Consider the following 57,671-nt stretch of genomic DNA (forward strand, 5'->3'; position numbering starts at 1 on the left):
GTGTGGGGGTGGGGGTGGGTTATGTGGGTCGTGCGGGGTTGACCGCGGCCCGGTTTGTGGCGTGTCCGTTCGGGCCGGCGGGGTCTCGGATGTATCGCACTGGGGATGTGGTGCGTTGGCGTGCTGATGGGCAGCTTGATTATTTGGGTCGGGCCGATGAGCAGGTCAAGGTTCGTGGGTATCGCATCGAGCTCGGCGAGATTCAATCGGCGTTGCTGGGCGTCGATGGGGTGGGGCAGGCGGCGGTGGTTGCGCGTGAGGATCGTCCCGGTGATAAGCGCCTGGTGGGTTATGTCACCCAAACACCGGGCTGCACGGTCGATCCGGTTCATGTGCGCAGTGTGCTGGCTGAGTGTTTGCCGGCGTATATGGTGCCCGCGGCGGTGGTGGTGGTTGGGGCGTTGCCGTTGACGGTCAACGGCAAGCTCGATGTGCGGGCGTTGCCGGCGCCGGGGTATGGCGGTGCGGGGTATCGCGCCCCTGGTGATGCGGTTGAGGAGGTCCTGGCCGGGATTTATGCCGAGGTGTTGGGTCTGGATCGGGTGGGGGTCGATGATTCGTTCTTCGATCTGGGGGGCGACAGCATCTCCTCGATGCAGGTGGTGGCCCGGGCGCGTGCGGCGGGGTTGGTGTGTCGCCCGCGTGACATTTTCGTCGAGCAGACGGTGGCCCGGCTGGCGCGGGTGGCCGAGTCGGTCCAGGGCGCTACCGGGCCGGTCGATGAGGGCACCGGGCCGGTGGCCGCGACTCCGATCATGGGCTGGTTGACCCACCGGGATGGCCCCATTGAGCAGTTCAACCAGACGGTGGTGCTGCAGGCCCCCGATGGGGTCACCGAGTCCGATGTGGTTGTGCTGCTGCAGGCGCTGCTGGACCGGCATGCGATGTTGCGGTTGCGCGCAGCACGTGACGGCCAGGGCGGATGGTCATTCGTCGTTGCTGAACCCGGGTCGGTGGATGCCGGTCGGTGTGTGCGGTCGGTGCCGGTGTTCTCCGATGAGGCGTTGGTGGCGGCGCGGTCGCGGTTGGATCCGGGTGCGGGGGTGATGCTCAGCGCCCTGTGGGTGAGTGCGACACGGCAGTTGGTGTTGGTCGTTCATCATTGGGCTGTTGATGCGGTGTCGTGGCGAATCCTGGTCGAGGACCTCAATATCGCCTGGGGCCAGCACCATAGTGGGCAGCCGATCACCCTGGCGGTGGTGGGGACCTCGTTTGCCCGCTGGTCGGCACTGCTGGCCGAGCATGCCCGCAGCCCTGAGGTTGTGAATCAGGCTGCGGCCTGGCGGCAGGTATCGGCGGCTGAGGTTCCTGCGCTGTTGCCCGCTCCGCGGCCCGCTGATACTTATGCCGGTGCTGGGCAGTGGTCGGTGTCGTTGGACACCGAGACCACCGCGGTGTTGGTGGGGCAGGTGCCTGCGGCGTTTCACACCGGTATCCACGAGATTTTGTTGATCGCGTTGGCGATCGCGGTGGGTGAGTTTGTTGGTGCCGGTGGGCCGGTGGGTATCGATGTGGAGGGCCACGGCCGTGATGAGGGTATCGCTGCCGGGGTGGATCTGACCCGCACGGTGGGCTGGTTCACTGCTAAATACCCTGTGGCCCTGGACATCAGCCGATTGTCGTGGGCGCAGGTCACCGCAGGTGATGCTGGCCTGGGTGCAGTGGTCAAAGATGCTAAAGAACAGCTTCGTGCTCTGCCTGACCCACTGAGCTATGGTCTGCTGCGCTATCTGAACCCCGACATCGAGCTACCCGAGCACGATCCCCCGATCGGATTCAACTACCTGGGTCGACTCACCACCACCGCAGCACAATTGTCGGATCAGGTGTGGCGCATCGCCGAACACAGCGGCACCGTGGCCGCCACCGCGGCCGCCACCGCAATCGCGTTGACCCACACCATCGAAATCAACGCCGCCACCACCGACACCAGCACCGGACCACAACTACACGCCCACTGGACATGGGCACCCTCAACACTGACCCCCGAACACATCCACCGACTCAACCAACTCTGGTTCCAAGCCCTCACCGGCATCTGCACCCACGTCCACGCAGGCGGCGGCGGCCTCACCCCCTCCGACATCGCACCGGCCCGGTTGACCCAGTACCAGATCGACGACCTCGCCCAGCGCTACGACATCGCCGACATCCTGCCGCTGACGCCGTTGCAGCAGGGATTGTTCTTCCACGCCGTCGCCACACATGGTGGCGGCGACGATGTTTACGCGATGCAGCTGGACATCACGCTGAGTGGTCGGCTGGACGACCATCGGTTACGCGAGGCGATGCACACCGTGGTCAAACGCCATCCCCACCTGGCGGCCCGCTTCTGGGCGCAGTCCGGGGAGCCGGTGCAGATCATCCCCGCCGATCCCGTCATGGCCTGGCGCCACGTCGATTTGGCGGCAGCGCAAACCGCTCGTCATGGGCATACGGAGCAGATCGAGCAGATCTGCGCCGAGGAACGCGCTGCGGTTGGCGACCTGGCGCATCCGCCCGCCGTTCGTGCCGCTTTGATCCGCACCGCACACGATCGGCACCGTTTGGTGCTGACGTACCACCACATCGTGATGGACGGCTGGTCGCTGCCGATCCTTCTCGGCGAAGTGTTCGCCGCCTATCACGGGCAGTGGCTCGGCGCACCGGGGTCGTATCGCAGGTACGTCACCTGGTTGGCCGAGCGGGATCGCGACGCTGCGCGCGCGGCGTGGCTCAAGGCGTTCGCCGGGTTTGACACCCCCACATTGGTCGGCTCGCCCGACCGGTCCAGGCTCGGGCCCCGCGCCGTCGAAACCGTCCAGATACCGGCCGAAATCACCCGCGACATCGGCGAATTGGCACGATCCCACCACACCACCACCAACATCGTGCTGCAAGCCGCATGGGCCCAACTACTGATGTGGCTCACCGGCCAGAACGATGTCGCCTTCGGCACGGTGGTCTCGGGTCGCCCCGTCGAACTGCCAGGTGCGGAGTCGATGGTGGGCCTGCTGATCAACACCGTTCCGGTGCGGGCCCCCATCACCGCACAGGCCTCCATCACGGACCTGATCGAGCACATGCACGGCGCCCACAAGGACACACTCGAACATCAGCACGTGGCGCTACCCGAGATCCACCGGATCGCCGGTCACGACCAGCTTTTCGACACAGTGTTCGTGTACGAGAACTACCCCATCGACACCGCAGCCCTCTCCGATGCCGACGGGTTGGCCGTCACCGAGTTCGTCAGCCGCGAATACAACCACTACCCACTGACGGTGCAAGCCAGTCCCGGCCCTCGACTGGGCCTTCGCTTCGAATTCGACACAGACGTCTTCGATCGCGAACGTATCCAGGCGTTGATCCGGCGTTTCCAGCGGGTGATGGTTGCGATGACGACCGATCCGCGCCAGTGTGTTTCGTCGGTGGACGTACTCGACGATGTCGAGCACACCCGATTGGATCAGATCGGCCATCGCGCGGTGTTGACCCAGCCGCCGGCGACGCACGTGTCGATCCCGGCGGCATTCGCTGTGCAGGTGGCGAAAACGCCCGAGGAGGTGGCAGTCACTTTCGAGGGCTGCTCACTGACTTATCGCGAACTCGATGAAGCAGCCAACCGGCTAGCGCACCTGCTCGTCGATCAGGGTGCGGGCCCAGGCGAATGTGTGGCGCTGCTGCTCTCTCGTTCCCTGCAAGCGGTCACCGCGATTGCGGCGGTGCTCAAGACGGGGGCCGCCTATCTCCCGATCGACCCAGCGCTGCCGGCGGCCCGCATCGGTTTCATGCTCGCCGATGCGCGGCCGGTCGCCGCGATCACCAGCACCGGGCTCGCCGACCGGCTGGGCGAGTACGACGTCACGGTCATCGATGTCGACGCTCCTCACCTCGAAACCTATCCCGCAACGAATCTGCCGACACCGAACGCCGACGATGTCGCCTACCTGATGTACACCTCCGGGACGACCGGTGCACCCAAGGGGGTGGCCATCACCCATCACAATCTGACCCAGCTGCTCAGGTCGCTGGACCAGTGGCTTGCGCCCGAACAGGTGTGGTCACAATGGCATTCGCTGGCCTTCGATGTATCGGCGTGGGAGATGTGGGGTGCTCTGCTACGTGGTGGGCGGCTCGTCGTGGTGCCCGAGTCGGTAAGCCGCTCACCCGAGGACCTGCGCGCCCTAATCGTGGCCGAAGACGTCAGCGTGCTGCTCCTGACGCCGTCGGCGGTCGCGATGATGTCGCCGCGGGGGCTCGACGGGGTGACGTTGGTGGCCGCCAGCGAGGTCTGCCCCGCCGAGGTGGTGGATCGGTGGGCGTCCGGGCGGGTGATGGTCCACTCGTACGGTCCCACCGAGACGACCGTGTATACGTCCATGAGCGCGCCGCTGGCGGTGGGGTCGGGAGTGCCGCCGATCGGCTCGCCGGTGGGGGGATCGGCGTTCTTCGTCCTGGACGGGTGGCTGCGGCCGGTGCCGGTCGGGTCCGTCGGGGAACTGTATGTGGCCGGTTCCGGAGTGGGCTGCGGGTATTGGCGCCGGGCCGGTTTGACCGCCTCACGGTTCGTGGCATGCCCGTTCGTCGGCGACGGGGCACCCGGCCAACGGATGTATCGCACGGGAGATCTCGTGCGATGGCGCACGGACGGGCAACTACAGTTCGTGGGACGTATCGACGAGCAGGTCAAGATCCGCGGTTACCGCATCGAACTCGGTGAGGTGCGGGCCGCGTTGGCCGCGCTGGAGGGTGTCGAGCAGGCGGTCGTGACCGTCCGGGAAGACCGCCCCGGTGATCGACGCCTCGTCGGCTACATCATCGAGACTGCGACGGGCTCCGTGGATTTGCCCGGGGCGCGCAGCGCGCTCGCGAAACGGCTACCGCCCTACATGGTGCCGGCCGCCGTCGTCGCGGTGACGACGCTGCCTCTGACGGTCAACGGCAAACTCGACCAACGCGCGTTGCCTGCACCGCAGTACACCGCCGGCGGGTATCGCGCGCCGACCGGTCCGATGGAGGAGACGTTGGCCGGTATCTACGCCGGCATTCTGGGGCTGGACCGGGTCGGCGTCGACGACTCGTTCTTCGACCTCGGGGGTGACTCGCTGTCCGCGATGCGCCTGATCGCCAGTGTGAACACGGCATTCGATGCCGACCTTCCGGTGCCCGTCCTCTTCGACGCTCCGTCTGTAAGCGGCTTGTGCGCCCAACTCGACAGGCACAAGACCGACCAGAAGACCGGTGTCAGAGCACTGTATGCAGCCATACACGGCCGTGATTGCACCGAGGTCCGCGCCGCGGATCTCAAGCTCGCCAGGTTCATCGATACCGCAACCCTGACCGCGGCGCCGACGCTGCCGGGCCCCCGCGCCGACGCCAGGACAGTGCTGCTCACCGGCGCCACCGGATTCCTCGGGCGTTACCTGACCTTGCAGTGGCTGGAGCGGATGGCGGCGATCGACGGCACGCTGATCTGTCTTGTGCGAGGCGAATCCGACGCCGATGCGCGGGCCCGTCTGGAGAAGACCTTCGACAGCGGTGATCCCGCTCTGCTGCAACACTTCCAGTCGTTGGCCACCGATCACCTGGAGGTCATCGCCGGCGACAAGAGCGAGGCCCGCCTCGGACTGGACGACGAGCTCTGGGAGTGTCTCGCCGAGACCGTCGACCGGATCGTCGATCCCGCGGCTCTGGTCAACGGGGTTCTGCCCTACAGCGAGCTGTTCGGGCCCAACGTGGTGGGTACCGCCGAGCTGATTCGATTCGCCCTCACCACCAGACTCAAGTCCTACAGTTTCGTCTCGACCGCCGATGTGAGAACGCAGATCGATCCCTCAGTCTTCACCGAGGATGCCGACATCCGCCTCATCAGCCCCACCCGCGCCATCGATGGCAGCTACGGAAACGGCTACGCCACAAGCAAATGGGCGGGTGAGGTGCTGCTGCGCGAAGCCCACGATCTGTGCGGGCTGCCGGTCGGGGTGTTCCGGTGCGACGTCATCCTGGCCGAGCCCACTTACGGGGGTCAGCTCAACGTGTCGGACACGGTCACCCGGATGGTGCTGAGCCTGGTCGCCACCGGCATCGCACCCGGCTCGTTCTTCCCGCTCGACGCGGAGGGTAAGCGTCAACGTGCCCACTTCGACGCGTTGCCAGTGGATTTCGTCGCCAAGGCGATCGCGTCGCTGGGTGCCCCGCTCATCGACGGATTCGAGACCTATCACGTGATGAACCCGCACGATGACGGCATCGGACCCGACGAGTACGTCGACTGGCTGATCGAGGCCGGTTACCCGATCCAGCGCATCGGTGACTTCACGGAGTGGGTGAGGCGATTCGAAACCGCGCTCAGTGAGCTGCCGGATCAGCAGCGGGAGCACTCGGTACTGCACATGTTGCGGTCGCGTCCGTCGGATCAGTTCGAGCTGCCCGAACCGACCCGCGGGGCTTTCGCACCCACTGACCGGTTTCGTGCCGCGGTACAGGCGGCAGAGTTCTCGCTTTACGAGGGCATCGCCGACATTCCGCACATCTCGGCGCCGATCATCACCAAATACGTCACCGACTTGCAGCGGCTCGGACTGCTTTAGCCCCAGGAGGACCACATGCGTCGACTCGCCCTTTCGATCTACTGGGGGTTCTTGACGGCCGTTCACTCCGTCACCCTGGTCCGGCAGAAGGATGCCGCGGCCTACTACACGATGCTCGGCGACGACGTCATCGACTTCATGAGTGGGGGATACGCCGACAGCTCCAAGCCGTTGTGGCTCAACCTCGGCTACTGGAAATCCGCACGCACCTATCCCGACGCCTGTGTCGCGATGGTCGAACTACTGGGCGCGCGTGCGGGACTGCGGCCTGGCGACAGCGTCCTCGACGTCGGCGCGGGGTTCGGTGAGCAGGACTTCGTTCTGCTCGATCGTTTCGACGTCTCTCATATCACCAGCATCGACATCACGCCTGTCCACGTCGACAAAGGCACAGAAGCCGTCGCCAAGCGTGGACTCGAGGACCGGATCGACATTCGCCTCGGCTCCGCTACCGCAATGGAATTCGCCGACGAATCGTTCGACAAGGTGGTGGCCCTGGAATCCGCGTTTCACTTCGACACCCGCGATGAGTTCCTGCGGGAGGCGTTTCGAGTCCTCAAACCGGGAGGCGCCATCGCGCTCACCGACATGCTCCCGATGCCGGGCCAGAAATCCAGCCGATCGACCAGATTCGGCCGTAAGTGCGGACATTATCCCGAGGCCAATTTCTATGACCGAGAGGAGTATCCGCGGCGGTTGGCGGCCGCGGGCTTCGACGATGTGCTCGTGGAGTCGATCAGGGGAGACGTGTACCCCGCGATGGCGGAATACGCGCGCCAGCGAATCGAGGAGAAGAAGGGCATGCGTGAGGTGGTCGTCGAAGTGTCAGAGGACGACCGCGCGCACTGCCGTGGCGTGCAGATGTGGGAGCGGGGACTCGGGATCGCCGATTACGTGGTCGTCTCGGCCCGCAAGCCCCCGAGGTAGGCGCCGTGGCGCGCGGGAGGCGAGGCGCCGAAATCGGCGGCATGCACCTCGATCGGATTGCCGTGCGGTGTGCGCCTTGCCGCGTGTCGCCACGCATCACGCCAGCGTTCGGTCTCGCCGGGGTCGATTCCCCTGCGCGTCAGCAGGTCTTCGAGGGCATCCAGCCAATGGTGGTAATAGGAGCCGTCGAGGCCGGAAAGGCCGTCTGGGCAACCACTTTCGATGCGGGTGGCCAGTGCCTCGCTCCACTCGGTCCAGCTGTACAAACCACGTTCATGCAGTAGGACCACGATCGCGAAAGCCCTCGCCTGCCAGGGCTCAGCGAATACCCGCTCGTCGATGCCTGTGGTTTCTGATGGCCGTTCGCTGGTGGTCACCCTGCCTCCAGATACGGTTCCCACGCGTCGATGGACACCGTCAAAGTGGGCTCGACGTCCGGCCACAACTCTGTACCGCAGAACACCACGCCGTAGAGCCACCGCGGTTGTTCGCCCTGACCACTCGCGTTCGTGTCGGCGAACACGTGCACCCCGTGCACCTGCTCGATCACACCACTCTTGCCCCGCGCATACCCGGGGAGCCTGGTGTGATGGGAAGCCGCCGCGGCCGTCGTGCGCACGCGCTGGCCGACTGCGAACCGCGGACCGCTCGTTGCGAACCGCTCGGTGGGCGCCCCGCGCGCCTGCACCGTTCGCACGTCGCCCGCACGCAGAACGCGGGGCAACGCAGCCGGCGCATTCATGGATCGGCCGCTGGCCAATTCATCGGGTGAGATAAGGTCGCGTTCCCGGAGCTGATTGACCAACGCTGCGAACCACACCTCGTAATAGCTGCGTTGCGCGTAGTCCGGCAGCGTCTCCCTCGCAGCGCGTGTCATGTCGAGGTTCCACACTCCGGCGGCACCCATTGACAGTTGTAGTGCGAACACCCGCGGCTCCCAGGCCGCCCGCCACATCTCGCGTCCCGACCCGACCTCGATGGGACCGTGCCGAAGTCGGCCACCGATATCGGCATGGTTGACGTACTCCTCAGGCACGCGACACCGATCCCGGTTGGCGGGCCAGACCTGTGCCGATCATCGAATCGCGAGTCACCAAGGCGGCCAGACGTTCTTCGTCCAGGTCCTCACTTCCGGCCGGTCGCATCGGCACCACGAGATAACGCACTTCGGCGGTCGAATCCCATACCCGGATCTGCGTCTGCAGCGGCAGGGTCACCCCGAACTCGGCAAGCACGCCGCGGGGGTCGCGCACCGCACGTGACCGGTACGGCGCGCTCTTGTACCAGGTGGGGGGAAGCCCCAACACCGCCCACGGGTAGCAACTGCACAGCGTGCAGACGACCAGGTTGTGGTGTGCAGGCGTGTTCTCCACGGCGACCATGTGTTCGCTCTGCCGTCCCATGTAACCCAGCCACGCGATCGCGGCAGTGGCGTCGCTCAGCAGCCAGTCGCGATAGGTCGGATCGATCCAGGCACGGGCCACCACGCGAGCACCGTTGCGAGGGCCGATGCGTGTTTCGTAGGTCTCGATGAGTTCGTCGAGTGCGGCAGGTTCGACGTACCCTTTCTCAACCAGGACGCTTTCCAGTGCCCGCACCCGAAGGTCCATGTCACCGATCTCGCTGTGACCGGCGTCGGCACCCGTGTCGTCGGCGCGCAACGGCATGCTCAGTCGATCAGCCGAGGTGTAGTCGAGATCGAAGCCTCGGCCCGCTCGCTGCAACGGTCTCGCGGTGACGAGCGCTGCGCAGAAGCATCGTGCGGTAGGTATTCGCGGACTTGCAGGCCTTTCTCGCCATCGAGGCGAATCTCCGATTCAGCACGGGGTAGGCCGTCGCCCGGGACCGCCGCGACCGACCTCGCCGCAGCGGCTTTCCGGTACTCCCACTGCTCGCGATCTCGAATATAAAGGGGTGAAACGGCTTTGAATCCCTCGAGGTCGAATCCTCCTGTGCGAAGGGTGAACCGCACCTCTCCGCTGACGGCTCGAGCACTCACTTCGAGGAAGGACTGCAAGGCCTGACGGAGGCCGCGGAACCATCGACCCTCGACGGCTTCCACGATCAGGGCATCGCCGGCGGAGCGCATCCAGCGCAGGGTGTCCACTTCGACTGTCGCTGAGGCCAGTTGTGCGAATCCCTCGAGGACGAGCGCTGCCGCAGGGGCCTCGCGGACCTCGAGTACCTTCTCGCCGCTTTCCAGATGCTCCAGACTGCAGAACCGCCCGATACCGTACTGGCCGACGCTCGTGTTGAGGTTCGAAATCGATTCGACGGCGTTGGTGACCGGCTGGGCATCCACTGCCACGAGGCGCCCGCGCTCAAAGCCCAGCGATATCATGCGGCTCGGCGCGTCCGATACCACAGACCATTGGTACAGATGTCGATCGACTTCGAATTCTTCGGGGTCGTCGAGGGTTCCGCTTTCGAACTCCCGGCACCACAGGTTGGTGTCAGTGCTCAAGAACCGGTCGGCAAATCCGCCGACACCGAACGTCTCCTGAAGTTCCACGCGCTTGAAGTCACGCGACAACGCGTCGAGTTCGTAGGGCGATCCGAAGTGACCTTCGAATCCCAGATCTGAGATCGCGCCGTTGAGCCTTCGTAGGCTGTTCTGCGACTGGTTGGCTGTGTGCAGCAGGCACCTGGCGCCGACCGATCGCGCGAACTCCACGCCGACTCTGGCGATCAACGGTCGCGACAGAGATGCACTGACCGGATGTTGACCGAGATATTTGCCGCCGGCGAGAATCGCCGGCTGTACGAACTCTTCGACGAATTCGTGTCTGCAATCGAGACGGGTGATTCGCACATCGAACTTGTCGGCGATGCGCGAAAAGCGTCCGATATCGAAGTCGTCCCCGAGACCGACCGACAGTGCAAAAACGCGCGTGTCGAGTTTGGCCAGCTGGGCCAACAGGTAAGCGCTGTCCAGTCCACCACCGCACAATGTGACGATGGTGTCATTGCGGTGGCACACCGCCTCGATATCCGAGAAGGACCGGATCTTCCTCTTCTGTGTGCCGTCAGATCCCATGATTCGAACCCCGATCACGCGGGCGATGGGATCCACTGCTGGAACCGCATTGCCGATCGTTCGGCCGAGGCATACTCAACGGCGCACCCGGCAAGTCAGCAGGCGCGAATCCGGCGCAGCTTTCGCGTCCTCCCAACCGGGTCAGGCTAACACCGCCAGCAGGGAACATGCCCGGAAACGGACACCGTCGTGGCTGGATGAAGCCGATCGAATGGGAAGGCGGTGTTTCAGCATCCCGGCTCGCGCACAGGATATTTCGAACGCAAACTATTCGGGAGGATGCCCGTGCCGACGCTGCAGTGAATTCGCGCCGGGGAGGGGGTTTGCCCTTCGATGTTGGGCCATTCGACGTTGAACGACGGGCGAGTCGTTCATGATGATCGACATGGGCGCGCCAACCGCCGATATCGAGAACATGCCCAGGGGCGGGCCGGATGCCTCGTGGCTGGACCGGCGACTGCAGACCGACCGGTTGGAGTATCTGGACCGCAACGACGTCGATGATCTCAAGCGGAAGGTCATCGAAGCGCTGGACCGCAGAGGGCGGCGACGGTACGTCGGTACGTACAAGATGTGCGCTCGATCGGCGCTTCGAGAAGTTGCCGACATCCCGGCACCCAAGATCCTCGAGCTCGGGTGCGGCCTCGGCGGGCTGTCACGGCAATTGCTCCGGGATCACCCCGGCGCTCACGTGACAGTCACCGACATCGACCCTGCGTTCGTGGCGATCGCCGCCGCCGACCTCGGTAGCCATCCACGTGCCACGGTGCGCGAGATGGATGCGACCGCTATCGACGCCCCGGACGGGTCCTACGACCTTGCCGTGTTTGCGTTGTCGTTGCATCACCTGCCGCCCGAACAGGCCGCCCGGGTGTTCGCAGAAGGCACCCGGGTCGCCACGAAGATGCTGATCATCGACCTCCGCAGGTGGCGATCCCCGATCCATGTCGCGGTGCTGTCGCCGGCGCTACCCCTCACCGCGCTGAATCCGTTGGCACACGATGGGGTGATCAGTTCGCTTCGTTCTTACAGCCCGTCGGCGCTGCGTGCGATCGCCCGCTATGCCGACCCCGCAATCACCGTCGAGTTCCGCAGCGGCCCCTTCGGCACGACGACCGTCGTGGCCAGTCGGGCCCGCCGGGCTGGCTGACAAGCCCCGCTTCCGATCCCTACTGCACCGGGCGCAGAACTACCACTCCAGGAACGGTCCGTACGTAATCGAACAGCGGAGTGTCGACGACCTTGTCGTCACCCGGAAGCGATGAGGCGTTGCGGAATACCGGTCCGTGCGGGGTGTCGACGTACACGCCGACGTGCGTGACGTCGAGGCCGCCGTCTTCGGCATACGCTCCGATGTAGTCGCCGGTTCGCAGTCCGCCCACCACGGCGTCGTCGAACTGCGCGCTCGGTATGTAGGACATCGTCCGGGGCACGACCGGCAAACCGGGCAGGTACACGCCGCCGGAGTCCTTCTGGTTCAAGTTCTTCTGAACATGAATCACATTGGCGCTCAAGCTGGCAGTGATGTCGGTCGCGACCGCCGGCGTCGCCGCCGCCCATTCGGTGAAGAAGTGTTTCCGGTTCGCGAAGTCCACGACGCCGTCCTTGTAGCGGACCTCGCGCAGCGCGGCGATGAACTCCTCGCGGCTGTCCGCCCGCTTCAGCGCCTCGACGTAGTCCGCATAGGTGAAGCAGTCGACCTTCGACAGTTCGACCACCAGCTGCTCGGGCTCATCGGCCGACCCGACGAGAGTGTGTGCGCCATAAGGGGTCCCGAGAAATGCGCGTGAGATGACCTCGGCTCGTTCCAGGGGTGCGGCACCGTTTCTGACCGCCAGCAGCCGCTCGAGGATTTGCGTGTTCTGCTCTGAGACCTGTACGTCGGGGGCCGGCTTCTCCGTTGAGGCAAGGTAATTCACGGCGAGGATGGGAGTCGCCTCGGCGTAGCCCACCGGCAGCAACACGTCACCGGCGGTGGACAGGTAGTAGACCTCCCACCGGTGATAGGTGTCGAAGCCGGCAGGGTCGGCGGCCATGACCGCCGCGTAGTCGTGGATCGCCCGCACGTAGTTGTTCGAGTTGTTGTAGCGGTACAGCGCGTAGTCGGGGTCTCGCGTGAAACCGTTGGCAGACAGGTAACGTCCCGCCGCCATGATGCTGTCACGAGGCGAGTGGATATCCCCGCCTGCGCCGAAGGCGGCGAATGTCGAGGGCATGAACTGCATCGGTCCTTGGGCACCCGCCGTGCTCACCCCGGCGACGCGTCCGAAGGCGGTCTCGACGAGATTGATCGCCGCCAGATACTGCCAGGGCACACCGAACTCGGATTCCGCCTCGCGGTAGTGACTCATCAGCTCGTCCACCGGCGTGGGCGCAACGATCCGCCACGCGGGCAGCGTGTCCTTCGGCCGGCTCATCACGCCGAGTTCACGCCGCGCGTGGACGTTGTGGTCGTAGATCGTCACCAGCTCCGGCGGAATCCGCGGACGCACGATCGGGTCCCACTCGGGGTGTCGTCCGATGGCTCGGTACGCCAGCTGCTGGCGCTGCGCCGCCGCGTTCTTCAGCGCCTCGCTCGACGACGGGTCCCGCAGCGCTCGTTCGTCGGCGACCAGATCATCGGCGATGCGCAGTGGATCCGAGGCCAACTCTCGGCGGGGTGGCTCGGCTGCGGGTGGCGGGGCCGCGGCAGCGGGCGCCGCTGACGTCGCGGGAGGTGCTTCCTGCTTCCCTGAATCCGAGCACCCGACGAGGACGAACAAGATCATCCCGACGCTCGCGGCCGCAGCGATCCTGGCGGCGTCGCGGCGCCGTGTACCGGCATTCATTGCCGTCGGAGTCTAGCGCCGCCGCCCAACCCGCCGGTGGATCACGCTTGCTTGGGCTCGGGGCAGAGGTACAGCCGAGCCCCGGCCACGATGAAGTTCGACAGCGTTTCGTCCTTCGTCGCGATGTCCAACTTCTCGGCCACCGCGGTCGAGTCGGCGCCGCGCGCGAACTGCGCGCACGCGTCCCGGGCGAGGGTGGTCAGTGTGGTGCAGTCGCCCGTGTATCCCACCGAGGTGATGCTGCGGCAGAGGTCGTCCTCGGGCGACGCGGCAGCGTGCGGTGCCGCCATCATCAGGCCCACCACTGCCATCGAAAGCGCTGTGAGCGCACGCGTAGTCATGTCACGTCCTTCCTAGCGCTCGACTACCCGATTTGACTCCCGGCACGCAGGATCGCACGCAGATCGAGATTGCGGCGTTATCAAGACCGGGATAGCTGGTGTCACCGGCGTGGTGACAGACTCTCGACATGGCGTGGGATTTCAGCACCGAACCGGAATTTCAATCCAAGCTCGACTGGGTCAGGCAGTTCTGTGAAGAGAAGGTCGAGCCTCTCGACCACGTCTTCCCGTACGCGGTGCGCTCACCCGATCCGGCGGTCAAGGCTTACGTCCGCGAGCTCCAGCAGGAGGTCAAGGACCAGGGTCTGTGGGCGATCTTCCTCGACAGGGACCTCGGCGGCCCCGGCTTCGGACAGCTCAAGCTCGGCCTGCTCAACGAGGTCATCGGTCGTTATGCCGGCGCCCCCCACATGTTCGGCGCGTCGGCACCGGACACGGGCAACATGGAGATGCTCGCCGCGTACGGCACCGAGGAACAAAAGGAGCGGTGGCTCAAACCGCTGCTCAACCAGGACATGTTCTCGGCCTACTCGATGACCGAACCGCAGGGCGGCAGCGACCCCAACCTCTTCAAGACCCACGCCGTGCGCGACGGCGACGAATGGGTGATCAACGGCGAGAAGTGGTTCACGTCGGCCGGTCGCGTCGCCGACATCCTGTTCGTGATGTGCACCAACGGGATGTTCGTCGTCCCGCGCAACACGCCCGGCGTGGAGATCATGCCCGAGCCGCGCAACCACAACCACATCAAGTACCGCGACGTCCGGGTGCCGCTAGATCATCTGCTGGGCCCGGAGAACGGCGCAAAAGTGTTGGCGCAGAGGCGTCTTGGCGGCGGTCGCATCCATCACGCGATGCGCACGATCGCGCAGTGCAACCTGGCGTTCGACATGATGTGCGAGCGCGCGCTCAGCCGCGAATCGCACGGCAAGGTCATCTCCGAACACCAGATGGTGCAGGAGAAGATCGCCGAGTCCTACGCGATGATCAAGATGCTGCGCCTCTTCGTCCTCGAGACCGCGTGGAAGATCGACAACACCTCGACGCAGGAGGCCCGCACCGAGATCGCCGCGGTGAAGTTCACGATGGCCAAGGTCCTGCGGGAGGTGTCGTTCAACGCGCTGCACATCCTCGGATCGCTCGGCACCACCGACCTCACCCCGATCCAGGCGATGTACGCCGCGGCTCCGACGATGGGTATCGCCGACGGCGTCGACGAGGTGCACAAGGCGACCGTCGCGCGCCGCGTGCTGCGCGACTATGAACCCCACGAAGGCGATTTCCCGACCCAGTTCCTGCCCTACAAGCGCGAGCGGGCGCGCCGGAAGATGCAACCCGTCCTCGACGCGCGCCCCGAGCTTGCGGCCGCCGCCGAGGCGTATCAGAAATACCTGTCGCGGCGCCGCTGACCGCGAGCGCTCGCCTAGGGTGAAGGCATGCGGTTCGCCATCGCCCTGCTCGGAATGATCGTCGCGTTATTCGGCCTGCTGTTCACCCTCCAGGGTTTCGGCGTGGTCGGCGGCAGCCCGATGAGCAACACCACCACCTGGTCGATCCTCGGCCCGATCATTGCGCTGATCGGCATCGCACTGGCCGTCGGCGGACTCCGCCGCCGCAAGCCCTGACGGTCACGCGGGTTTGCGGAACACCGTTTCGATGAGCAGTCGCCGACACCACAGCCGGTAAGCCTCCACACTCCAGCCGTCGCGGTGGGTGACCCGCCGAAACGTCTCGACGCTGCCCAGCACTGCCGCCGTCTCGAGTAGTTCTTCGAACGGGACATCGGTGCGGAGCCAGCCGCGGTCCCCGAAGTGCTCGAGGATCCGTCCGACTTGCCTGGTGACGCTGGCGATGAGTTCGCCGAGGTAACGGTCCAACTCGGGGTCGGCGTTCGCGCCGCCGATGAGCGCGGTCGCGAGTTCGGCCGCTCGTTCATGCACATCCATCTGTGCGGCGATGACGGCGTCGACCGCCTCGTCGAAATCCTCGGTCTCGACGATCCTGCGGCCGACGTCGAGATTGAGGATGTTGTCCTCGCCGGCTACGCCGAACGCCGCGTACTCGATGGCGGCGATCAGCAACGCAGCTTTGGGTCCCTGCGACTGCACGGTCTCCGTGGAGACCCCGGCGTCCGAGGCAATCTTGGCCAATGTCGTGCGCGCGTACCCCTGCGCGGCGAACAGTTTCGCAGCGGCCGCCACGATTCGCTCCCTGGTTGCCTGTGCCTGCTGCCTGCGCAAATCGGAACGATACGAGCGACTGCGGGATATTGACTTGGGTGACACAGTAATGAATACTAGCCCATTGGATCGAATTTTTCTGACGGCAGGGACCGCAATGGCAGCAATCGTCATCGCCGGCATTCCGGCGCAGGGCCATGTGGCACCGCTTCTGACGCTGGCCAGGAATTTCGTTGAGCGGGGTGACGACGTTCGCTTCATCACCGGCTCCGGCTTCGCCGAGAAGGTGCGCGCTACCGGAGCTCGATTCGTCGCCCTGCCCGCCGACGCCGACTTCGACGAGCGGCCTCTTTCGGAGCAGTTCCCGGAGCGCGCGCGACTCAAGGGGGTCCGCGCCATCGCCTTCGACGTCGAGCATGTCTTCGCCCGGCCGGCCAAAGCTCAGTACGAGTCGTTGACCGCCACGCTGGCCGACCAAGCCGCCGACGTCGTGTTCGCCGATCCCGCCTTCGTCGGCGCCGCCCTTCTTCTCGGGCTTCCGCGTTCGGCGCGCCCCGCGGTCGTGATGTGCTGTGTGATCCCGCTCTGCATCGAGAGCCGCGACATCGCGCCGTTCGGGTTGGGGCTGCCGCCCGCGCGTTACCTGAACCGGGGCCGCAACGCCGCGCTGGCGGTTGTGCACCGCCGAATCCTCAAGGGCGCCAACGGACTGGTCAACGACCTGCATCGCGAAGTGCACGGAACGGATATGCCGGTCAGGTACCCGAACTGGGGCCGGAGGGCCGACGCGCTCATTCACTTCACGGTGCCGTCCTTTGAATATCCGATCACCGACGCGCCCCCGACGCTGCGCTTCGCAGGGCCGCTGTCGGCCACGGGTTCACAGGCGGCGCTGCCGACGTGGTGGTCCGACCTGGACGGGACCCGGCGGGTCGTGCACGTCACGCAGGGCACGGTCGCCAATACCGATTACAACCAGGCGATAGGCCCGACGTTGCAGGCGCTCGCCGATGAGGACGTTCTTGTCGTGGTGGCCACGGGCGGGCGCCCCGTCGACACCCTGCCGCCACTGCCCGCCAACGCGCGCGCCGCCGAGTATCTGCCGTACGACGAATTACTCCCGCGCACCGCGGTTTTCGTCACCAACGGCGGTTACGGCGGCGTGCAGTACGCGTTGCGCTACGGCGTGCCGGTCGTCGCCACCGGCGGCAAGGAAGACAAGCCCGAGGTGGGTGCCCGGGTGCAATGGTCTGGGGTCGGGCGGCGGATCAGAAGCGAGCGGCCGACCCCGCGCGCGCTGCGCCGAGAGATCCTGCGCGTGCTCGACGAGCCGCGATACCGAGATGCCAGTGCACGCATCGCCGCCGACATGGCCGCCTCCCCGGGCTTTGCCGAAGTGGCGGCGGTCGTCGATGATCTGGCGTCTCGGCAGGCCCCGCGTTCCGGGCACCTAAGCCCTCCTGTCGCGCCCACTTCCTGAGGTTCGCCGAGCCTGCCCGAGCCACTCGGGCAGGCGATGGACAGCGTTCGCTGAAAGCGCACGGGCGGGAGCCTGTGCCTGTAACGCCCGCGCCGACTCAGCGATGTTTCTTGTGAGGTCGAAGCGTCGGGGGAGCGCCTCGGGGTGCTCGCTTCCGTCTCAGCGACGAACCGTTGTCGCATGGCGTTCACGCGCCAAACCAGGCAGAGAAGGGAGTGGAGGCACGATGGGTGCTCCGCTGGATGATTTTCGCAGGGATGTCCGGAGACGAGGTATCGCCGTTGTCGCGTCGGGAGCCGTGATCTCCCTGACCGCGCTGACGGCCGGGCTCGCGCCTGCGGTCGCGCAGCCGGATTCCGACGACGTCGTGACGACGGTCGCGCCGGAACCCAGGGTCAGCGCTCCGGAGCCGGAGGTGACCGTCGAGCAGCCGACCTCGGCTCCGCAGCCGCAAGCACCGGCCACCCAGGTCGCACCTCAGACGCAGGCACCCCAGACGCAAGCGCCGCAGACGCAAGCGCCGCAGACGCAGGCGCCGCAGATGCAGGTGCCGGCCGTCGAGCCGGAGCCGGCCGTTGAGCCGGAGCCCGAGCCGGCTCCCGCTCCGCAGTCGGAGCCCGCGCCCCGGACCGTGACCCCGCCGAAGACCAGCACGGCGGTCCAGACGGCAGAGCCGTCGACTCCGAGCGCCCCGCCGTCGACTCCCGCCGAGCGGACCCCCGCGACCTCGGCCGCGCCGAGCACCACCGGCGCCGCTCCGGCGACCAAGCCCGAAACCAGCGAACCGGCCGAACCGGGCCAGTCCACCGCGTCGTCCGCAGCGGTCGCGCCGGCTTCGGATACCGAAGCGCCGACATCGAGCGCCAAGACCGCGGCGGAGACCACCGCCAATGAGGAGAGCAGTTCGGAATCCGACACCCCGACCGTGTCGATCGAGAACGCCGCCAAGGAGATCGAGACGCTGGCGCCCGAAACCCTCGAAGCACCCGCCGAGGACGTTCAACTCGCGCGCAACGCGAAGCCGGTCTTCGAACCGGAGCCTGCGCCCGCGCCCGAGCAGGACGTGGCCGCGTTCAAGCAGTCGGTCGACATGACCCTCGGCCTGAACGGCGCCGAGGCCAGCGCGAGCGCGAAGGTCGAGTTCGAGGCCAAGCGTGACCGCGACTTCGAGCTGGTCAGCAACGTGCGTCAGTGGCGACCCGAGTGGATCGAGTACGACGAGTTCTACCGCCCGGTCCTGATGAACCCGTTCCGGGCACCGGTGCGCATCGTCTACGTCTACGACATGCGCCCACGCATCGCCTACATCCCCCCGCTGTCCCGCCTGGTGCTCGAAGCGGCCCAGTTCGCCGCCTACAGCTTCACCGCGGCGGTGCTCAGCCCGGTGGTGGCGGCCGCCAACGTCGCGCAGGCGGTGTCCAACATCGCGGTCGGCACCTTCCTCGGCGGCGGCTACTTCCCCGGCGCCGGCCTGCCGTTGCCGCCGCCTCCGCCGCCCGTCCTGCGCTACGACAACGTGCCGGTGTTGGTGAACTACTCCAACGCCCGTTACGAGCCGTTCCGCGTGCGTCAGATCGTCGACGTCGGTGAGGACCGGGTCTACGGCGGGCACAAGGTGCTGCTCGACGGCGCGACCCCGGTGTGGGGCGAATGGACCCAAACCGCAAGCGGTGAGCGCCAATTCGAGGTCCGCAAGACCCAGCAGTTCCCGGGCCTGAGCGAACCCGCCGAGGCCCCCCTGCCCGGCGACTACCGGTTGCGGCTGGCTGCCGACGAGGCGTCGACCGGCGGTCTGACCGGCCGCGACATCTTCCTGATGGTGTCCGCGGGTGTGATCGGCACGCTCGGGTTCGGTGCCATCGGCCTGGCGTTCTTCCTCGGCCGTCGGCGGCCCGAACACTGAGGGGCCACCCGCGCACCGGAAAGGTCGTCGCCGCCGTTACGCCGCCGTCAACAAGGGTGCATGATGGTGCGATGCCCGAGGTTCGCGTGGGTCCGCTGCTTCGTCACGTCGGCAAAACCGACGCGACCGTGTGGGTCGAGACGGACAAGCCGTGCGGCGTCGAGGTCCTGGGCAGCCACGCGGACACCTTCGAGGTCGAAGGTCACCACTTCGCGATCGTCTGCGTGACCGACCTCGACCCCGAGAGCGAGCACCCCTATGAAGTGCACCTCGACGGGGAAAAGGCCTGGCCGCCAAAGGGATATGAGTATCCGCAACCGCGAATAAGGTTGATGCCGCGGGACGGCTCGCTGCGACTGCTGTTCGGGTCCTGCCGCGCGTCGGCCCCGCATCACCCGCCCTACACCTATCAGCACTGGTGGCACCCCAAGGGCAAGGGCATCGACGTGCTGCGCACCTACGGGATGCGGATGCTGCGCCAGCCGTCGGCGCTGTGGCCCGACGCCCTGCTGATGATGGGTGACCAGCTCTACGCCGACCAGGTGAACGACACCATCAAGGATCTGGTCGCCGACCGCGAGGTACACGCCAACGGCCCGGTCGAGGTGCTCGAGGACTTCGAGGAGTACTGCATCGGCTACTGGGACGCCTGGTGCGATCCCGTCGTGCGGTGGATGCTCTCGACCATTCCGACGTCGATGATGTTCGACGACCACGAGATCAACGACAAGTGGAACACCTCGCAGGCCTGGCTCGACGAGAAGCGCCAGACCGACTGGTACCGGACCCGGATCATCGGCGGGCTGATGGCGTACTGGATCTACCAGCACCTCGGCAACATGTCGCCCGACGAACTGGCCAAGGACCAGACGTTCCAGCGCGTCACCGAGACCAGGCAGGGTTCGGAACCGATTCGCGAACTCGCTGAGATGGCCGAAAAGGACGACGGCACATCCCATTTCAGCATGTGTCGCGATCTCGGTGCGGCGAGGCTGATCGTCGCCGACGCCCGCACCGGCCGCCAGCTCAAACCCGGACAGCGCCGGATCACCACCGACGAGGAATGGGACTGGATCACCGCCAACGCCGACGGGAACTATCAGCACCTGCTGTTCGCCAGCTCACTGCCGATCTTGCTGCCCTACGGAATGCACCACATCGAAGCGTGGTCGGAGGCCGTCGGCGACGGCGCCTGGGGACGATGGCTCACCGGGCTCGGGGAGAAGGTCCGCATCACGGCCAACCTCGACCACTGGGCCTGCTTCCAGGAAAGTTTCCGGCGCTTCGAGGATCTGCTCATCGACGTGGCGAGCGGACGGCGAGGTCCCGCCCCCGACTCGGTGGTGCTGTTCGGTGGCGACGTACACCACTGCTGGGTGTCCGAGGTCGAGGTGCCCGACGAGGCGACCAAGCTGGGCACCAAGGTCTGGCAGGTGGTGTGTTCGGGACTGCGCAAAGAGCCGTCCGCGGTCGAACGAGTCGTCCTGCGGCTCGGCCACACCGGCTTCGTCGAGGCCGTCGGCAAGGCGCTGGTGAAGACCACGAAAGTGCCCAAGGCGCGGCTCCGATGGCGGCCCGTATCCGAGCCGCATTTCCGCAATCAGGTCGGGACGCTGGAGATCGCGGGCGGGGAGATGGGCGTACGGATCGAGAAGGTCACCGGCGGCTGGCGCAAACCGCACCTGACCACCGTCATCGAGCACAAGTTGCTCTGAAACCGCCTCAGCCGGCGCCCTTGCCGTTGTCGACACGGTAGACCGCACCGTGGATCGCTGCGGCGTCGTCACTGGCGAGGAACGCGATGGTCTTGGCGACGTCGACGGTGTCCATGAACCCTCGCGGCGAGGCGATGCGCATGATGAGGTCCCAGTCGGCGTTCTCGGGCGCGGAGAACTCGGTGGTCTGCGCGGTCGGCATCCCACCGGGGCAGACCGCGTTCACGCGGACCTTCTCCTTCGTGTACTCGACGGCCAGCGCGCGCGTCAGCCCCACGAGACCATGTTTGGCGGCGCAGTATCCGGCCGAGTACACCTCGCCCTCCACCCCCGCGATCGACGAGACGTTGACGATGTTGCCGCCGCTCTCCAGAAGGTGCGGCAGCGCGGCGCGACAGAGGTAGAACGGCCCGTGCAGGTTCACCGCCAGGTCGCGCTCCCACTCGTCGTCGCTGACCGCGGTGGTGTGTCGCATCTGGTGAAAGCCCGCCACATTCACCAGGACGTCGAGACGGCCGAATTCCTCCACGCACCGGGCGACGGCCTCACTGCACGCCGCCGAGGACGTCACGTCCACCGACGCGAAGCGACCCCCGGGCACGGCCTCGAACACCTCCGCCATCCGCTCGGCGTCGCGGGCGATGCCGAAGACCGTCGCACCCCGTTCCGCGAACAGTTGCGCGACAGCGGCGCCCAAACCCGCCGAGGCACCCGTCACCAATGCGACCTTGCCGCTCAGTTGCGTCATGGCATGACCTTCTCACGCTGCGGCGAGGGGAGTGGGGGCACCTGCCCGCGGGGCCCTACGGGGCCGAGACGCGTGGGCGTTCCGGGGGTACGGCAGCCAACAGCGCGCGGGTGTAGTCGTCGCGGGGTGAGGCGAACAATTCGGCGGCCGGCCGGTACTCGACCGCAATACCGTCGCGCATCACCAGCACGTCGTGGCTGACCTGCTGGACGATCGCGAGGTCGTGGGCGATGAACAGATAGGTCAGTCCCAGGTCGCGTTGTAGCCGGGCCAGCAGGTCGAGAACCTTGGCCTGTACCGAAACATCCAGGGCCGCAGTCGCTTCATCGAGGATCAGCAACTCGGGCTCGCCGGCCAGCGCGCGGGCGATGCTCACCCGCTGGCGTTCACCACCCGACAGCTCGTGCGGGTAGCGCGACGCGAACGACGTTGGCAGGCCGACGAGGTCGAGCAGTTCGCCCACCCGGTCCGCGCGGGCACGCCGACCCTTTGCGAGCCGGTGCACGATCAGCGGTTCGGCGATCGCCGCGCCCACGCGGGCGCGCGGGTTCACCGACGAGAACGGGTCCTGGAACACCAGGCCGATCCGCCTGCGCAACGCCTTCTCCGCCGACCCGCGCACCCCGAACACGTCGGCGTCGGAGAGTGTCGCGGTGCCCGCGTCGGGCCGCACCAGGCCGGTGAGTGCGGACGCCACGGTCGACTTACCCGAACCCGATTCGCCGACCAGGCCCAGGGTGGTGCCCCGGCGGATCTGGAACGACAGATCCTTGACGGCGTGCACGGTCGACTTGCCGACCGGCGTGCTGACCTCGAACCGCACGTCGAGACCGTCGACATTCAACAGCACCGGCGCATCGGGCACCGGCGGTGGGCCCGGACGCCCGATGAGCGGTCGCGCGGCGAGCAGTTCTCGGGTGTACTCGTGGCGAGGCCGGTCGAAAACGTCGGTGACCGAGGCCTGCTCGACCGCTTCGCCGCCGCGCAGCACCGTCACGTCCTGAGCCACCTGGCCGATCACGCCGAGGTCGTGGCTGATCCACACCACCGCGGTGCCGAAGTCGCGCTGCAGTTCGGCGACCAGGTCGACGATCTGCGCCTGAGTGGTCACATCGAGGGCGGTCGTCGGTTCGTCGGCGATCAGCAGCGCGGGGTCACATGCCATCGCGATCGCGATCATCACGCGCTGCTTCTGCCCGCCGGACAGCTGATGCGGATAGGCGCGCAATCGCGATTCGGGGTCCGGCAGCCCGACCGCCTCCAGCAATTCGAGCGCCCGGCCACGCGCCTGCTGTCGGGTCATCCGGCGGTGCGCCTCAAGCGATTCGGTGATCTGCCGCTCCAGCGTCAACAGCGGGTTCAGCGACGTCCCCGGGTCCTGGAACACGAACCCGATCCGGCCGCCGTGCACGCTGCGCAACACCCGGTTCGAGGCGCCGATGAGCTGGGTGCTTCCGGATTCGGTTGTCAGCGTGCTGGTTCCGGCCACCCGCGCACCCGGCGCGTCGAGCAGGCCCGTCGCGGCCAGCACGGTCATCGACTTGCCCGAACCGGATTCGCCCACGATTCCCAGTGTCTGTCCCCGGTGCACGTCGAACGACACCCCGTGCACGATCTCGCGGCTGCCGATGCTGACCCGCAGGTCGCGCACGCTCATCACCGGATCGCTCACTGCGACATCCCTTTCCGGCGGGTTTCGGCGAGCGTGCGCTGCCGGGGATCGAGGACGTCGCGCAGACCGTCGCCGAGCAGGTTGAATGCGAGCACCGTGACGAAGATGGCCGCACCGGGGAACACCGCCATCCACCAAGCCATGGTCACGAAACCCTGCGAGTCGAAGATCATCCGGCCCAGCGACGGCTGCGGCGGCTGAATACCCAACCCCAGGAACGACAATGCCGCTTCGGACAGGATGGCGAAGGCCAGCGACAGCGACGTCTGCACGACCAGCGGTCCGGCGATGTTGGGCAGGATGTGGCGGCCCAGGATGTACACATGCCCGGTGCCCATGCTGCGCGACACGGACACGAACGGTTCGACGCGCACGCTCATGGTGCTGGCGCGCGCCACCCTGGCGAAGATCGGCGTGTACACGATGCCGATCGCCAGGATCGTCGTCGTCACACCGGGACCGAGGATCGCCACCACGGCGAGGGCCAGCAGCAGCACCGGAAACGCGAACATCACGTCGACCACGCGCATGAACACGGTGTCGAGCCAGCCGCCGCGATAGCCCGCGAGCACGCCGACCGTCACACCGACCACCACGGCGAACGTCACGCTAACCACGGCCACGCGCATCGATGCCTGCGTCGCCACCAGCACCCGCGACAACACATCACGGCCCAGTTCGTCGGTGCCGAACCAGTGCGCCCCGCGGGGCGGTTGCAGGGCATTCGGCACGTCGACGTCGTTGATCCCGTACGGCGCAATCCAATTGGCGGTGACGGCGACGAATGCGATCAGCAGGAGCAGGACGGCGCTGACCATCGTGACGGGGTTGCCCATGAGCAGACGCAGCGAGGACACCCTGCTGCTCGACCCGGCGGGAGCTGTCATGACAACCTGATCCTCGGGTCGACGACGGCGTAGAGCACGTCCACAATCAGGTTGATCAACAGGAACAGCGCCGCGATCAACAGCACCGTGCCCTGAATGACCGCATAGTCGCGCCCCGCCACCGCGTTGTAGACGAGCCGGCCCAGACCCGGCCAGGCGAACACCACCTCGACGACGATCACCCCGGACAGGATCGTGGCCAACTGGATGCCGGTGATGGTCAGTATCGGGATCAACGCGTTGCGCACGGTGTGGCGCAGTGTGACCACCCGCGGCGCAAGCCCTTTCGAGCGCGCGGTACGCACATAACCCATCGCGGCGACCTCGAGCACCGCCGAGCGCACGTAGCGTGTCAAGATCGCGCCCGCCACCAGGCCGACGGTGAGCGCGGGCAGGATCAAATGGCGCAACCACCCCACGGGGTCGTCGAACAGCGGCCGGTAGCCCGAGGTGGGCAGCCAGTGCAGCGTCGAGGCGAACAGCGCGATGAGCAGTATGCCCATCCAGAAGTCGGGCACCGACACCCCGAACTGGCTGCCCACCCGCACGAGTGCGTCGCTGACCCGGCCCTCGCGCAGCGCCGACCAGATCCCCGCCGGAATGGCGATCAGCAGCGCGATGACGATTCCGGCCGCCGCCAGTGACACTGTGGCGGGCAGTCTTTCGAGCAGAATCACCGTCACCGGGTCGCCGTTGCGGAAGCTGACCCCGAGATCGCCGGTCAGCGCGTTGCCGATGTAAGACAGGAATTGCTCGACGATCGGTTTGTCCAGGCCGCTGGCCGACCGCAACGCCTCGTAGGCCTGCGGTGTGTAACGCGTTCCGAGCGCGATGCGCACCGGATCGCCGGGCACCAGATGCACCAGCGCGAAACTCACGACCAGCACGCCGAGCAGCACCACCGCCGAATACGCCAACCGGCGCGCCAAGAACCGCGCGATCGGGTGAGTGAGCAAGCCGATCATGAGGTTTCGCTCCCGGCCAGGCTCGCCGTGCGGAAGCGCACGGCACCGTCGCGGCGGGCTTCGTAGCCCGACAGGTTTCTCACCCACGCCTGGATCACCGACGGGTTGTACAGGTAGATGTAGCTCACCTCGTCGGCGATGATCGTTGCGGCCCGCCGATACAGCTCCAAACGTGCCTGCCGGTCCGTCTCGACGCGCCCCGCGTCCAGCAGGCGGTCGACCTCCGGGTTGGAGAACTTCTGGGCGTTGCTCGTCCCGTTCGTATGGTGCTGGGCGTAGTAGAAGTCGTCGGGGTCGATGTTGCCGAGCCAGCCCATCATCAGCATGTCGAAGTTGCCGGAGTTCTGCTCGTCGAGCCAGGTGGCGAAGTCGACGGTGCGGATGTTGACCGTGATGCCCAGCGGCGCAAGGTTATCCGCGATCACCTGCGCTGCGGTCACGGTCTCGGGGTATTCGCTGGTGACCAGCATGTCGAGATCGACATCGCCGACCCCCGCCTCGTCGAGAAGCCGTTGGGCGGTGTCGGTGTCGTAGCGGTAGCGGTCGTAGGCGGTGTACCACGGGTTGCCTTCGGGGATGGCGAGCTGGTTGGCGGCCGCGGTGCCGTAGCTGGTGGCCGCGACGATGGCGGCGCGGTCGATGCCGAAGGCGACGGCCCGGCGTGCCCGCGCGTCGTTCCACGGCTTGTGCGCCTCGTTGAGCGCGAGATACCAGTAGTCGTTGCTGGCGGTCACCTCCAGATGCAGTGAGTCGTCGTCACGAAGCTGCGCGACCCGCTGCGTCGGGACGGAGTCGGTCCAGTCGACCTCACCGGCCTGCAGCGCCGACAGCGCGGTCGAGGGTTCGGAGATGAACCGGAACGTCACACCGCCCACCTTCGGGGCGCCGCGCCAATACGCCTTGTTCGCGGTCAAGATGATCGAGTCGCCGCTCTTCTGCGACCGGAAGGCGAACGGTCCGGTGCCCACCGGGTGAGTGGCGATCTGACCGCTTTCGACGTTGCGGCGCGAGACGATCGCCATGCCCTTGAACCCGCCGATGTTGGTCAGCAGGTTGGGCGTCGGATGTTCGACCTGGATCACCACGGTCATCGGGTCGACGGCGCGCACGTCGGTGACGGCGCTGAACTTGTCGACGTTGGCCAACTGCTCGTCGATGATGCGCCGATACGAGAACACGACGTCCTCGGCGGTGAACGGGCTGCCGTCGTGAAACGTCACGCCCGGCCGCAGATGGAACGTCCACGCCAGCTGGTCCGGGCTGACCTCCCACGATTCGGCGAGGGCGGGCCGCATCTCCAGGTCGGCATCTGGTTCGACGAGCGTGTCGAAGACGTTCTCGAGCACCTCGAAGGAGAAGTACGCGCTGGTCTTGTGCGGGTCCAGTTGGTCGGGTTCACCGGCGATGGCGGCGACTAGGTTGTTCGACGACTCCCCGAGATCCACGCCCTGACCGGTGGAGCACCCGGCCAGCACCGTCACGACCGCGGTGACGACCACGGTGGCCAGTACTTCCACCAGTCGTTTCATGCCTCTACCCCTCCGGCGATGACCGCCGAAACCCGGAGCCGGGGAAAGGGGTGACGACGCCGCGTGCACACTGAGATACTCGACACCACGGTAGACGGCTGAAGGGGCACGAGGTGACCAAGACGATCGCGCGGACGTTGGGCGTCGTGGCGTTCGCGCTCGGGCTGACATTCAGTGCCGTGGGGACCGCGGCCGGCCAGGGCGACGTGAAATCTCCCGATACCCCCGAAGGGGTCTACACGGTCAGGATCGCCGGCCAGGCCGAGACGACCTGGGAGATCTTCCCGATCTGCGTGCCGACGGTGGGCGACCTTCGCGAGCCGCTGATCCTGCCGGTCGGGTGCAGGCTCAAGGTCACGCCGGCGGGCCGCGGTGGCGCCGAGGCCGACATGGTCGGCGGCGAGTGGACATTCAAGGCGAACACGTTCGACTCGATCCGCAACTGCCCGGACGGCAGCACCGCGCTGCAGAAGGAGATCTACTCCTTCAACGGGGCCACTCTCACCGGGCGCGCCAGGATCATCCACGGTGCGGTGTGCGGCGAGCAGCCCGGGATGGTCGAGCTGCCGCTGACGCTGACGTTCAAGGAACCGCTGTCGATTCCCGTCACGCCGTACCCGCTGATCTGCGAACCCGGCGGTCTGCGGCTCTGCTACTAGGTGCCTGGTAACCCGTCGATCGGCGGAGCGGCCGGGCGCGGGCTCGGCCCCAGCGGGCGGGCCCGCCTGCCACTCCTCAACGGCAAGGCCCTCGATCTGACCGGTCCCGGGCTGACCGATCGATGGGGTGTCACGTGCACCGACCTCGGCGCGTCGGTGCTCGCGCCGAACGGGAAGCTGGTCTCGGTGTTCGGCGACACCTTCTCGGGTCCCCGGGTCGGCCTCGGCGATTGGCGGTCCCCGGTCGTCCTGATCGGCACCGGCGACGCCGACCACCCGATCGTCTACGAACGCGCCGGTGGCAGCGATCCCGGCTACGCGCGTCAACTGTGGCACTACGAGCACGACGACGCGGGCACCGGCTGGCGTCGCGGCGGGATCAGCACGGTGATCCCGTCGGACCTGCTGACCGTCGGCGGATCGATGTATCTGCACGCCATCGTCAACCGCGGCTTCGGCAACGTCGCCTGGACCGAGATCTGGCACTCGCCCGACAGCGGCGTGAGCTGGACCCATCTGGGGGAGAGGGCCAAGTTCCCCGCCGACCTGCACGGCGGTCACGCACAGTGCTGGGCATGGGATTACGAGCCCGACGACGACTGGGTGTACGTGGCGGCGACCGGTTTCCAGCGCGACAAGGGCATCGTGCTGATGCGGGTGCGTCCGGAGCACATCGGCGACAGGACCCGTTACGTCAGTTGGCATTTCGACGGGACGAGGTGGTCGTGGGGGACATCGGCGACGCCCATCACACCGGTCGGTGAGCGATGGGGCGAGCTCGCGTTGCGTCGCGTCGGGCCGGGGAAATGGGTCCTCGGCGGATTTCTCGCGTCGAAGTACGCGCTCGGCTACCGCGTCGTGGAGTCACCGGTGGCGAACATGCACACCACGCCGGTCCAGATGCCCGTCCTCGGATCGGCGTGGGAGGACGAGGACCATGCCGGCAGCCGGGTCGCCCAGCTCTACGGCGGGTACCTGCTGCCGGGATCGCGCTTCGACATCGACGGCGGTGTCGGACTGGTTGTCTCGCAGTGGAATACGGCGACCGGCTGGCCCTACCGGGCGATGCAGTTCAAGTCCGCCCTCAAAGACAGCACCAGGACGGTGCCACCACCCGATCCGATCAATCTGTAGCGTCCGATCCGTCGCGACGGTGACGCCCCTATGGTGTTAGAGCGGGGCCGAGTGAGAGGCGAGCAGTGACTGGGAGATCTGGGGATTCCGGCACCAAGCGTGTAGTGGTCTGGGGCACCGGTTTCGTGGGCAAGATGGTGATCCCCGAAATCGTCAAACATCCCCTGTTCGAGCTGGTCGGCGTCGGCGTGAGCAGCCCGGACAAGGTCGGCCGCGATGTCGGTGACATCTGCGGGCTGGGCACGGAGCTGGGGGTGACCGCGACCGACGACGTCGATGCGCTGATCGCGCTGAAACCCGACGCGCTGGTGCACTACGGGCCGACGGCCAATCGCGCCGACGACAACATCGCACTGATCACCCGCTTCCTGCGGGCGGGCATCGACGTGTGTTCGACCGCGATGACGCCCTGGATCTGGCCCACCATGCACCTGAACCCTCCGAACTGGATCGAGCCCATCACGGCGGCCTGCGAACTCGGCGAATCGTCGTGCCTGACCACCGGCATCGACCCCGGGTTCGCCAACGACCTGTTCCCGATGACGCTGATGGGCCTGTGTTCGGAAGTGCGCAAGGTTCGTGCCTCCGAACTGCTCGACTACACCAACTACGAAGGCGACTACGACCGCGAGATGGGCATCGGTAAGCCGCCCGAGTACCGGCCGCTTCTCGAGAATCCCGACATCCTGATATTCGCTTGGGGCGCAACGGTCCCGATGATCGCGCACGCCGCGGGCATCATGCTCGACGAGATCACCACCACATGGGACAAGTGGGTCACGCCGACCGAACGCAAGACCGCGAAGGGCATCATCGCCCCGGGTAACGTCGCGGCCGTGCGGTTCACCATCAACGGCGTGTACCGGGGCGAGACCCGCATTCAGCTCGAACACGTCAACCGGATCGGCAACGACGCCGCACCCGACTGGCCGTCGGGCAACGAGAACGACGTCTACCGCGTCGACATCGAGGGCACCCCGAGCATCTTCCAGGAGACCGCGTTCCGGTTCACCGACGGCTCCGCGCGTGACGCCGCCGCGGCCGGCTGCCTGGCGACCGGCCTGCGCGCGCTCAACGCGGTGCCCGCGGTCAACGACCTCTCGCCTGGCTGGGTGACGGCGTTGGATTTGCCATTGATTCCGGGCGCAGGCACCATCCGCTGATGGCCGATGGGGTAGGGCTCTCGGTTGGCGCGACCAACCTGGCCGCCGTCGTCGTGGGCAGATCAGCCGTGACCCGGTCGGCGGTGCTGACGTTGTATCCGCACCGCCCGCCCGAGGTCGGCGTGCCCGGTGAGAACCGCAACCTCGACGAACGCGGCCTGATCCTGACCGATTTCGTCGACCGGGTCGGGGATCCGGTCGGCATCGTCGCCGCCGACGGTTCCACTCACAAGGCCGAAGTCGTGCTCGCCGATGCGCTGCGGGCAATGCTCCACGCGGTCGGGGGCGGCCGGGGCCCCGTCGGCAACATCGCGGTGACGCACCCGGCACACTGGCGGCCCGCCTCCGTCGACGCGCTGCGCGGGGCGTTGGCCGCAGTGCCCGAGTTTCAGCGGCCCCGGCCGGCGCCCGTCGTCTCCGATGCGGTGGCCGCGCTGACCTCTCTGCAGGACGAACCGGGGGTGCCCACCCGCGGCGTCATCGCCCTCTGCGACTTCGGGGGGACCGGAACCAGCATCAGCCTGTTCGATGCGGATAACGGTTACACGCAGATCGGCCAGACCGTCCGCCACCACGACCTGTCCGGTGACCTGGTCGACCAGGCGCTGCTGACCCACGTCCTCGAGGATCTGTCGGCGGCCGGGGCCGTCGACCTGTCCAGTACCTCGGCGATCGGCTCGCTGTCGCGGTTGCGTGCGCAGTGCCGCGGCGCCAAGGAGCGGCTGTCCACCGCGGCGTTCACCTCGCTGGTGGCCGAATTGCCCGGGCATCGCAGCGACGTGCGGCTGACGCGCACCGAACTCGACGAGGTGCTGAGCGGACCTCTCACGGGGTTTGCGAACACCCTGCAGGAGACCCTGGAGCGCAACGGTATTCGTGAACTGGCGGCCGTGGCGTCGGTCGGCGGCGGGGCGCGGATCCCGGTCGTCACCACCACGCTCTCGGAGCGGTTCCGGGCGCCGGTGATCACGTCGGCCCACCCCGAATTGGCTTCGGCGGTGGGCGGTGGGTTGGCCGCCGTCCGAGGCACCGTCGAGGAGGGGATGACCGCGATGTCCGCGGCTCCCGGGGCCGGTGCTGCCGTCGCCGCGGCCACGGCGATGGCCCCCGAGGTCGGCTCTGCGGCCGACGAAGCGTCGCCACAGTCAGAAGCCTTCGGGGCATTGGCCTGGTCGGACGCCGAAGAGCTGCCCGAGGTCGCGGCAACCGATCCCTACGACTACGGACCGCCCGCGGCCGGCGCCGCCGACGTGCGCCCGCAGATGCAGTTCGACGACGAATCCTGGGACGACCTGCCGCCGCGACCGGTGCCCTGGTACCGCAATCCGGCGGTCCCGCTGGCCGTTGGCGTCCTCGTGGTGCTGGCCGCGCTGGTGGCCGCGGTGCTGTGGGTGATGTCCGGCGACGAGTCCGCACCTGAGCCGGCGACCACCACACCACCCATGACGGTCACCCCGCGGCCCACGACACCGACCACCGCCGAGCCGCCGCCACCGCCGGCCACCCAGGCGCCCCAGACCGTCTACCGGCCGCCTCCGCCGGTGACCCAGACCATCACCGAGCCGCCTCCGTCGCCGGAGCCGCCCCCGACATCCGAGCCGCCGCCTCCGTCGCCGGAGCCGCCCCCGACAACCGAGCCGCCGCCCACCACGACGGCACCGCCGGCGACCACGCAGCCGCCGTGGAGCCCGACCGCGCCGTACCCGACGATTCCGGGGCTGCCGTGGGTGCCCGCTCCGCAACTGCCCGGTCAACCGGCTCCGTAGCACCGTTCGGCCGCATCGGCGGCTGACGGCTCAGGGGTTTCTCGGTTTCTTGGTCAACACCAGGTGCGCCATCGGGATCTGGGTCTTCTCGGGAGCCGCGGCCAGCCGGGCCGCCATACCTGCCTCCAGGCGATCGAAGAACTGGTTTGACCGAGGGTCGGCGGCACCGCCCTCGAGTGTGGTCGCCAGCATCGGGAACACCGCCGCCCTGGCGAATGACGCCCACTGCGCGCCGAAAGTCGTTGCGTTGCCGTCGACTTGATACTGCTGCCAGAAGCGGTCCCCGGCGTCGAAGATCTCCAGATGTTCGATCTCGAGTTGTTCGAAACGGCCCTTCGGAGCAAACGGCGCCAGGAAATCCTGCTCCCGCCGGCCGACGATCGGGATACCCATCCGGTGCACCTCGTCGGCGGTCAGCAAGCCGTCGGCGGCCAGTTCGTCGAGCGCGTCGACCAGCGCGTCGAGCACCGAGCGGTACCCCACCTCGCCGTTGTCGTCGACTGCCGTCGTCATCACAACGAAACGACCGCCGCGACGCAGTTCACGACCGCGGAAGGCGATGAACTCGTGCCAGTCGGTGGCAGCCTGCCTGGCGTACGCGGCGCGCACCGTCTCGTCGCGGCTGTAGGCCACGTGGACGTGGTCGGGGATCGGCGCGGGTACACGGCTGAGCCAATGCACGGCCCATGAACTCCAGCCGAGGTTCACACTGCTCGACGGCATGATCTGCGAGTAGAACGACCGGCCGATCGCGGAGGCGAAAGCCGCGGAGTCCTTGCTCAGATAGGTGTCCGGATCTTCGGCGAGGGTGCGGAACAGTGCGGTGAAGTCGTTCTCCGGTACGTCGGTGTGCACGACCAGGGTGGGGTGGTCGGTGCGGGTCCGCTTGCGCACCACCGCGATTGCCGCGCAGATCGGCAGCAGCGAGTTGTGGCCCGTCGACGCGCCGTAGTCGGCGATGACGAACGGTTGCGGAGGCCTCGGGATCGGCACGGCGGCGGCCGCCTCCTCGAAAAGCTTGATCGCCCCCTGCAGACCGGCGGCCTGCAGACGCGAACCGGCGGTGTACGACCCGCTCTCCATCGGCTCGGGCCGCACGACGATGCTGGACTCGGGCATCGCGACCTCCGTGACGTGCGGACAACAGGTTCGGTCCTATCCGACGGTAGTCCCCGCGGGCCGTCGCCGCCGACGGAGGTCGACGTATCCGTGGCAACACCGCGCCGGGAGGTCCCGCCCGTGCCAAACTCTGCCCATGAGCGGAAGGGCCGGCCCGCGCGTCGCCGTCGTCGTCTCCGTGTTGACCCTCGTGACTGCCGTCGTCGGTTTCATTGTCACCCTGGTGCTCAACGCGTTCGTCCTCGACGATTTCGACGCGTACGGCGAAGTGCCGATTCCGGGATCCGGCAGCATCGAGTTGCCCGCGGGCGAGGTGACGGTCAGCTTCCACACCGTGACGACTGGACAGCCGACCAGTGGTTTCCCGATCCCCGCGCTCAGCATCAACATCGACGCGCCCGACGGGGCGCCCGATCCCGTGGTGACCGAAAGTATCGGCGGGACAACCACCGTGAACAGCGACACCCATGTGCGGCTCTGGGTGGTACAGGTCGCCGAGCCCGGCGCCTATCGAGTCTCGACCGACGGCAGCGTGAACGGGTACATCGACCCGCGGCTCTCGTTCGGGCACGGCAGTTCGTACGGCTGGCTGGCGTGGTTGTTCGGCGGGTTGGCCGCGCTGGGGGTGCTGGGGCTCATCGCCGCTCTGATCTGGTCGGCGCGCGCGGCCAAGGTGGCGCGCCCGCTGGCGCCGCACGAGATCGTCAACGCCGACGCACCGCCGACCCTTCGGGCGGTGTCGACGCCCACCTCGGCGTATCAGCCCGACGATGGGGGCGTGCGCCTCGAGCAGCTGAAGCAGCTGGCCGCCCTTCGAAATTCGGGCGCGCTGACCGAGGCCGAGTTCAACGCGGAGAAGCGCCGCATACTGGGGGACTAGCTAGTGCCCTCTGGCCACCCACTCGTCGTAGTTGACCAGCTCATCGCCGATGGTGGTGGAATCGCCGTGACCGGTGTAGACGACGGTGTGGTCGGGCAGCTTTCCCAGCCGCCCGGAGATCGACTCGAGGATGGTGGGGAAGTCGGAGAACGACCGCCCCGTCGCGCCCGGCCCGCCCTGAAAGAGGGTGTCGCCGGAGAACACCGCGTTCAACTCCGGCGCATGCCAGCACACCGAACCTGGCGAATGCCCGGGTGTGTGCAGGGCGCGCAGCTCGGTACCCGCGACCTGCAGGGTGTCGCCGTCGGCCACGGTGCGGAAGTCGCTGTCCGGGTGCGTCATTCGCCACAGCATGTCATCGGCCGGGTGCATCAGCACCGGCGCGTCGAGTGCCTGGCCCAGTTCGGGTGCGACCGTCACATGGTCGTTGTGTCCGTGCGTGCACACGACCGCGACCACGTGCCGGCCGCCGACCGCGTTGACAATCGGTCCCGCGTCGTGCGCCGCGTCGAACACCACCACCTCGGAGTCGTCGCCGACGATCCAGATGTTGTTGTCGACTTCCCAACTGCCGCCGTCGAGTTCGAAGGTCCCGTGGATGACCACCCGGCCGATCGGTCCGCCGTTCATTTCAACACCACCACCGATCGCAGCACCCCGCCCTTGTGCATCTTGTGGAACGCCTCCTCGACATCGTCGATGCCGATACGTTCGGTGACGAACTTCTCCAGCGGTAGTCGGCCCTGCAGGTAGAGGCTGATCAGCGTGGGGAAGTCGCGTTCGGGCAGGCAGTCGCCGTACCAGGACGACTTCAGCGAGCCGCCGCGCGAGAAGAAGTCGATCAGCGGCATCTCCAGCGTCATGTCGGGAGTCGGAACACCCACCAAGACAACGGTTCCCGCGAGGTCGCGGGCGTAGAACGCCTGCTTCCAGGTCTCCGGCCGGCCGACCGCATCGATCACCACGTCGGCGCCGAAGCCGTCGGTGAGGTCGGCGATGGTCTCCACGGGATCGAGTTCGCGGGCGTTGATGGTGTGGGTGGCGCCGAAATCGCGTGCCCACTCGAGCTTCTTGTTGTCGGTGTCGACGGCGATGATGCGCTTGGCGCCGACCAGGGCGGCCCCGGCGATGGCGGCGTCGCCGACGCCGCCGCAGCCGATCACGGCGACGGTGTCGTCGCGGGTCACCGCGCCCGTGTTGACCGCGGCGCCGAGCCCGGCCATCACGCCGCAGCCCAGCAGCCCGGCCACGGCGGGGTCGGCCGCGGGATCGACCTTGGTGCACTGCCCTTCGTGCACCAGCGTCTTGTCGGCGAACGCGCCGATGCCCAGGGCCGGGGTCAGCTCCGTGCCGTCGGTCAGCGTCATCTTCTGCGCGGCGTTGTGGGTGTCGAAGCACAGGTGCGGACGGCCGCGCTTACATGCCCGGCACTGGCCGCACACCGCGCGCCAGTTGAGGATCACGAAATCGCCGGGTTCGACGTTGGTCACACCTGCTCCGACGGATTCGACGGTGCCCGCGGCCTCATGGCCCAGCAGGAACGGGAATTCGTCGTTGATGCCGCCCTCCCGATAGGTCAGGTCGGTGTGGCAGACCCCGCACGCCGTGACGTCGACCACCACCTCGCCCGGACCCGGGTCGGGGATCACGATGTCCACGACTTCGACCGGCTCGTCCTTCTTTCGTGAGATCACTCCGCGCACCGTTTGACTCATGACTACAACCTATCGGCTGGGGGAACACTCGGTCACATGGCTGATTCGCTTCCCGCGCTGTTCCTCTCCCACGGTGCGCCGCCGCTGGTCGACGACGAGTTGTGGGTGCGTCAGCTCGCGGCTTGGGCGACAGAGCTACCACGGCCTGCGGCGATCCTGGTCGTGTCGGCGCACTGGGAATCCGCGCCGCTGACGATCGGGTCGACATCGACGCAGACCCCGCTGACCTACGACTTCTGGGGCTTCCCGCAGCGCTACTACCAGACGACCTACGACGCGCCCGGCGCCGTCGACCTCGCCGCGCACATCGAGGCGATGCTGCCCCGCGATGAGCCGGTGCGCCACGACCCCGACCGCAGGCTCGACCACGGCGCCTACGTTCCGCTGACGGTGATGTATCCCGACGCCGACATCCCGGTGCTGCAGATCTCGATGCCGAGGCTCGACCCGCAGGCGCTGCTGCACCTGGGCGAGCGGTTGAGGCCGCTGCGCGACGCGGGCGTGCTGATCATCGGGTCCGGGTTCACGACACACGGCCTGCCGTTCCTCGACGACCCGTCACCGGGCGCGGAGCCGCCGGACTGGTCGACGGACTTCGACATGTGGGCGGCCGAGATGTTCGCCGCCGGCGACGTCGACGCCCTGATCGACTTCCGTCATCGGGCGCCGGGCATGCCGTATGCGCATCCCACCATCGAGCACTGGTCGCCGCTGTTCGTCGCGCTCGGCGCCTCCGGCGATCCCGCGCAGCAGGCGCGGCAGGTGATCGACGGCTACTGGATGGGCCTGGCCAAGAGGTCGATCGAACTGATTTAGCCGTTGAACCGCCCGGCGGCGGACTCCGTTGTGCAATGGACATGAGTTCAGCACGCCGGAAGGAACCCGCGATGACCGATATCGACCACAGACCAGCGGACACGACCGAGGAGTTCGCCGCGCGGATGGTGTCCGCGATCGACAGCGCCAGCCTCGCCCTGCTGTTGTCGATCGGTCACCAGACCGGGTTGTGGGACACCATGGCCGATTCCGCCCCGGCCACCAGCGCCGAGCTCGCCGCGGCCGCGGGACTCAACGAACGCTACGTGCGCGAGTGGCTGGGCGGTGTGGTGACGGCTGGGGCGGTCGAGTACGACCCCGCGGCGGGCACCTATTGGCTTCCGCCGCACCGCGCCGCGGTCCTCACCCGCGCCGCGGGCCCGGACAACTTCGCGCGGTTGGCGCAGTTCATTTCGCTGCTGGGCGAGGTGGAGCAGAAGATCATCGGCTGCTTCCGCACCGGCGGAGGGCTGTCCTACAGCGAGTACCCGCGGTTCCACACGGTGATGGCCGAGCAGAGCGGAGAGGTGTTCGACGCCGCGCTCGTCGACGTCATCCTGCCGTTGGCGCAGGGATTGCCACAGCTGCTGCGCGACGGGGCCGACGTCGCCGACATCGGCTGCGGCAGCGGGCACGCGATCAACGTGATGGCCCAGGCGTTCCCGGCCAGCCGGTTCACCGGAATCGACTTCAGCGACGAGGGTCTCGGCGTGGGACGCGCCGAGGCGGCTCGGCTGGGCCTGGCCAACGCCACCTTCGTCGCAGCAGACGTTGCGGCGCTGGACATGCCCGAAAGTTACGATGTGATAACGGTTTTCGACGCCATCCACGACCAGGCCGATCCGGCCGCCGTGCTGGCCAACATCTATCGTGCGCTCAGGCCGGGCGGCTGCCTGCTCATGGTCGACGTCAAGGCCTCGAGCAACCTGGAGGACAACGTCGGCGTGCCGCTGGCCACGTACCTCTACACGGTCTCGACGATGCACTGCATGACGGTTTCGCTCGGCCTCGACGGTGCCGGACTCGGCACCTGCTGGGGGCATCAACTCGCCACCTCGATGCTCGCCGATGCCGGATTCAGCGACGTCTCGGTGCGAGAGATCGAGTCCGATCCGGTCAACAACTACTACATCGCGCGCAAGTAGGCTCGGCGCGATGAGCGCGCTGGATCTCGTGGGCGACTGGCCGGTGCCCAACGCCGCGGCCGCCGTCGTCGGACCGTCTGGCGTGCTGGCCGAGCATGGCGACCAGCGGCGACGATTTGAGCTGGCGTCGGTGACCAAGCCGCTGGCCGCACGCGCGGTGCAGGTCGGCGTCGAGGAGGGCGCGGTCGAACTCGACACCGAAGCGGGCCCGCCCGGGGCGACGGTGCGTCACCTGCTGGCGCACGCGTCGGGCTACTCCATGCGCTCGGCGGAGACGATGGCCGAGCCGGGGGCCCGGCGGGTCTACTCGAATTACGGGTTCGGGGTGTTGGCCGAGACCCTCGAGAAGGCGACGGGCATCGCGTTCGACCGGTATCTGACCGAGGCGGTGTTCGAACCGCTGGGCATGTCCGACAGCGTGCTCGACGGGGGCGCGGCCGCCGCGGGGTACGGCGCGACGTCGACGGCGGCCAATCTGGCGGCGTTCGCCGCAGACCTGCTGCGGCCGGCTACCGTGTCCGCCCAACTGCACGGCGAGGCGATCTCGGTGCAGTTTCCCGGCCTGGACGGGGTGCTGCCGGGATTCGGTGTGCAGCGACCCAACGACTGGGGGCTGGGCTTCGAGATCCGCGGCGACAAGTCCCCGCACTGGACCGGCGAGGACAACTCCGGGCGCACGTTCGGGCATTTCGGCCAGTCAGGGACGTTTTTGTGGGTCGATCCGGACGCCGATCTGGCGCTCGTCGTGCTCACCGATCGCAACTTCGGCGAGTGGGCGTACAAGCCGTGGCGGACGTTATCTGACGAAGTCCTGAGAGAATTCGCCGCAGACTAGCGCAACAGGCGCCTCACAAGGCACAATAGACACGCACGACACAGCTGTAATTTTCGGTTTCAAGAGGCCGCTTGGGGAAGACGTCCCTCGTGGAGCCGAAGGAGTGGCAAATGCGTGCGTCGAACCAGTTCGCCGAAGCGACGACGGGCGTGGTCTACATCCACGCGTCACCCGCTGCGGTGTGCCCGCATGTCGAGTGGGCGTTGTCGTCGACCCTTCAGGCGAGGGCGAACCTCAAGTGGACTCCGCAACCGGCCATGCCGGGACAGCTGCGAGCCGTCACCAACTGGGTCGGCCCGGTGGGTACCGGTGCCGCCTTGGCCAGCGCGTTGCGGTCGTGGTCGGTGCTGCGGTTCGAGGTGACCGAGGATCCCAGCCCCGGCGTCGACGGCCATCGCTGGTGTCACACGCCGCAGCTCGGACTGTGGAGCGGATCGATGAGCGCCAACGGCGATGTGATCGTCGGCGAGATGCGGCTGCGCGCGATGATGGCCGCCGGCGCGGACACGCTGGCCGCCGAACTGGACTCGGTGCTGGGCACAGCGTGGGACGAGGCCTTGGAGCCGTACCGCGATGGCGGTGCGGGCGCGGAGGTGAGCTGGCTGAGCCGCGGAGTCGGTTAGGTCGACGACACCAGGCAGGGAGTCGGGTAGCCGACGCGGTCCGGCGCGAGTGTGCGGACCCATACGCCCGAGCGGCGTGTCGGGTATGGAACCGCACGTTCGTCAGCGTCGCGGCGCCAGGATCCGCAGCGCCCCGGGAACCGCCGACACCTCGACCGGTAGCGGGCACATGTACTCGCCGTCGGCGTAAGCGTTGATGCCGGGGGAGTCGACGGTGATGGTCTTGGCCCGCGCGGTGCGAACCTCGTCGAGGTGTACGTGGGTGCCCTTGAACACGGTGGGAAACAACCGGATCAGCCGGGTGCGTGACGCCGAGGCCACCATCGTCACGTCGAGCAGACCGTCGGTCGGGTCGGCTTCAGGGCAGATCCGCATGCCGCCGCCGTAGCTGCGGGTGTTGCCGAACGCGGCCAGCGTCAACTCCGTCGTCACTTCGTCGCCGTCGAACGACAACCGGAACGGCAGGAGCCGCAACTTCGACAGCTCGGCGACCATCGCGAGGTTGTATCGCATACGGCCGTGCGGCCAGCGCATCCGGTTGGTCCGGTCGGTCACCAGCGAGTCGAAACCTGCGGCCATCACGGTGCCGAACCATTTCTCGGTGCCGTCGGCGCCGCGGATCCGCCCGAGGTCGATGGTCTTCGCGGTCCCGGCGGTCAGGCCGTCGACCACGACGTCGGCGGCGGCTTCGGGATCGCGTGTCGGGATCGTGAATTCGCGTGCGTGGTCGTTGCCGGTGCCGGCCGGGATGATGCCCAGGGGAATGTCGGTCTGCGCAAGCACCTGCAGCGCAAGGGAAATGATTCCGTCGCCGCCGACCACGACGAGCGCGTCCATCCCGCGTTCGAGCGCGCCTTCGACGAGTTTGCGCGCGTGTTCGGCGTCGGTGCCCGCGATCGCGACGACGTCCATTCCGCGCCGATGGAATTGTGCGACAGCGCGTTCGGCCGCGTGGGGTGCGCTGCCGTGCCCCGAGGCGGGGTTGGTCAGCATCGTGACGCGACCGTCGATCGTCATGGGATCAGCTTGCCCGGGTTGAGGATTCCCGCCGGGTCGAGTGTGTCCTTGACGGCGCGCAGGATCGCGACGCCGAGGTCGCCGACCTCGTCACGCATCCACGGCCGGTGGTCGGCGCCGACGGCGTGGTGATGGGTGATGGTGGCCCCGGTGCGCATCATCGCGTCCGACGCCGCGGCTTTGGCCTTGCGCCACTGCTCGATCGGGTTCCCCCGCTGCCCGGCGACGACCGTGAAGTACAGCGACGCGCCGGTCGGATACACGTGCGAAATGTGGCACAGCACCAGCGATGGCGTGCCGGTTTCGGTGAGCGCAGTCGTCAGCGCCTCGGTGACGGCGGCCTTGAGCGCAGGCACGTTCGACCAGTTCGTCGCGGTCTCCAACGTCTCGCACAGTGCGCCGGCCGACAGCAGCGAGTCGCGTAGATACGGCGCGTTGAACCGGCCGTGCTCCCACGCGCGTGCGGGTTCCTCGCCCAGCGAGGTGCCGCCGGCGGCTTCGAGCACCGCGCGTGTCTCGGAGTGTCTGCTGGCGACGTGCGCTTCGGTGCCCTCGAACACCGTGATCGCCAGACATCCTCCGGTGATCTGCTTTTCGCCGATGCTTTCGGTGGTCGCGAGGTTCACTCCCGTCTCGGCCTCGTCGGACAGCCGGATCACCGTCGGGCCGGTACCGGTCTGCACGACCGCGCGCAGGGCGTCGGCGCCCGTGACGAAGTCGGGGAACGACCACGCCTCGTAGCGGGTGGCGGTCGGCTTCGGATGGACCCGCAATCGCACCCGCGTGATGACGCCCAGCACGCCCTCCGAGCCAATCAGCAGCTGTCGCAGATCCGGTCCCGCCGCCGACTCCGGCGCCCGGCCGAGGTCGAGCACGCCGACCGGTGTGACCGCCCGCAGGCCGCGCACCATGTCGTTGAACCGGCCGTAGCCCGCCGACCCCTGACCCGACGACCGCGTCGCGGCGAAGCCGCCGATGGTGGCGAACTGGAAGCTCTGGGGGAAGTGGCCGAGCGAGAAACCGTGCTCGCCCAGCAGCCGTTCGGCGTCGGGTCCTGTCACGCCCGCGCCGAGTTCGGCCACTCCGGAGACCTCGTCGAGGAAGTGCAGTTCGTCGAAGCGGCGCAGGTCCAGGGAGATCACCGCGGGGAAGCCGCCGCGGATCGGGTCGAGGCCGCCGACGACGCTGGTGCCGCCGCCGAACGGGACGATGGCGATGCGGCGCTCAGCGCACAGGTGCAGTATCGCGGCGATTTCCTCTTCGCTACCGGGCAGCACCACCGCATCCGGCGCGTCCTGCTCACCGGGGTCGCGGCGGCGCAGCAGGTCCAATGTCGACTTGCCGCCGGCCCGGAACAGGCGACCCTGGTCGTCGACGCGGCAGTAATCGCGCCCGACGATGGCGGTCAACGCCTCGCGGTCGTCGTCGGTCAGCGCCGACGGCCGCAGGCGCACCTGTTCGGGTTCGAGTTCTTCGGTGGTCGACGTCTCCACGCCGAGCGCCTGTTCGAGCAGCGTCCGGATGCCCTCGGAGAGCGGCTTGGCCTGGGCGGGGTCGCCCCAGGCGTTCCACTTCATCGGGGGCAGGAGAGCGGTCGAGTGAGCATCCGGACGCGTCATGCGTTACAGTATTACACATGTCGTCAATCCGTAACGATGAGTCGACAGTCGAGGCGCGCATCATCGACGCCGCGGCGGCCTGCGTGCTCGCGGTCGGAGTCAAGCGGGTCACGCTGACCGACATCGCCCGCCGCGCGCGCATGAGCCGCCCCACCATCTACCGCAGGTGGTCCGACACGAACGGGGTGCTCGCGGCGCTGATGACCGAGCGCATCGCCGGTGTGCTGGACAAAGTGCCCGACACGGGTTCCGACCGCAAAGCGCTTGTGCAGCGGGTCGTGGAAGTGGCCCGGCACCTTCGCACCGACGAGATCATCATGTCGGTGCTGCAAGACGCACCCGAATTCGCGATGGTCTACATCGCCAACCGGCTCGGGACCAGCCAGATGATCCTGATCGACGCGTTGACCCACGCCATCAAGATCGCCCAGGACGACGGCAGCGTGCGCGCCGGCGACGCGCGTCAGCTGGCCGCGATGTGCCTGCTGATCACCCAGTCGGCGATCCAGTCCGCGCAGATGGTCGAAAAGCTGTTGGACACCGATGCGCTCGACACCGAGTTGGCGCATGCCCTCGACGGGTACCTGGCACCGTGACCGGCTCGACGGCTCTGAACTCCGCGCGCCGCAGCACCGAACTGGCGGCGCTGGCCGACGGTGAGCGCCTCGACGTCATCGTCATCGGCGGCGGCATCACCGGAACCGGCATCGCGCTGGACGCAGCCACCCGCGGACTGCGCGTCGCGCTGGTGGAGAAGCACGATCTCGCGTTCGGCACCAGCAGGTGGAGTTCCAAGCTGGTTCACGGCGGGCTGCGGTACCTGGCGACGGGCAACGTCGGCATCGCCCGGCGCAGCGCCGTCGAACGCGGAATCCTGATGACCCGCAATGCCCCCCATCTGGTCACGGCGATGCCGCAGCTGGTGCCGTTGCTCCCGTCGATGAACTCCGCTTCGCGCGCGCTGGTGCGCTTCGGCTTCGCCGCCGGCGACGGCCTGCGCAAGCTGGCGGGCACGCCGGCGTCGGTGTTGCCCCGCTCGCGGCGGATCGATGCGCGCCGGGCCGTCGAACTGGCGCCCACCGTACGGCGTGACGGTCTCGACGGCGCGTTCCTGGCGTATGACGGGCAGTTGATCGACGACGCCCGCCTGGTGACCGCGGTGGCGCGGACGGCGGCCCAACACGGTGCCCGGGTACTGACTCGGGTGGCGGCGTCGCACGCCACCGGCACCTCGGTGCGGCTGACCGATCAGCTCACCGGCGAGTCGTTCGAGGTCGCCGCGCGCGCGGTGATCAACGCCTCCGGGGTGTGGGCGGGCGAGGTGGATTCCTCGATCAAGCTGCGGCCCAGCCGCGGAACGCATCTGGTGTTCGACGCGGCGGCCTTCGGCAATCCGGTTGCGGCCCTGACCATCCCGATACCCGGTGAGATCAACCGTTTCGTGTTCGCGATGCCCGAGCAGTTGGGCCGGGTGTACCTCGGGCTGACCGACGAGGATGCGCCCGGCCCGGTCCCGGACGTGCCCGAACCCGCGCCCGAGGAGATCTCGTTCCTGCTCGACACCGTGAACACCGCCCTGGACGTCGCCTTGAGCCCGTCGGATGTGATCGGCGCATACGCCGGTCTGCGTCCGCTGATCGACACCGGCGCGGGCCGCACCGCCGACGTCTCGCGCGAACACGCGGTCGTCGAATCACCCTCGGGCGTCATCAGCATCATCGGCGGCAAGCTGACCGAATACCGCTTCATGGCCGAGGATGTGCTCGACCGGGCGATCCAGTTGCGTGGGCTGAGCGCAACGCACTGCCGCACCCGCAACCTGCCGCTCGTCGGGGCGCCGTCGAATCCGGTTGCCACGCTACGTCATCCGGCCGAGATGCCGGGTTCACTGGTGGCCCGCTTCGGCGCCGAGGCGCCGAACGTCATCGCCACCGCCGCGTGCGAGCGGCCCACCGAACCGGTCGCCGAGGGGATCGACGTCATCCGTGCGGAATTCGAGTACGCGGTGACCCACGAGGGCGCGCTGACCGTCGACGACATCGTCGACCGCCGCACCCGCATCGGGTTGGTCGAGGCTGACCGCGAGCGGGTGGTGGCGGTGGCCGAGGAGATGCTCGCGGCCGTCGGCTAGCCACTTCTTACGCCCAGACCGACGAAATGGTCGATCTCACGCGAGCAGTCCCGCCGAAACGTCGGTCTCGGCGCTGAAGGGGTACAGCCGCGCTCGCGGTTACAGCGGGATGTTCTTGTGCCGGCCGCGGCGCGCGGGAGCCTCGGCCAGCGCCTGGGTCAGCTTGCTGCGGGTGTGCGCCGGATCGATCTTCTCGTCGACGACGCCGATGTCGATCGCGGAATCGACGCCGCCCGCGATCTTCTCGTGCTCCACAGCCAACTGTTCGTGCAGGGCCTCGCGCTCGGTGAGATCCTCGACGGCGGCCAACTTCTTCTTGTGCAGGATGCCGACGGCGGCCTTGGCGCCCATGACGGCGACCTCGGCGTCCGGCCAGGCGTAGACCTTGGTCGCACCCAGCGAGCGCGAGTTCATCGCGATGTAGGCGCCGCCGTAGATCTTCCGCGTCACCAGCGTGACCCGGGGGACCGAGCACTCGCCGAACGCGTGCAGCAGCTTCGCTCCGCGGCGCACGACGCCGCCCCACTCCTGATCCACGCCGGGCAGGTACCCGGGGACGTCGACGACGTTGATGATCGGAATTCCGAACGCGTCGCACAGGCGCACGAATCGCGCCGCCTTCTCGGCACTTTCGGAGTTCAGGCAGCCGCCGAGCCGCAGCGGGTTGTTGGCGATCACGCCGACCGAGCGGCCCGACAACCGACCGAGACCGATCACGATCGACGGGGCCCACTTACCCTGGAACTCCTCAAACGGCACGCCCTCGTCCAGCAACGCCTCGACGAGCGGATGCACATCGTATGCGCGTCGCGCCGACTCCGGCAGCAGCGCGTGCAGGTCGGTGTCGCCCGCTTCGGCCTTCGCGCGATCGAAATGGCCCTGCTGGCAGAACAATCCGACCAGCCGGCGGCCGCGCTCGTAGGCGTCGAGTTCGTCGTCGGCGACGATGTGGCACACGCCGGACTTCTTGTGGTGAGTGTCCGGGCCGCCCAGGCTGGCCATGTCGACGTCCTCGCCGGTGACGCTGCGCACCACGTCGGGTCCGGTGACGAACACCCGGCTCTCGGGCGCCATCACGATCACGTCGGTGAGGGCCGGTCCGTAGGCCGCACCGCCCGCGGCGAAGCCGACGACGACCGAGATCTGCGGAACGTAACCGGACGCCCGGATCATCGCCTCGAACACCAGGCCGACCGCGTGCAACGCCTTGACGCCCTCGGCGAGACGAGCACCACCGGAGTGCCAGATGCCCACGATCGGGCTCTGCTCCTCGATGGCCTGGTCGTAGGCGTCGACGATGTGGGCACATCCCTCGACGCCCATGGCCCCACCCATGACGGTGCCGTCGGTGCAGAACGCGATGGTGCGCACTCCGTTGACGGTTCCGGCGGCGGCGAGAACGCCTGAACGGTCGCGCTCGTGCAGCAATTCGACACTGCCGTCGTCGAAGAAGGTGCTCAGACGCAGGAGCGGATCACGAGGGTCGAGCGATTCGCCGACTGTCTCGGGCGCCATGGTCGTCATTCAATACCTCCTAGTGCGCTGGATTCCGGGGAGTGTCAGTACTTCCCGAAAGCGAGCGCGACGTTGTGCCCACCGAATCCGAACGAGTTGTTGATCGCGTACTGGTAATTGCCCGACCGCGGTTCACCGGCGACCACGTCCAGATCGATGTCCGGATCGAGGTTTCGCAGGTTCAGCGTCGGCGGGATGATGCCCTCCCGCAACGCCATGACGGTCAGGATGGACTCCACGGCACCGACCGCGCCGACCGAGTGCCCGAGCGCCGCCTTGGGTGCGTATACCGCAGGCTTGTGGCCGCCCATCGCGTTGTTGATCGCCTTGCCCTCGGCCACGTCTCCGACGCTGGTGCCGGTGGCATGCGCGTTGACGTGGTCGATGTCTGTGGGCTGCAGCCCGGCGAGTTGGATGGCGCGCGTCATCGCGTGACCGGCCTGCTCGCCGTTCGGGTCCGGCGCCACGATGTGGTAGCCGTCCGAGGTGATGCTGGCCCCCATGATCCGGGCCAGGATGTTGGCGCCGCGGGCCTTTGCGTGCTCTTCGGTCTCGATGACCATCAGCGCACCCCCCTCGCCGAACACGAAGCCGTTGCGGTCTTTGTCGAACGGGCGGCATGCGCCGGCCGGGTCATCGTTGGTGGTGGACAAGACGATTCGCATCTGTGCGAAGCCGGCGATCGGCACCGCTTCGATCCTGGTCTCCACGCCGCCGCAGATCGCGACGTCGGCCTCGCCGAGCACGATGTTGCGCCAGGCGTGCGCGATGCCCTCCGAACCCGATGCGCAGGCCGACACCGGAGTGACCACCCCGGCGCGGGCCTTGCGCTCCAATCCGACTGCGGCGGCAGCGGCATTGGGCATGTACATCTGTACGGCCAGCGGTGAAACCGCCTTCAGACCCTTGGCGCGCATGTTGTCGTAGCTGAACACCAACTCCTCGGTGGAGCCCATGCCGGTGCCGATCGACACCGTCAGCCGTTTGGGGTCCACCTCGGGCGTTCCCGCGTTCTCCCAGACCCGCCGGCTCAGGACCGTCGACATCTTCTGCAGATACGACAGGCGGCGCAGTTCCACCTTGCTCAACTCGTGGTCGAAATCCTCGAGGAGATGCCCGCCGATGCGAACCGGCAGGTCATACTCCTCGACGAACGGATCCTCGAGCCTCCGGATTCCACTCTGGCCGTCCAGCAGCTTCTTCCAGGTGTCGTCCGCGCTGGTGGCCAGCGCAGTCGTCATGGCGATACCCGTGACGACGACGTCGGGGAAACCGTCCCCCGTGGAAAGTGCGGCTGACCCTGCCATTCCTGCCCGAGAGTTCCTTTCGCTCAGTAGCGTCCGAAGGCCAGGGCGACATTGTGTCCGCCGAAGCCGAACGAGTTGTTGATGGCGTACTGGTAGTCGCCGTAACGAGGCTCGCCTGCAACCACATCGAGATCGATCTCGGGATCCGGCGTCTCGTAGTTCAGTGTCGGCGGGATGACGCCGTCACGCAGCGAGAGCACGGTCAGAGCCGATTCCAGCGCGCCGACCGCTCCGATGGAGTGGCCGAGCGCCGACTTCGGCGCGTAGACCGCCGCATGCTCCACCCCGGCCGACCGGATCGCGTTGGCCTCGGCGACGTCACCGATGGACGTGGCCGTGGCGTGGGCGTTGACGTGCTGGATGTCCTTGGGCTCGAGACCCGCGGTCTCCATCGCACGCTTCATCGCCTGGCCGGCCCGAAGACCGTCGGACGCAGGGGCCACCATGTGGAAGGCATCGGACGTGATGCCCGCACCCATCAGGCGGGCCAACGGCTTTGCGCCGCGGGCCTTGGCGTGCTCCTCGGTTTCGATGACCATCAGCGCACCGGCCTCGCCGAAGACGAACCCGTCGCGGTTCTTGTCGAACGGCCGCGAGGCGCCCTCGGGATCCTCGTTGTTGGTCGACATCGCGCGCATCATCGAGAACGCCGCGATCGGCAGCGCTTCGATTCCGCCCTCGACGCCGCCGACGACCGCGATGTCGGCGTCACCCATGACGATCTGACGCCAGCCGTGGGCGATGGCCTCCGAACCCGATGAGCAGGCCGAGACCGGGGTGATGACCCCGGCCCTCGCGCCCAGCTGCAGACCGATCACCGCGGCCGCACCGTTCGGCATGATCATCTGCACCGCGAGCGGCGACACCTTGCGGGGGCCGCCCTCGTTCATCGCGTCGTAGGTCTCGACGATCTTCTCGCCGCCACCCAGACCGGTGCCGACGACAACGGTGAAGCGATCCGGATCGACCTCGGGCGTGCCCGCGGTCTCCCAGAGCTGGCCGGACAGAAACTTGGCCATGCGCTGGACATACGACATCCGTCGCATGTCCAGTCGCGTCATGTGGTCGTCGATCGCGTCGACGAGGTGCCCACCGATGCGGACCGGAAGATCCCACTTGGTGACGAACTCGTCCTCGAGGACGCGGATGCCGCTTTCGCCGGCCAGCAGCCCCTTCCACGTGCTCTCGATGTCCGCCGCGACCGACGTGGTCGCCGTGACGGCGGTCACGACGACGTTGGGGAAACCGCCGTTAGCAGTGGAAGGTCTACTCATGCCCGATCGGCTTCGATCTGCGCGCGGATGGCCGCTGCCGCTTCGGGGTTCTCTTCCTCGAGCTTCTGGATGTAGGTGACGACGTCACCGACGGTGCGAAGACCGGCGAGGTCCTCGTCGGGGATCTTCACGCCGTACTTGTCCTCGGTCTGCACGGCGATCTCGACCATCGACAGCGAGTCGATGTCCAGGTCGTCGACGAAGCTCTTCTCAGGGGTGACCTCGGAAGGCTCGATACCGGTGACCTCTTCGATGATCTCGGCGAGACCGGCGATGATTTCGTCCTGACTGGCGGCCACGTTGGCTCCTTCTATTCAGTGGTGTTACTTGATGGGAATGACGATCGTTATGTGGTTGTGTCTGGCGCAGGTCTGCCTATGAGAGTTCGGCGAGCCCGTCCAGGTCAGCGGGGGACTTGACGGCGTGCGTCGGCACCCCCCGAAGTTCTCTTTTCGCGATACCCGCGAGCGTCCCGGCGGGCGGGAACTCGACGATCGCGGTCACATCGAGCCGGCGCATCGTCTCGGTGCACAGGTCCCAGCGGACCGGGCGCGTCATCTGCGCCACCAGCTTGCTCATGGCGTCGGCCGCCGAATCCACCGGCTGGCCGTCCGCGTTCGACAGTAGCGTCGTGTTCGGCTCGGCGCTCGTTACACCTTCGGCCACGGCGGCGTACCCGTCGAGGGCCGAGGCCATGTAGTGGGTGTGGAAGGCGCCGGCGGTCGCCAGCTTGCGCACCCGCGCCTTCTCCGGCGGATCCTCGACCAGCTTGTCCAGTGCGGCGACCGCACCGGCGGCGACGATCTGTCCCGCCGCGTTGCGGTTGGCCGGGACCAGGTCCAGCGCCTCGAGGCGGGCCAGCACGTCGGCTTCCTCACCGCCGAGCACGGCGGCCATTCCCGTGGGCTCGACCGCGCACGCCTTGGCCATCTCGGCGCCGCGGATGGCAGCCAGCTTGACGGCATCGTCGGCGGAGATCACCCCGGCGATCGCGTAGGCGGCGATCTCTCCGACGGAGTGGCCCGCCACCACGGTCTTCTTGTCGGCGATCACACCGCGCCTGCTCAGTTCCTCGTGGGCCAGCAGCGTGGCCGCCACGACGAGCGGCTGGGTCACCGCGGTGTCGGTGATCTCCTCTGCCGACGCGGTGGTGCCCAGCTGCGCCAAGTCCAGCCCGCTGATCTCGGACCATCCGGCGAGCCGCTCGGCGGCACCGGGCAGCTCCAGCCATGCGGCGAGCATGCCGGGTGTCTGGGAGCCCTGTCCGGGCGCGAGAAGTGCAAGCACATCATTACGAGGCACACATTAAGAGAACACTGTGAAGACGGGTTTGCGCGGTGTAAGAGATTATGAACCTGGTCTTATGTTTTTGTGGAGACTCCACAAAATCACCTGTGATGCGACGCTACCGAAATCTGCCCGCGATCTATGGCCTGTCCGGCTGGGTGGGAAGCGCTGCTGGTCGCAGCGCCGGACGCGCCGGGTTGATCATGTTTGCTGTGCTCGTATGGTACGGCTGACGGCCCAGTCGGCTGACGGTGACGGCCACCCGCAGCACGTAGGCGTCGCGCGGAAGCGTCGGATCGCGCCCGGTGAAGTCGGCGATTCGTCTCAGCCGGTACCGGACGGTATTTGGATGAACGAACAATTTGCGTGCGCAGGCCTCGATGGCGCCGCCCGAGTCGAGGTAGGCATCGAGGGTCTCCGTGAGCGCTGGACCCGCATCGGCCAGCGGCCTCATCACCTCGGTCTCCAACGCGGCGATCGCCGACACGTCGCCGAGCAGGGCGCGTTCGGGGAGGAGTTCGCGAGCCGACACCGGCCGCGGCGCGCCCGGCCAGCCCGTGACGGCGTTCATGCCCGCGATCGCCTCGGTTGCGCTGCGGTGAGCGCTCGCGAGCGTGGTGGCGGTGGGTCCGACGACGACGGGGCCCTCGGCGAACACCGTCATCATGTCGGTGAGGAACCTGTCGGTCGGGGAGAGGGCACCGGAGACGATCGCGACCAGCCACGTGCCGTGCACGTCCGACAGCGCGGCCCGGCTGTTGCGCCGCACGACGTCGTGGACGTCGTCGCTGGCCAGGTCGATCCGGTCGGGCTGCGGCAACCCGACGATGACGGTGGCGGGCGCGGTGGCGTCCCAGTTCAGCGCGGCGGCCTGGGATTGCAGTTCCGGGCCGATGTCGCCGCGCACCACCGCGTCGACGACGTTGGCCTCCATCCGGGTGTCCCATGCGCCCCGCGCCTCGGCCTGATCGGCATAGGCGCTGGCCGCGGCGAACGCGAGGTCGCGGCTGTAGCGCAGGATGCCGGCGGTCAGCGCGGTCAGCTGCTCCTCGGAGCGGGCCAGCAGCGGTACCACCTCTTCGAAGAACTCCATGGTGACGCGCACCATCTCCACCGACTGCCGCAGTGCGATGCGCCGCCGCAGGTCCTGCGGAACCACCTCGAAGGCCTGCGCGGTGTAGCTCACGTTGCTCTGCGGGTCCCGCATCCACTCGACGAAGTTCACCACCGCGGTCTGCACGACGAGCTGGACGCTGGCCCGCTGCGAGGCCTCGAGTTCGGCGAAGAACGGCAGGCGTTCCTCCAGCGCACGCACGGCATCGGTGGCCACCCGGCCCGAATACTGCTGCAACCGACGCAGCACCGAATCGGGAACGGCCCCCAGAACCTCGACCGTCGACTTCGGTGGCACGAACCGGTTGTCAGGCACCTCTAAAGGCTACGCCACCCTTATAGAGGAAACCTCCAAGAACCTGCGCCACTCCGGACCCAATGTCGTGGCTACGCCACTCCGGGCCCAATGTCGTGGCTACGCCACTCCGGGGTCCGACGTCTGCTCGGGCGCGGCCAGCACATCGTCGATCTCGTACTGCTTGGCCGCCTCGACCGCGACGGACTCGTCGATATTGCCGTCGCGGGCCAGACCCTCGAGCACCGCGACCGCGATCGACTCGGCGTCGGTGTTGTAGTACCGCCGGGCGGCGGGTCGGGTGTCGGAGAACCCGAACCCGTCGGTGCCCAGCGTGATGTACGTGCCGGGAACCCACGCCCGGATCTGCTCGGGAACCGCGCGCATCCAGTCCGACACCGCGACGACCGGGCCTGCGGCATCGGCGAGCGCCTTGGTGATGTACGGCGTGCCCGCCGGCTGGTCCGGATGGCGCAGCCGCTGCTTCTCGATCTCGACGCCGTCGCGGTTGAGCTCACCCCAGCTGGTCACCGACCACACGTCGGCGGCGACATCCCATTCCTCGGCGAGCATCTCGGCGGCCTTGAGCGCCGACGGCATGGCCACCCCCGACACCAGAATCTGCGCCGCATTGGAACGCTTCTCGGGTGCGGGCCGGTAGCGGTAGATGCCGCGCAACAGCCCCTCGACGTCGAGGCCCTCCGGCTCCGGCGGCTGGACGTAGGGCTCGTTGTAGATCGTCATATAGAAGTAGACGTTCTCGGGGTTCTCGCCGTACATCCGGCTCAGGCCGCTCTCGACGATGTAGGCGATCTCGTACGCAAACGCCGGATCGTAGGCGACGACCGCGGGGTTGGACGCGGCCAACAACAGCGAATGCCCGTCGGCGTGCTGCAGGCCCTCGCCCACCAGCGTGGTCCGGCCCGCCGTGGCGCCGAGGAGGAAGCCGCGCGTCATCTGGTCGGCGGCCGCCCACAGGTTGTCGCCGGTGCGCTGGAACCCGAACATCGAATAGAAGATGTAGACGGGGATCATCGGCTCGTTGTGCGTCGAGTAGGACGTGCCCGCCGCGATGAAACTGGCCGAGGACCCGGCCTCGTTGATGCCCTCGTGCAGGATCTGGCCGACCTCGGATTCCTTGTAGGCCAACATCAATTCGGCGTCGACCGAGGTGTACAGCTGGCCGTTGCGGTTGTAGATCTTCAGGTTGGGGAACCACGAGTCCATGCCGAACGTGCGTGCCTCGTCGGGAATGATCGGCACGATGCGCCAACCAATCTCCTTGTCGCGCAACAGTTCCTTGAACGTCCGCACCGTGGCCATCGTCGTGGCCACCTCCTGCTTGCCGGACCCCTTCTTGAGCGCCTTGTAGGTGTCGCGGCCGGGCAGGGTGAGCGACTTGGTTTTGGTGCGACGCTCGGGCAGGAACCCGCCGAGTGCGCGCCTGCGGTCGATCATGTAGCGGATCTCGGGCGCCTCCGGGCCGGGGTGGTAGTACGGCGGAAGGTAAGGGTTCTCCTCGAGTTGCTCGTCGCTGATCGGGATGCGCTGGGCATCGCGGAAGTACTTGAGGTCTTCCAGCGCAAGCTTTTTCATCTGGTGCGTGGCGTTGCGGCCCTGGAAGTGCGCACCCAACGAGTAACCCTTGATGGTCTTGGCCAGGATGACCGTCGGCTGGCCCTTGTGCTCCATGGCCGCACGGTAGGCGGCGTAGACCTTGCGGTAGTCGTGGCCGCCCCGTTTGAGGTTCCAGATCTCGGAGTCCGACATCTTCTCGACGAGCGCCTTGGTGCGGGGGTCGCGGCCGAAGAAGTGGTCGCGCACGTAGGCGCCGTCGTTGGCCTTGTAGGTCTGATAGTCACCGTCGGGTGTGCTGTTCATCAGGTTGACCAGTGCGCCGTCGCGGTCGGCGTGCAACAGCGCATCCCATTCGCGGCCCCACACCACCTTGATGACGTTCCAGCCGGCCCCGCGGAAGAACGACTCGAGTTCCTGGATGATCTTGCCGTTGCCGCGCACCGGCCCGTCGAGGCGCTGCAGGTTGCAGTTGACCACGAAGGTGAGGTTGTCCAGGCCTTCCAGTGCGGCGACATGCGCCAGGCCGCGGCTTTCGGGTTCGTCCATCTCTCCGTCGCCGAGGAACGCCCACACGTGTTGATCCGAGGTGTCCTTGATCTCGCGGTCGTGCAGGTAGTGGTTGAACCGGGCCTGGTAGATGGCGTTCATCGGGCCCAGCCCCATGGAGACCGTCGGGAACTCCCAGAAGTCGGGCATCAGCCGCGGATGCGGGTACGACGGCAGCCCGCCGCCGGGGTGGCTGTGCTCCTGCCGGAAACCGTCGAGCTGGTCGGCCGACAGGCGACCCTCCAGATACGCGCGTGCGTAGATGCCCGGCGACGCGTGACCCTGGATGAACACATGGTCACCGCCGCCGGGATGCGACTTGCCGCGGAAGAAGTGGTTGAAGCCGACCTCGTAGAGGGCGGCCGACGACGCATACGTCGAAATATGGCCGCCCACACCGACTCCCGGACGTTGCGCGCGGTGCACCATGATCGCGGCGTTCCACCGGATCCAGGTGCGGTACCGGCGTTCGACGTCCTCGTCGCCGGGGAACCACGGCTCCACCTCGGTGGGGATCGTGTTGACGTAGTCGGTCGACGTCAACGACGGGATGGCCACGCGCTGTTCACCGGCGCGTTCGAGCAGACGCAACATCAGATAGCGTGCCCGCGCGGGCCCGGACTGTTCGAGCAGCTGATCGAACGATTCCAGCCATTCGCCGGTCTCTTCGGGATCGATGTCGGGCAGATACGACGCCACGCCTTCCCGGATCACCCTGACCCGGTCGTGTTCAGCTGCGGTGGTGGAGTTTTGGGCCAGGTCCTGGCGCGCGAACTCGGTGGTCAACTTCCGCTCCTTGGTAGGCGGTTCGGGTGCCCACGCCCGTCGCGCAGATGTTTTCTGCGCTTGAACCGTGAGCGACGGGTTCCATCCTTCTCCCATCCTGCCCCACACGCATCGGTGGGGTCGCCCCCTGGAATGAACCGGCGGTCGCCGGACCGAACCGGTAACGTCTGCAGCCGTGGTGATCGGTGCGCTGGTGCAAAAACCGCTGCGGATTGGCGCACTCGTCGTCGGCATCTCGGCCGCGGCCGCCATGGTCGTCGTGGGCTGCAGCAGCGTCACCGAGGGCTCCGCACAGGTCGACGCGGCCGACGCGCCGGTGTACCGGGCGTCGGTGTCGGCCTCCCTGGCGGAGTCGGCGGCCAGTTCCAGCGCCAGGGAATCGGAACGCCGGGCCTCGATCACCAAGGAGGCGATCCACTCGTCGTGCGAGACGCTGAGCTCCACCAGCGTCGAGGCGATCACCGCGGTCAACGGTTACGTCGATGCCTTCAACCGAAGCGCGGGCGACGTGACGGCCAAGGCCGGGCCCGCGATCGACGCCCTGAACCACAGCGCCGACATGGTCGCGCGCAGCATCGCCGATCCGCTGGGTCCCGAGCTCACAGGTGCGCTCAACGGCTGGGTCGACGCCGCCAGGGGCGTAGCCACCGCGATCGCCGGCAACTACGGGCCCGACGAGTTCAACGCCGCGATCACCCGGCTCAACGACACCAAGACCACCGCGCTCAACCTCTGCGACGCGTCGTATTGACCAAGCGGATATTTGACCAACCTTGCCGCCAGTCACGTGCGGGCATAGTGCTTCGTGCGACGATAGGGCGCAAGACACAGGCCTAAAGGACACTGCCGAGCGCAACATGCGCCCGAGCCGGCTGAAGGAGGACCGACCGTGGTCGCGGCGGATGACGCCCCGAACTACGCCCACAGACTGGGCATCCAAAAAGATCAGGTTGTACAGGAACTGGGCTGGGACGAGGACGTCGACGACGACATCCGAGCCGACATCGAGGAAGCGTGCGGCGGCGAGCTGCTCGACGAGGATGCCGACGAGGTCATCGACGTCGTACTGCTGTGGTGGCGCGACGACGACGGAGACCTCGTGGATGCGCTGATGGACGCCATCACCCCCTTGGCCGACGACGGCGTCATCTGGGTGGTGACCCCGAAGACCGGCAAACCCGGCCACGTCCAACCGGCCGAGGTCGCCGAGTCGGCGCCCACCGCCGGCCTGATGCAGACATCGTCGGCCAACCTCGGTGACTGGATCGCCACCCGGCTGGTGCAACCGAAGTCGAAGGCCGCGGGGCGGAGAGGATGATCGAGGTCGGCGCAGAGGCGCCCGATTTCACGCTCAAGGACCAGAACGGTCAGCCCGTCACGCTCAGCAGCTTCCGCGGCAAGAAGAACGTGCTGCTGGTGTTCTTCCCGCTGGCGTTCACGGGCATCTGCCAGGGTGAGCTCGACGAGGTCCGCGACCGGCTGCCCGAGTACGAGAACGACGACACCGCGACGCTGGCGATCTCAGTGGGCCCGCCGCCGACTCACAAGATCTGGGCCACCCAGAGCGGCTTCACGTTCCCCGTGCTGTCGGATTTCTGGCCGCACGGAGAGGTCGCGATGGCCTACGGGGTGTTCAACCAGGCCGCGGGTATCGCCAACCGCGGCACGTTCGTCGTCGACCGCAGCGGGATCGTCCGGTTCGCCGAGATGAAGGAGCCGGGGGAGGCCCGCGATCAGGCGCTGTGGACGGACGCGCTGGCGGCGCTGCGCAACGGCTGAGGTGATTTCTCGTCGCAGGTCATGGCCGTGTAGCTTGCCCTGCAGGGGCGCGTAGCTCAGTGGTAGAGCTCTGGTTTTACACACCAGCGGTCGGCGGTTCGATACCGTCCGCGCCCACGTCTAAATTTGCAGTTCAGACGTTTTTTGCATCGAACGGACAAACCCCCGTTGTGCCAAGAGTGTGCCAGCGTGTGCACCGCGGTACTGTTGACCCGACCAGCTCGGCTACCGCGTCGTACTTGAGCCCACGTTTGGCCCGCGGCCTGGCGGCACGCCGGCCTGGCCGGCTTCGAACATATCCACGACCTTCTTGACGGTCCGGTGGGTGGGTGCCGCACGCATCGGCGGCGGCCCGGTCGGAACCGAGCTGGCGATGGGCCGAAATGATGTCTGTGCGGCCCTTCGCAGATTCCAATGGACAGCTCGATGAAGATGGTGATTGCATGGCGGCATTCGCCGTCACTATCGGGCCCGCAGTCCTTATCGACACGATTGAAACGCGGGTTCGATACTTTCATTTGGCCGCAGGTGGATACCTCTTCGTAGCCCACCGGGAGATACCTTTTCGTTGCCACGGACAGACTCCGAGTCGGTCTACTTCGAACTTATGGGCTCGTTCAGTCGCAGCGCGCGCCGACAGATCATCATGGCGACGCACAATGCCAACCTTGGCCATGAACACGACGTCGATCAAGGGATCGTTGCGCGCTTGCGACCGGCTCGAAAGAGAAACTACCGAAACTCTCATTCGTTGCGGGTGGGCTTTGAAGATCCACAGATTCGCCGAGCGGCATGTTGCCGTCGCTCACGGCACGGTCACTGCTCGCCGATCGACCTCGAGCGTCCGAGCAGTGCATCGCCGGCCGCAGCCAGCGCGTCGTCGTAGACGTGGCCGTACACGCGCAGCGTTATTGCAGGGTCATGGCCAAGCCACTTGGCCGTTGCCGATGGAGTAGTACCAACGTCGAGCAGCATGGTGGCCGCCGTATGCCGGACGTCGTGTAGCCGAATCACCGGCACCGCAGCATCTTTTGCGTGTCGTGCAAAATCCGCCGAGTATGTCTCGGGGCGAATGAGAGAGCCGTCCACGTTGACGGCGACGAGGCCGCTATCGAGGTATTCAGCGCCAAGGGCGAGGCGTTCTTCAGCCTGACGTAATCTCAAAGCTCGCAGTGCAGCGAGCACATCAGCAGGCATCGGTAGTGCCCGGCGAGACCGTTTCGACTTCGGGTCTCCGGTGATGGTCCCGCGGCCTTCGACCACTACGCGGCCTTGCGCGACAGAGACGGTACCGGCATCGAAGTCAATATCGGACCATCGCAATCCGAGGATCTCGGACCGGCGAAGACCTGCCAGCGTAAGCAGCCAGCACGCAGCGAGCCGTTCATCGCGCACATGCTCACGGAATCGGCCAGCCTGTTCTGTTGTCCAGCTCGCCATTTCGTGGTGCTTGACCGCCGGGCGCTTTACCAAGCGTGCCACGTTGCGGGCCACCAACCCCTCCCGCATCGCGTCGTCGAGAGCCGAAGACAACACCACAAGCATGGTCACGACAGTTCGGGCGCTCACGCTGCCGGGAACCTTGGGTTGTGCGGGGTCGTCTCCGTATTTGGCGACGTATCGGCCGCGGCCTGGCCGTAACACTTCCCCCGAAGCCACCAGCCGGTCGAGGGCCTTAATGCCTGGCTCGCCAAGGGCAGTGAGGATCTCGGAATACTGCGCCCCCTCGGACTTTGACCGCAAGTACGTGAGTACCTCAGCCGCGCGGCGGCCTCGCTTGTCACGCTGCGCTACTGGTGTGCCGTTCAGTCGAATTGTTACCAAGGCGTCGATATCGGCGGTTCTTAATTGCTGCAGGCCCGTTCTGCCCAGTTGGTCGATAACAGGCTTCAATGAATGCTTGTAGCCTGCAAGGGTATTGGGCCGCACGTCGCGTCTACCGTCGAGCCATCGAGCGAGAAAGTCGGCGACGGTCGTGTCATTCCTCCTAACGAACGTCCCCGCGGCGACCTCGGTCGTGATCTTCCGATACTCGCGACGCGCTTCTGCAAGCGTCGAGAAGGTGAATCGCTGCCTCTCACGCGTGCCGTTAGGTCGAGAACCGATATCTACCTGGAACGTGTAGGTGACCACGCCGTTCTTTGCGCTGCGGCGGGTGATCGGCTCGGCGCGGCGAGTGCGCTTCCGATCCGGTTCATCGGTGCTAGCCATCTAACCTCCTGTTGACTCCAATGTCCTATACGAGTGATTCCACCCCATGCTGCCTGAGGGTGGTGACATGGCCGTCGCCGCGACAGAATTCATACGTCAGCTAACAGCGGACCGGAGCTCTAGCGAACAGATGTCGGGCGGCCTGGGAAAGGGATCGGCCTTCACGAAGCGATCAGCTGCTGCAGCTCCGCGGTCACGACATAGACCCGGCCACCAAGCCTGCGCACTGGCAGTTCGCCGGCAGCGGCTAGACGATAAGCTGCTGCTCGGCTGATTCCCAGCATGGCGGCTGCCCGGGGGACTGCAAGCAGTAGCGGCAGCCCGTCAAAAGCATTGCTCTTCAATTGAATCACCTCCCTCGATCGAAAAACGACGTGTTTGAGCGAGGGCAGTTTGGCCCAGTTCGAGGACTGGCGAAAGAGAACCTCGAGTCGACTGCCGCCAGGCGAGTGCCATAATTACCGAGGGTAGAATCCGGCCCAACGCGACAGGCTCGCCACTCGGCTTTGGGGTCCTGGAACGATTTCGCATCGCCTGAACGTATGCCGATGCGCGGAACGCGGTCCACCACCTG

Annotated in this window: 48 protein-coding genes, 1 tRNA gene and 1 pseudogene; 23 read left to right on the top strand and 27 right to left on the bottom strand. The window is 67.1% G+C overall.

The genetic code is table 11. From position 1 onward, the window contains the following. The coding region (locus AU072_RS16110) for a non-ribosomal peptide synthetase (RefSeq protein WP_120271673.1) at nucleotides 1-6,572 on the top strand (6,572 nt) is incomplete at its 5' end. Nucleotides 6,573-6,587: 15 nt separating this feature from the next. After that, on the top strand, nucleotides 6,588-7,499 hold the full coding sequence (locus AU072_RS16115) for an SAM-dependent methyltransferase (protein ID WP_064414717.1): 912 nt from the start codon (nucleotides 6,588-6,590) through the stop codon (nucleotides 7,497-7,499). On the opposite strand, the gene AU072_RS16120 is transcribed toward AU072_RS16115, so the two are convergent. Genes AU072_RS16120 through AU072_RS16135 form a run of 4 tightly spaced genes read right to left on the bottom strand, consistent with a single transcriptional unit; the run spans nucleotide 7,463 to nucleotide 10,536 of the window. Then, nucleotides 7,463-7,876: a nitrile hydratase accessory protein gene (locus tag AU072_RS16120; RefSeq protein ID WP_082680919.1), complete on the bottom strand. Its 414-nt coding sequence runs from the start codon at nucleotides 7,874-7,876 to the stop codon at nucleotides 7,463-7,465. The two genes, AU072_RS16115 and AU072_RS16120, sit on opposite strands and share 37 nt — an antisense overlap. Further along, complete coding sequence (nthB, locus tag AU072_RS16125; protein WP_064414718.1) at nucleotides 7,873-8,535, bottom strand: nitrile hydratase subunit beta; 663 nt, start codon at nucleotides 8,533-8,535, stop codon at nucleotides 7,873-7,875. The genes AU072_RS16120 and nthB overlap by 4 nt, the downstream gene beginning before the upstream one ends. Continuing rightward, a complete protein-coding gene (gene nthA / locus AU072_RS16130; protein ID WP_064414719.1) occupies nucleotides 8,528-9,166 on the bottom strand; it encodes a nitrile hydratase subunit alpha in 639 nt (212 codons plus the stop codon). Before nthA ends, nthB begins: the two co-directional genes overlap by 8 nt. Before the next feature lie 2 nt (nucleotides 9,167-9,168). Beyond that, nucleotides 9,169-10,536: an argininosuccinate synthase-related protein gene (locus AU072_RS16135; protein WP_133147295.1), complete on the bottom strand. Its 1,368-nt coding sequence runs from the start codon at nucleotides 10,534-10,536 to the stop codon at nucleotides 9,169-9,171. Between the two features lie 373 nt (nucleotides 10,537-10,909). Here AU072_RS16135 and AU072_RS16140 point away from each other — a divergent pair, with 373 nt between their 5' ends. Further along, nucleotides 10,910-11,686 (top strand): class I SAM-dependent methyltransferase, encoded by a 777-nt coding sequence (locus AU072_RS16140; RefSeq protein ID WP_120271048.1) that lies wholly within the window; start codon nucleotides 10,910-10,912, stop codon nucleotides 11,684-11,686. A gap of 19 nt (nucleotides 11,687-11,705) precedes the next feature. On the opposite strand, the gene AU072_RS28615 is transcribed toward AU072_RS16140, so the two are convergent. The 3 genes and pseudogenes from AU072_RS28615 to AU072_RS16150 all read right to left on the bottom strand — a co-directional run bounded on the left by AU072_RS28615 (nucleotide 11,706) and on the right by AU072_RS16150 (nucleotide 13,705). Further along, the gene (locus AU072_RS28615; RefSeq protein ID WP_235629912.1) at nucleotides 11,706-12,455 is read right to left on the bottom strand and encodes a DUF1460 domain-containing protein; all 750 of its coding nucleotides are present in this window, start codon (nucleotides 12,453-12,455) and stop codon (nucleotides 11,706-11,708) included. Beyond that, nucleotides 12,438-13,364: pseudogene (locus tag AU072_RS28620) on the bottom strand (transglycosylase SLT domain-containing protein); the annotation flags it as partial. The gene AU072_RS28615 and the pseudogene AU072_RS28620, both read right to left, overlap by 18 nt. A 41-nt stretch (nucleotides 13,365-13,405) precedes the next feature. Then, a complete protein-coding gene (locus AU072_RS16150; RefSeq protein WP_064414722.1) occupies nucleotides 13,406-13,705 on the bottom strand; it encodes a DUF732 domain-containing protein in 300 nt (99 codons plus the stop codon). A 128-nt stretch (nucleotides 13,706-13,833) separates the two neighbouring features. Here AU072_RS16150 and AU072_RS16155 point away from each other — a divergent pair, with 128 nt between their 5' ends. After that, nucleotides 13,834-15,114, top strand: a complete 1,281-nt coding sequence (locus tag AU072_RS16155) for an acyl-CoA dehydrogenase family protein (protein WP_064414723.1) — start codon at nucleotides 13,834-13,836, stop codon at nucleotides 15,112-15,114. Between the two features lie 27 nt (nucleotides 15,115-15,141). Beyond that, complete coding sequence (locus AU072_RS16160) at nucleotides 15,142-15,330, top strand: hypothetical protein (protein ID WP_064414724.1); 189 nt, start codon at nucleotides 15,142-15,144, stop codon at nucleotides 15,328-15,330. A gap of 3 nt (nucleotides 15,331-15,333) precedes the next feature. Here AU072_RS16160 and AU072_RS16165 read toward each other — a convergent pair whose 3' ends face one another. Next, nucleotides 15,334-15,906 carry a TetR/AcrR family transcriptional regulator gene (locus tag AU072_RS16165; protein WP_064414725.1) on the bottom strand — a complete coding sequence of 191 codons (573 nt, stop codon included), beginning with the start codon at nucleotides 15,904-15,906 and terminating at the stop codon, nucleotides 15,334-15,336. 136 nt (nucleotides 15,907-16,042) lie between these two features. Here AU072_RS16165 and AU072_RS16170 point away from each other — a divergent pair, with 136 nt between their 5' ends. The 3 genes from AU072_RS16170 to AU072_RS16180 all read left to right on the top strand — a co-directional run bounded on the left by AU072_RS16170 (nucleotide 16,043) and on the right by AU072_RS16180 (nucleotide 20,983). After that, entirely contained in the window at nucleotides 16,043-17,365 is a 1,323-nt protein-coding gene (locus AU072_RS16170) for a glycosyltransferase (protein WP_064414726.1), read from the top strand. A 226-nt stretch (nucleotides 17,366-17,591) separates the two neighbouring features. Further along, nucleotides 17,592-19,268, top strand: coding sequence for a hypothetical protein (locus AU072_RS16175; protein WP_064414727.1), 1,677 nt, complete (start codon nucleotides 17,592-17,594; stop codon nucleotides 19,266-19,268). 71 nt (nucleotides 19,269-19,339) lie between these two features. Then, entirely contained in the window at nucleotides 19,340-20,983 is a 1,644-nt protein-coding gene (locus tag AU072_RS16180) for a DUF7800 domain-containing protein (protein ID WP_064414728.1), read from the top strand. 7 nt (nucleotides 20,984-20,990) lie between these two features. Here AU072_RS16180 and AU072_RS16185 read toward each other — a convergent pair whose 3' ends face one another. Genes AU072_RS16185 through AU072_RS16205 form a run of 5 tightly spaced genes read right to left on the bottom strand, consistent with a single transcriptional unit; the run spans nucleotide 20,991 to nucleotide 26,784 of the window. After that, entirely contained in the window at nucleotides 20,991-21,731 is a 741-nt protein-coding gene (locus tag AU072_RS16185; RefSeq protein ID WP_064414729.1) for an SDR family NAD(P)-dependent oxidoreductase, read from the bottom strand. A gap of 55 nt (nucleotides 21,732-21,786) precedes the next feature. Further along, a complete protein-coding gene (locus AU072_RS16190) occupies nucleotides 21,787-23,388 on the bottom strand; it encodes a dipeptide ABC transporter ATP-binding protein (protein WP_064414754.1) in 1,602 nt (533 codons plus the stop codon). An 11-nt stretch (nucleotides 23,389-23,399) separates the two neighbouring features. Beyond that, nucleotides 23,400-24,290 (bottom strand): ABC transporter permease, encoded by an 891-nt coding sequence (locus tag AU072_RS16195; protein ID WP_064414730.1) that lies wholly within the window; start codon nucleotides 24,288-24,290, stop codon nucleotides 23,400-23,402. After that, on the bottom strand, nucleotides 24,287-25,255 hold the full coding sequence (locus tag AU072_RS16200) for an ABC transporter permease (protein ID WP_064414731.1): 969 nt from the start codon (nucleotides 25,253-25,255) through the stop codon (nucleotides 24,287-24,289). The genes AU072_RS16195 and AU072_RS16200 overlap by 4 nt, the downstream gene beginning before the upstream one ends. Continuing rightward, the gene (locus AU072_RS16205) at nucleotides 25,252-26,784 is read right to left on the bottom strand and encodes an ABC transporter substrate-binding protein (protein ID WP_064414732.1); all 1,533 of its coding nucleotides are present in this window, start codon (nucleotides 26,782-26,784) and stop codon (nucleotides 25,252-25,254) included. Before AU072_RS16205 ends, AU072_RS16200 begins: the two co-directional genes overlap by 4 nt. 113 nt (nucleotides 26,785-26,897) lie before the next feature. Here AU072_RS16205 and AU072_RS16210 point away from each other — a divergent pair, with 113 nt between their 5' ends. From AU072_RS16210 to AU072_RS16225, 4 genes are all read left to right on the top strand, one after another. Beyond that, entirely contained in the window at nucleotides 26,898-27,443 is a 546-nt protein-coding gene (locus AU072_RS16210; protein ID WP_064414733.1) for a hypothetical protein, read from the top strand. Nucleotides 27,444-27,509: 66 nt separating this feature from the next. After that, nucleotides 27,510-28,577 (top strand): glycoside hydrolase family 183 protein, encoded by a 1,068-nt coding sequence (locus AU072_RS16215; protein WP_064414755.1) that lies wholly within the window; start codon nucleotides 27,510-27,512, stop codon nucleotides 28,575-28,577. A 134-nt stretch (nucleotides 28,578-28,711) separates the two neighbouring features. Next, on the top strand, nucleotides 28,712-29,740 hold the full coding sequence (locus AU072_RS16220; protein WP_064414756.1) for an NAD(P)H-dependent amine dehydrogenase family protein: 1,029 nt from the start codon (nucleotides 28,712-28,714) through the stop codon (nucleotides 29,738-29,740). Continuing rightward, entirely contained in the window at nucleotides 29,740-31,506 is a 1,767-nt protein-coding gene (locus tag AU072_RS16225) for an Hsp70 family protein (protein ID WP_064414734.1), read from the top strand. The genes AU072_RS16220 and AU072_RS16225 overlap by 1 nt, the downstream gene beginning before the upstream one ends. A 30-nt stretch (nucleotides 31,507-31,536) precedes the next feature. Here the strand turns inward: AU072_RS16225 and AU072_RS16230 are convergent, their stop codons facing one another. Then, on the bottom strand, nucleotides 31,537-32,625 hold the full coding sequence (locus tag AU072_RS16230; RefSeq protein WP_064414735.1) for a class I SAM-dependent methyltransferase: 1,089 nt from the start codon (nucleotides 32,623-32,625) through the stop codon (nucleotides 31,537-31,539). A 136-nt stretch (nucleotides 32,626-32,761) separates the two neighbouring features. Here AU072_RS16230 and AU072_RS16235 point away from each other — a divergent pair, with 136 nt between their 5' ends. After that, on the top strand, nucleotides 32,762-33,505 hold the full coding sequence (locus tag AU072_RS16235) for an SHOCT domain-containing protein (RefSeq protein ID WP_064414736.1): 744 nt from the start codon (nucleotides 32,762-32,764) through the stop codon (nucleotides 33,503-33,505). On the opposite strand, the gene AU072_RS16240 is transcribed toward AU072_RS16235, so the two are convergent. After that, complete coding sequence (locus AU072_RS16240; RefSeq protein ID WP_064414737.1) at nucleotides 33,506-34,135, bottom strand: MBL fold metallo-hydrolase; 630 nt, start codon at nucleotides 34,133-34,135, stop codon at nucleotides 33,506-33,508. Next, entirely contained in the window at nucleotides 34,132-35,220 is a 1,089-nt protein-coding gene (locus AU072_RS16245; RefSeq protein ID WP_064414738.1) for an S-(hydroxymethyl)mycothiol dehydrogenase, read from the bottom strand. Before AU072_RS16245 ends, AU072_RS16240 begins: the two co-directional genes overlap by 4 nt. 36 nt (nucleotides 35,221-35,256) lie before the next feature. Here AU072_RS16245 and AU072_RS16250 point away from each other — a divergent pair, with 36 nt between their 5' ends. The 4 genes from AU072_RS16250 (at nucleotide 35,257) to AU072_RS16265 (ending at nucleotide 38,639) form a co-directional block, all read left to right on the top strand. Continuing rightward, nucleotides 35,257-36,036 (top strand): dioxygenase family protein, encoded by a 780-nt coding sequence (locus AU072_RS16250; protein WP_064414739.1) that lies wholly within the window; start codon nucleotides 35,257-35,259, stop codon nucleotides 36,034-36,036. A gap of 71 nt (nucleotides 36,037-36,107) precedes the next feature. Next, nucleotides 36,108-37,181 carry a class I SAM-dependent methyltransferase gene (locus AU072_RS16255; RefSeq protein ID WP_064414757.1) on the top strand — a complete coding sequence of 358 codons (1,074 nt, stop codon included), beginning with the start codon at nucleotides 36,108-36,110 and terminating at the stop codon, nucleotides 37,179-37,181. Nucleotides 37,182-37,191: 10 nt separating this feature from the next. Next, a complete protein-coding gene (locus AU072_RS16260; protein WP_064414740.1) occupies nucleotides 37,192-38,016 on the top strand; it encodes a serine hydrolase domain-containing protein in 825 nt (274 codons plus the stop codon). A 110-nt stretch (nucleotides 38,017-38,126) separates the two neighbouring features. Next, the gene (locus AU072_RS16265) at nucleotides 38,127-38,639 is read left to right on the top strand and encodes a DUF3145 domain-containing protein (RefSeq protein ID WP_064404474.1); all 513 of its coding nucleotides are present in this window, start codon (nucleotides 38,127-38,129) and stop codon (nucleotides 38,637-38,639) included. Nucleotides 38,640-38,741: 102 nt separating this feature from the next. On the opposite strand, the gene AU072_RS16270 is transcribed toward AU072_RS16265, so the two are convergent. Both AU072_RS16270 and AU072_RS16275 read right to left on the bottom strand, forming a co-directional pair. Next, nucleotides 38,742-39,656: a diacylglycerol kinase gene (locus AU072_RS16270; RefSeq protein ID WP_064414741.1), complete on the bottom strand. Its 915-nt coding sequence runs from the start codon at nucleotides 39,654-39,656 to the stop codon at nucleotides 38,742-38,744. Further along, nucleotides 39,653-41,233, bottom strand: coding sequence for an FAD-binding oxidoreductase (locus AU072_RS16275; RefSeq protein WP_174523783.1), 1,581 nt, complete (start codon nucleotides 41,231-41,233; stop codon nucleotides 39,653-39,655). Before AU072_RS16275 ends, AU072_RS16270 begins: the two co-directional genes overlap by 4 nt. Nucleotides 41,234-41,292: 59 nt before the next feature. Here AU072_RS16275 and AU072_RS16280 point away from each other — a divergent pair, with 59 nt between their 5' ends. Together AU072_RS16280 and AU072_RS16285 are read left to right on the top strand one after the other, a co-directional pair. Beyond that, on the top strand, nucleotides 41,293-41,871 hold the full coding sequence (locus AU072_RS16280) for a TetR/AcrR family transcriptional regulator (RefSeq protein ID WP_064414743.1): 579 nt from the start codon (nucleotides 41,293-41,295) through the stop codon (nucleotides 41,869-41,871). Then, nucleotides 41,868-43,406 carry a glycerol-3-phosphate dehydrogenase/oxidase gene (locus AU072_RS16285; protein ID WP_064414744.1) on the top strand — a complete coding sequence of 513 codons (1,539 nt, stop codon included), beginning with the start codon at nucleotides 41,868-41,870 and terminating at the stop codon, nucleotides 43,404-43,406. Before AU072_RS16280 ends, AU072_RS16285 begins: the two co-directional genes overlap by 4 nt. Nucleotides 43,407-43,505: 99 nt before the next feature. Here AU072_RS16285 and AU072_RS16290 read toward each other — a convergent pair whose 3' ends face one another. From AU072_RS16290 to aceE, 7 genes are all read right to left on the bottom strand, one after another. Then, nucleotides 43,506-44,930 carry an acyl-CoA carboxylase subunit beta gene (locus tag AU072_RS16290; RefSeq protein WP_064414745.1) on the bottom strand — a complete coding sequence of 475 codons (1,425 nt, stop codon included), beginning with the start codon at nucleotides 44,928-44,930 and terminating at the stop codon, nucleotides 43,506-43,508. A 35-nt stretch (nucleotides 44,931-44,965) separates the two neighbouring features. Beyond that, complete coding sequence (gene kasB / locus AU072_RS16295; RefSeq protein WP_064414746.1) at nucleotides 44,966-46,228, bottom strand: 3-oxoacyl-ACP synthase KasB; 1,263 nt, start codon at nucleotides 46,226-46,228, stop codon at nucleotides 44,966-44,968. Between the two features lie 23 nt (nucleotides 46,229-46,251). Next, nucleotides 46,252-47,502 (bottom strand): 3-oxoacyl-ACP synthase KasA, encoded by a 1,251-nt coding sequence (gene kasA, locus AU072_RS16300; RefSeq protein WP_064414747.1) that lies wholly within the window; start codon nucleotides 47,500-47,502, stop codon nucleotides 46,252-46,254. Beyond that, nucleotides 47,499-47,801, bottom strand: coding sequence for a meromycolate extension acyl carrier protein AcpM (gene acpM, locus AU072_RS16305; protein ID WP_059098849.1), 303 nt, complete (start codon nucleotides 47,799-47,801; stop codon nucleotides 47,499-47,501). The genes kasA and acpM overlap by 4 nt, the downstream gene beginning before the upstream one ends. Before the next feature lie 76 nt (nucleotides 47,802-47,877). Next, a complete protein-coding gene (locus tag AU072_RS16310; RefSeq protein ID WP_174523784.1) occupies nucleotides 47,878-48,789 on the bottom strand; it encodes an ACP S-malonyltransferase in 912 nt (303 codons plus the stop codon). Nucleotides 48,790-48,928: 139 nt separating this feature from the next. Next, complete coding sequence (locus AU072_RS16315) at nucleotides 48,929-50,218, bottom strand: PucR family transcriptional regulator (RefSeq protein ID WP_064414749.1); 1,290 nt, start codon at nucleotides 50,216-50,218, stop codon at nucleotides 48,929-48,931. 99 nt (nucleotides 50,219-50,317) lie between these two features. Further along, entirely contained in the window at nucleotides 50,318-53,107 is a 2,790-nt protein-coding gene (gene aceE / locus AU072_RS16320) for a pyruvate dehydrogenase (acetyl-transferring), homodimeric type (protein ID WP_064414758.1), read from the bottom strand. Between the two features lie 250 nt (nucleotides 53,108-53,357). Here aceE and AU072_RS16325 point away from each other — a divergent pair, with 250 nt between their 5' ends. From AU072_RS16325 to AU072_RS16340, 4 genes are all read left to right on the top strand, one after another. Next, nucleotides 53,358-53,858, top strand: a complete 501-nt coding sequence (locus AU072_RS16325) for an Rv2240c family protein (RefSeq protein ID WP_064414759.1) — start codon at nucleotides 53,358-53,360, stop codon at nucleotides 53,856-53,858. A gap of 138 nt (nucleotides 53,859-53,996) precedes the next feature. Then, nucleotides 53,997-54,425, top strand: a complete 429-nt coding sequence (locus tag AU072_RS16330; RefSeq protein ID WP_064347257.1) for a DUF3052 domain-containing protein — start codon at nucleotides 53,997-53,999, stop codon at nucleotides 54,423-54,425. Next, the gene (locus tag AU072_RS16335) at nucleotides 54,422-54,886 is read left to right on the top strand and encodes a peroxiredoxin (protein WP_064414750.1); all 465 of its coding nucleotides are present in this window, start codon (nucleotides 54,422-54,424) and stop codon (nucleotides 54,884-54,886) included. Before AU072_RS16330 ends, AU072_RS16335 begins: the two co-directional genes overlap by 4 nt. Before the next feature lie 45 nt (nucleotides 54,887-54,931). Then, nucleotides 54,932-55,003, top strand: a tRNA-Val gene (locus tag AU072_RS16340). A 699-nt stretch (nucleotides 55,004-55,702) separates the two neighbouring features. On the opposite strand, the gene AU072_RS16345 is transcribed toward AU072_RS16340, so the two are convergent. Both AU072_RS16345 and AU072_RS28795 read right to left on the bottom strand, forming a co-directional pair. After that, entirely contained in the window at nucleotides 55,703-57,097 is a 1,395-nt protein-coding gene (locus AU072_RS16345; RefSeq protein WP_064414751.1) for a site-specific integrase, read from the bottom strand. 161 nt (nucleotides 57,098-57,258) lie between these two features. Continuing rightward, a complete protein-coding gene (locus tag AU072_RS28795; protein WP_268874538.1) occupies nucleotides 57,259-57,450 on the bottom strand; it encodes a helix-turn-helix domain-containing protein in 192 nt (63 codons plus the stop codon). Nucleotides 57,451-57,671: the final 221 nt, after the last annotated feature.

The organism is Mycolicibacterium novocastrense (assembly GCF_001499835.1).
GTDB classification, from domain to species: domain Bacteria; phylum Actinomycetota; class Actinomycetes; order Mycobacteriales; family Mycobacteriaceae; genus Mycobacterium; species Mycobacterium novocastrense.

Coding starts and splice junctions, on each gene's coding strand:
- AU072_RS16115 (WP_064414717.1), top strand. CDS start 6,588: ATGCGTCGACTCGCCCTTTCGATCTACTGGGGGTTCTTGACGGCCGTT.
- nthA (WP_064414719.1), bottom strand. CDS start 9,166: ATGCCGTTGCGCGCCGACGACACGGGTGCCGACGCCGGTCACAGCGAG.
- AU072_RS16135 (WP_133147295.1), bottom strand. CDS start 10,536: ATGGGATCTGACGGCACACAGAAGAGGAAGATCCGGTCCTTCTCGGAT.
- AU072_RS16140 (WP_120271048.1), top strand. CDS start 10,910: ATGATGATCGACATGGGCGCGCCAACCGCCGATATCGAGAACATGCCC.
- AU072_RS16150 (WP_064414722.1), bottom strand. CDS start 13,705: ATGACTACGCGTGCGCTCACAGCGCTTTCGATGGCAGTGGTGGGCCTG.
- AU072_RS16155 (WP_064414723.1), top strand. CDS start 13,834: ATGGCGTGGGATTTCAGCACCGAACCGGAATTTCAATCCAAGCTCGAC.
- AU072_RS16160 (WP_064414724.1), top strand. CDS start 15,142: ATGCGGTTCGCCATCGCCCTGCTCGGAATGATCGTCGCGTTATTCGGC.
- AU072_RS16170 (WP_064414726.1), top strand. CDS start 16,043: ATGGCAGCAATCGTCATCGCCGGCATTCCGGCGCAGGGCCATGTGGCA.
- AU072_RS16175 (WP_064414727.1), top strand. CDS start 17,592: ATGGGTGCTCCGCTGGATGATTTTCGCAGGGATGTCCGGAGACGAGGT.
- AU072_RS16180 (WP_064414728.1), top strand. CDS start 19,340: ATGCCCGAGGTTCGCGTGGGTCCGCTGCTTCGTCACGTCGGCAAAACC.
- AU072_RS16185 (WP_064414729.1), bottom strand. CDS start 21,731: ATGACGCAACTGAGCGGCAAGGTCGCATTGGTGACGGGTGCCTCGGCG.
- AU072_RS16190 (WP_064414754.1), bottom strand. CDS start 23,388: ATGAGCGTGCGCGACCTGCGGGTCAGCATCGGCAGCCGCGAGATCGTG.
- AU072_RS16195 (WP_064414730.1), bottom strand. CDS start 24,290: ATGACAGCTCCCGCCGGGTCGAGCAGCAGGGTGTCCTCGCTGCGTCTG.
- AU072_RS16200 (WP_064414731.1), bottom strand. CDS start 25,255: ATGATCGGCTTGCTCACTCACCCGATCGCGCGGTTCTTGGCGCGCCGG.
- AU072_RS16205 (WP_064414732.1), bottom strand. CDS start 26,784: ATGAAACGACTGGTGGAAGTACTGGCCACCGTGGTCGTCACCGCGGTC.
- AU072_RS16220 (WP_064414756.1), top strand. CDS start 28,712: ATGGTGATCCCCGAAATCGTCAAACATCCCCTGTTCGAGCTGGTCGGC.
- AU072_RS16225 (WP_064414734.1), top strand. CDS start 29,740: ATGGCCGATGGGGTAGGGCTCTCGGTTGGCGCGACCAACCTGGCCGCC.
- AU072_RS16230 (WP_064414735.1), bottom strand. CDS start 32,625: ATGCCCGAGTCCAGCATCGTCGTGCGGCCCGAGCCGATGGAGAGCGGG.
- AU072_RS16235 (WP_064414736.1), top strand. CDS start 32,762: ATGAGCGGAAGGGCCGGCCCGCGCGTCGCCGTCGTCGTCTCCGTGTTG.
- AU072_RS16240 (WP_064414737.1), bottom strand. CDS start 34,135: ATGAACGGCGGACCGATCGGCCGGGTGGTCATCCACGGGACCTTCGAA.
- AU072_RS16245 (WP_064414738.1), bottom strand. CDS start 35,220: ATGAGTCAAACGGTGCGCGGAGTGATCTCACGAAAGAAGGACGAGCCG.
- AU072_RS16250 (WP_064414739.1), top strand. CDS start 35,257: ATGGCTGATTCGCTTCCCGCGCTGTTCCTCTCCCACGGTGCGCCGCCG.
- AU072_RS16255 (WP_064414757.1), top strand. CDS start 36,108: ATGACCGATATCGACCACAGACCAGCGGACACGACCGAGGAGTTCGCC.
- AU072_RS16260 (WP_064414740.1), top strand. CDS start 37,192: ATGAGCGCGCTGGATCTCGTGGGCGACTGGCCGGTGCCCAACGCCGCG.
- AU072_RS16265 (WP_064404474.1), top strand. CDS start 38,127: ATGCGTGCGTCGAACCAGTTCGCCGAAGCGACGACGGGCGTGGTCTAC.
- AU072_RS16270 (WP_064414741.1), bottom strand. CDS start 39,656: ATGACGATCGACGGTCGCGTCACGATGCTGACCAACCCCGCCTCGGGG.
- AU072_RS16275 (WP_174523783.1), bottom strand. CDS start 41,233: ATGAAGTGGAACGCCTGGGGCGACCCCGCCCAGGCCAAGCCGCTCTCC.
- AU072_RS16280 (WP_064414743.1), top strand. CDS start 41,293: ATGTCGTCAATCCGTAACGATGAGTCGACAGTCGAGGCGCGCATCATC.
- AU072_RS16290 (WP_064414745.1), bottom strand. CDS start 44,930: ATGACGACCATGGCGCCCGAGACAGTCGGCGAATCGCTCGACCCTCGT.
- kasB (WP_064414746.1), bottom strand. CDS start 46,228: ATGGCAGGGTCAGCCGCACTTTCCACGGGGGACGGTTTCCCCGACGTC.
- kasA (WP_064414747.1), bottom strand. CDS start 47,502: ATGAGTAGACCTTCCACTGCTAACGGCGGTTTCCCCAACGTCGTCGTG.
- AU072_RS16325 (WP_064414759.1), top strand. CDS start 53,358: ATGGTCGTCGTGGGCTGCAGCAGCGTCACCGAGGGCTCCGCACAGGTC.
- AU072_RS16335 (WP_064414750.1), top strand. CDS start 54,422: ATGATCGAGGTCGGCGCAGAGGCGCCCGATTTCACGCTCAAGGACCAG.
- AU072_RS16345 (WP_064414751.1), bottom strand. CDS start 57,097: ATGGCTAGCACCGATGAACCGGATCGGAAGCGCACTCGCCGCGCCGAG.